We start from the raw sequence: 40,619 nt of genomic DNA on the forward strand, positions 1-40,619 counted from the left end.
CTGGCCCGAAACAAATGTAGGAGCGGCCTTGCGTCGCGATGCGCCGCGCGGGCGGCGCTCGATTTCCGCCCCCCTGAAGCAACCAAGCCAGGCACCTGATGCCCCTCCCTACAATCTCCAGCCCCCCCAAAAACGCGAGCAATACAACTGCCCCCCACAACGTAAACCTGCGCGCTACATCCATGCAGCCAGCACAACCGGCAACCAGGCAAACGACAGCACAGTCGAACACATCACCAGGTTCGCCACCTGCTCGGGCGAGCGATTGGCCCGCACCGCCATCAGGTAGTTGAACACTGCCACCGGCATCGCGGACTGCAGCATCAGCACCGCCCGCTCCAGCGGCTCCATGCCCAGCCCCGCGCCCACGGCCCAACCCACCGCCGCGCCCAGCACGATGCGCAGCCCACCCAACAGGATGCCGCTGCCGACATGCTGCAAGCGGATGCTGGCCAACGATACCCCCAGGGTCAGCAGCATCAGCGGTATGGTCATGCCGCCAAGCAGGTCTGCCGTGTTGGCCAACCAACGCGGCAATTCGAAATCGAGAAAGATGATCGGCATCGCCCCGGCCAGGCTGATCACGATGGGGTTGCGCAGCAACGCCTTGAGCGACGCCGCCGTGCCCGAGATGGCCATGCCGATGGTGAACTGCACGATCGACAGGGTCAGGAAAAACGCCACCGCCAGGGCCAGCCCATGCTCGCCGAAGGCGTACAGGCTGATCGGCAGGCCCATGTTGCCGGTATTGGGGAACATGAACGCTGGCAACAGCACACGCCAGTGTTGGCCCGAGACGCGGCACACCAGCAACCCTGCCAAGGCCATGCCCAACGTGCACAACAGGCAGGCCACTGCCATGCTGGTGAACGCCGTCGGGTCCAGTTCGGTGCGGCTCAAGGTCGACAGCACCAGCGAGGGGGTGCCGACCGTCATCACGATCCTGGCGATGAACTCGGTGGGGTAGTCCAAGCCTTTGCGAGCCCAGGCGAAACCAATGCCGGCAACGATGAACACGGGTGCCAGAACGGCGAACAACGATGCCAGCATGAGCCTTACCTTCCTGGGTTGGGGAAGGCGTCAGTATGCCGCAGTGTTACGCCGCATCAACCCGGAAACAGAAATGGGTTGATGCTGCTACGGGCAAAGCCTTGCCCTTCAAGCTCGGCATCCAGCCGCAGCGTGGCCAGGTCATCGGCGACAGGTTCCAGCGCCGGGTCGTGCTCGTAATAGAACGCCTTGAGGTAGCTTTCGCAGTCGCCGCAGCTTTCTGCCTTGACCGCACTGTCCTGACGTTCCAGCGACCAATAGTCCAGCTTGCCGGTGTGTTCGCAATTGCTGCACTTGACCCGCACCATGTGCCAGCGGCTCTCGCACAGCCCGCAATGCAAATAGCGCAGCCCGGCACGCTTGCCCGTGAGGATGACGCTGGCCACCGGCGCGCTGGCGCATACCGGGCAGAACTGGCGGTGCTCCCCCACTGCCGCGTGGGCATGGGCAGGCAGTGCCGCCGCCAGTTGCACGAAGTACAGCCCCAGGGCGGCCCACAGGAACAGCGCCTGGCCGCTGTCCACTTCGCCATAGCGGCCCTGCAGCAGGTGCTCGGCGCAGGCTTCGCGCTGTTCGTGGCTCAATGCTGCAAGCGCATCCAGCGCGGCGCGTACCGGGCCGCTGGCCTCAGCGCGCAGGTCCTCGATCAACGCTTCGAGCGCTTGCTGCCAGTAACGCGAACGCGGCAACTGCTGCACCGCTAACGGCGCAGCGTCGCCCACCCGCTGGGCAAGGGCCTCAAGCTCGGGCGCAGGCACCGGAAAACGCTCCAGCAGCCGCTGCTGGGCCTGTGCAACGGTGGCGGCGAAGCCCAGGTAATCAGCCTGCTCATGCCCCTCGGCCAGCTGGCGCAAACGCGCTGCGCGCTTGGCGAAGTGCTGACCCAGTTGCGGCAGCAACAAGGCGCTGATAGCGCCCACGCCACCGCTGGGCTGCTCGACCGCCGTCAGTTTGATGCTGCTGCTCATTTCTTCTCACTCTTGTTGCTGATCTGCTGGTACCAGCGATCATGGTGCGACTTGGCCCAGGTACGCGAGACGTAGCCTGTGATCATGCCGCGAATCGAGCCCTTGACCCAGAACGCCAGGTAAGCGTGGCCGATGATCAGCAAGATCAGCGAGATACCCGCCAGGGCGTGGGTAAACAGGGCAATGCGGATCAGCGGGATGCTGAAGTAGTCGGCAAACCATGGCCGCCAGATGATCACGCCACTGCCCATCAGCAAGGTGATCAGGCCCATGATCCCCCAGAACAGGATCTTCTGGCCGGCGTTGTACTTGCCAATGCGCAGCGGCTGGCTGTGATCGCCCGCCAGCACCTTGTTGACGTTGCGAAACCAGATGGCGTCTTCACGCTCGGGCAGGTTGTACCTGACGAAGCGCACGAACAGGAACATCAGCACCACAAACACCACCACCCCGAAAAACGGGTGAAGGATACGCGCCATCTGTGGCGTGCCGAACACCCCGTTGAGCCAGTTCAGCGACGGGAAGAACCACGACAGCCCCGACATCGCCACCAGGAAGAAACAGATGACCATGAACCAGTGGCTGGCCCGGTCGATGAAGCGCGTGCGCAGAATCAGTCGGTCCTTGTTCATACCTGGGTCTCCTTTTCGTCTTCCTCGACTTCGTTGGGGCCAACACCGATGTAGTGGAACACCGTGCCCGCCAGGGTGGCGAAGAACGCTGCGGCGGCCACCGGCTTCAACCAGCCTTTCCAGCCCTCGATGGCGCCGCTGATGCGCGGGTCCGGGTTGAGCTTGTGGTACAGCTGCGGCTTGTCGGCGTGTTGCAGCACGTAGAACACATGGGTGCCACCCACGGCCTGCGGGTCGTAGATGCCGGCACCGGCGAAGCCGCGGCCTTGCAGTTCGCTCACGCGCTCTTCGGCCTGCACCAGCATGTCGGCCTTGCTGCCGAAGTTGATCGCGCCGGTCGGGCAGGTTTTCACGCAGGCCGGTTCCTGGCCGACCGTGACCCGGTCGACGCACAGCGTGCACTTGTAGGCCTTGTTGTCCTTCTTGCTGATGCGCGGCACATCGAACGGGCAGCCGGCCACGCAGTAGCCGCAGCCGATGCAGTGCTCGGACTGGAAGTCGACGATACCGTTGGCGTACTGAATGATCGCACCCGGTTGCGGGCAAGCCTTCAGGCAGCCAGGGTCGGCGCAATGCATGCAGCCATCCTTGCGGATCAGCCACTCCAGCTTGCCGTTTTCGTCCTGGTGCTCGTCGAAACGCATCAGCGTCCAGGTGTCTGGCGTGAGATCGGCCGGGTTGTCGTACACGCCGACGTTGTGCCCGACCTCATCACGCAGGTCGTTCCACTCGTTGCACGCTACCTGGCAGGCCTTGCAGCCGATGCAGATGCTGACGTCGATCAGCTTGGCCACCTCTGCCTGGTGGTCGCGGGCACGGGGCGCGGGGGTGAAGGCGTTGGTCGCCGAACGGCGAATGATGTCTTGGGATTGCAGGGACATGTGCGTCGCTCCGTCAGGCCTTTTCCACGTTCACCAGGAACGCTTTGTATTCCGGGGTGTTGGTGTTGGAATCACCCACGCCTGGGGTCAGCGTATTGGCCAGGAAACCCTTGCGGGTAGCGCCTTCGAAGCCCCAGTGGCACGGGATGCCGATGGTGTCGACCATCTGTCCGGCAACCTCCAGGCGCTGGACCCGCTTGGTGACCACCGCCTTGGCCTTGATGTAGCCGCGCTTGGTGGTCACCCGCACCAGGTCGCCCTGGACGATGCCCTTCTCCTTGGCCAGCACTTCGCCAATCTCGATGAACTGCTCGGGCTGGATGATCGCGTTGAGCCGCGAGTGTTTGGTCCAGTGTCGGAACAGCTCGGTGATCGAATAGGTGGTGGCCACGTAAGGGAACTCCTCACGGCTACCCATGCGCGCCCGGTCGCTTTCGTACAGCCGTGCGGTCGGGCTCTTGCTGACATTGGGGTGCAGCGGGTTGGACACCAGCGGGCTTTCGATCGGTTCGTAATGCTCAGGGAACGGCCCATCGTTCATGGCGCCGACCGAGAACAGACGCCCTACCCCTTCGGGCAGCATGATGAACGGGTTGACGTCGCTGCCGGGCGCGGCGGTAACCGGATAGTCCGGCACATCGCTGCCAGCCCAGCGGCTGCCATCCCAGGCAATGATCTGGCGCTTCGGGTCCCAGGCCTTGCCCTGAGGGTCGGCCGAGGCACGGTTGTAGAGGATGCGGCGATTCTGCGGCCAGGCCCACGCCCAGCCCGGCGTGCAGCCCAGGCCGCTGTCGGCGTTGTCGCGGCGGGCCATCTGGTTGCCGGCTTCGGTCCAGGAACCGGCGAACACCCAGTTGAAGCAGGCGGTACTGCCGTCGTCACGCAATTGGGCGAAGTTGTCCAGCAACTGGCCCTTGCGCAGCACCAGGTTGCCCTTGTCGTCATGCAGGTCGGCCAGGGCGTAGCCGTTGGACTCCTTGGCGACTTCCTCGGGTTCTGGGTCGTAGGGGTTCTTGTAGTCCCAGGCCATATTCAACACGGGCTCCGGGCACACACCGCCCTCGCGGCGATACAGCTCGCGCAGCTTCATGAACAGGTGGCCGAGGATCTTGCCATCGTGCCAGGCTTCACCCGGCGGTGCCGCGCCGGCCCAGTGCCATTGCAGCCAACGGCTGGAGTTGACGATCGAGCCGTTCTCTTCGGCGAAGCAGCTGGAGGGCAGGCGGAAGACCTCGGTCTGGATGGCTGCCGGGTCGACGTCGTTGGACTCGCCATGGTTCTGCCAGAAGCTCGATGTCTCGGTCGCCAGCGGGTCGATGATCACCAGGAACTTGAGCTTGGCCAAGGCCTCGGCAGCCTTGTTCTTGTCCGGGAAGGCCGCGATCGGGTTGAAGCCCTGGGCAATGTAGCCGTTGACCTTGCCTTCGTACATGCGGTTGGAATAGTTGAGCACATCGTAGCTGTCGTCCCACTTGGGCAACCAGTCGAAGCCCCAGTTGTTCTCGTGGGTGGCCTGGTCGCCCCACAGGCTCTTCATCAGGCTGATGAAGAACTTGGGTGTGTGCTGGTAGTAGTTGACCTGCCCCGGCAGCTGGGCGCTGGGGGTGGTTTCCTTGAGGTAGGTTTCAACGCTGGTCTGGTTGTCGGACGGCAGGTTCATGTAACCCGGCAGGCGTTGCGACAACAGCCCCAGGTCGGTATAGCCCTGGATGTTGGAGTGCCCGCGCAGGGCGTTGACGCCGCCACCGGCCATGCCGATATTGCCCAGCAGCAGCTGGATCATGCCCGAGCCGCGGATCATCTGGGCGCCCGTGGTGTGGTGGGTCCAGCCCAGGGCATAGAGGAAGGTCGCAGTCTTGTCCGGTGCGCTGGTGCTGGCAAGAATCTCGCAAATCTGCAAGAAATCGTCCTTGGGCGTACCGCACAACTCGTTGACCCGCTCCGGCGTGTAGCGGCTGACATGCTGCTTGAGCAGGTTGTACACGCACCGCGGGTGGCTGAGCGTCATGTCGCGCTTGGCAAAGCCCTGCTCGTCGAGCTCGTAGGCCCAGGAGCTGCGATCGTAGCGCCGGGTGCCAGCGTCATAACCGCTGAACAGGCCGTCGTCGAAACTGTAGTCGCTGCGCACGATCAGGCTGGCATTGGTGTAGGCACGCACGTACTCATGCTGGATACGGTCGTGGCTGATCAGGTAATTCACCACCCCCATGAGGAAGGTGATGTCGGAGCCGGCGCGAATCGGCGAGTACAGGTCGGCCACCGAGGCGCTGCGGTTGAAGCGCGGGTCGACCACGATCACCTTGGCGCCGTTGCGGATCTTCGCCTCGATCACCCACTTGAAGCCCACCGGGTGCGCTTCGGCGGGGTTGCCGCCCATGATCAGCACCACGTTGGCGTTCTTGATGTCCACCCAGTTGTTGGTCATGGCCCCACGGCCAAAGGTCGGTGCCAGCGCCGATACGGTCGGGGCGTGACACACCCGGGCCTGGCTGTCGGTGCCGAGGATGCCCAGGGCCCGGGTAAAGCGCTGATCGAGCGAGCCGGTTTCGCTGCTGGCCGCCGAGGAACAGAGCATGCCGGTGGACAGCCAACGGTTGACGGTTACGCCCTTGGCGTTCTTTTCGATGAAGTTGGCATCGCGGTCGTCCTTCATCAACCGGGCGATGCGCTCGATGGCATGGTCCCAGCTGATGCGCTGCCACGTGTCCGAGCCTGGCGCGCGGTACTCCGGGTACAGCAGGCGCTGTTCGCTGTGTATATAGTCCACCAGCCCCGCCCCTTTCGGGCACAGCGAGCCCCGGCTGACCGGGTGGTCCGGGTCGCCTTCGATATGGAAGATGCGCGCCTTGGCGTTCTTCGCGCCGTCGCCCAGGCTGTACATGAGGATGCCGCAGCCTACCGAGCAGTAGGTGCAGTTGTTGCGTGTCTCTTTGGCGCGCAACAGCTTGTATTGGCGTGACTGGCTGGCATTGGCCACCGCCGGTGCAAAGCCCAGCGACACGCTGGTCGCTGCCGCCGCCCCGGCCGTGCAAAGTTTGAAAAATTGTCGTCTGCCAAGTGCCATGGGCATCTCCTCATCTAAGCCCGGCTCGGTACCGGGCGAACAGGCGTTACTTATCAACGGGTGTTATGGCAAGTAGTTCTAGTTGGGTGACGGGCACTAATCGGCGGCAATAGGTATTTGCAGTGCGTTGATATAAACGCAACTTGTTGGCAAACACTAAATGGGCCGTGGCATCACTCGTTTATCAAGGCGCCCCTTGCAGGCCGCGGCCGCCATTGTAGTGGCAGGATGCCGCAGGGACCAATTGACCGGCTTGATCGCTTGATAAGTTTTATCGATCAATACACTGCGATGGCAAATATCTGCATAACTGTATTGATCCAGATCAATAAACGGACTCGGCAACTCGACAACCCCATGAATCAATACGACTAAAGTTATTTTCCCTTACAAATTATTATTAGCAGGCCGTATTCTGGGTGCAGCTGCACTCCCCCTGCGGCGTCTCGTCGCAGGCCAATGCCCCTTGGGCAAATCGATGCAAGCACGTAGAATCGCGCTTCCTTTTCGCCCGTCGCCTTGAACGGTGGCAACCGGCAGCAACGACAGAGTCCGTGCCTGAACACATGAACGCACATGTGAAATAGGCTCAACCCACCCCGCCCGGCCCAGTTCTTCCAAGGCCCAGCGGTTGAGTCTTGCCCAGGTCGCATCCCTCCCAGGCACATCCGTGCAGCCTCTTGGCCCCTTGTCGGGCCATGTCGGCGTGCGCGTCCGAAGAGGCGCTCATTCCGCTCATCCACCTTGAGGTACATATGTCTCCGCGTTTGCTGGCCATGGCGCTGGCGCCCCTGCTCGGGCTGTTTATCATTGCCCTGGGCAACGGCTTCATGTCTTCCCTGACCACCCTGCGCCTGGGCGCTGCCGGTGAATCGGCAACCACCATCGGTATCGTGTCGTCGAGTTACTTCATTGGCCTGACCCTTGGCGCGATCTTCAATGACCGGCTGATCCTGCGCATCGGCCATATCCGCGCCTACACCAGCTTCGCCTCGCTGATCGCTGCAACCATCCTGCTGCAAGGGATGTTCTACGACACGACTTGGTGGTCGATCCTGCGTTTGATCAACGGCTGGGCCGCGGTGGGCGTATTCCTGGTGATCGAGAGCTGGCTGCTGCTGGCCGGCGACGCGAAGATCCGTGGTCGTCTGCTGGCGCTGTACATGATTGCCTTCTATGGCGCTGGCGTGATTGCCCAGGCAGGCCTTGGCGAGATCACTCGCCTGGGCGATACCGCACCGTTCATGCTCGCCGGCATGCTTGCGGCGCTGTCGGTGCTGCCGATCGTGATCCTGCCGCGGGTGTCGCCGCTGCTGGACCAGGTCGAACCACTGAAACCGCGGCAACTGCTGGGGGTCGCACCGTCGGGCCTGGTCGGCTGCTTCGGTTCGGGCGTGGCGATTGCCGGCATCTATGCCCTGCTGCCGCTGTACCTGCAGCGCATCGGCCTGGACGTGGGGGAAGTCGGCAACATGATGGCCTGGGTCATCCTCGGTGCCATGCTGCTGCAATACCCGGTTGGCCGCTGGTCTGACCGCAAAGACCGCCAGGACGTGCTGATTGCCCTGGCCGGGCTGTGCGTGGTGCTGTCGTTGATCACGGTGTTCCTGCCGTCTGAATCGTCATTGCTGCCGGCGATGCTGTTCCTGCTGGGTGGCGGCGTGTTCGCCCTGTACCCGGTGGCGGTAAGCCACGCGGCCGACCGTGCACCGTCCGACGCCCTGGTGCCGATGATCCAGGGCTTGCTGCTGATCAACTCGCTGGGCTCGGCGCTGGCGCCATTGGCGATTTCGCCGATGATGACGTCGTTCGGCGAAGCGGGGCTGTTCTGGGCCTTTGCGGTGGTCAACTTGGGGATGGTGAGCTTCTTCCTGTGGCGCCGTGGCAAGCGCCCGGCGGCGGAGCACCCGGCACCGTTCACCGCCTCGACTACCTTCTCGCCCACCGGCGCGGAGCTGCGGGTGACCGAAGACCTGATGCATGCGGCGCAGGAGCATCCGCCGCTGGAACCCGTGGAAAGCACCCGCCCCGACCCCATCCGCTAATCGCTTTTTGTAGGCGCGGCCTTGCGTCGCGAACGGGCTGCGCAGCAGCCCCGGCAATCTCTGCGGCCAAGCTGAAATCCCGGGGCTGCTGCGCAACCCGTTCGCGACGCATGGCCGCTCCTACACAAGGCGGGATCCGGGCTGTGCATGACCACCCGTCGCCCGAAGGGCACCGCGCCGGCGCTGCCCGGCCAAAGGAATGACAGATCATCCGCAAGGGAGATACACCATGATCCGCATTCGTCCCCTCTCGCTGTGCCTGGCCCTGGCCTTGGGCGTCATCAGCGGCACCAGCTTTGCCGCCACCGAGCCCACCAATACCGACAGCCACCCGCAGACCGATCAATCCGGCGGCAAGACCGCCGGTGATGACAGCAGCGTCAACAGCCCCGGCAGCGGCCAGGACAACGACAGCAGCAACACCGGCACCAGCACCGATGCCGCAGACGGCGCCAGTGGCGGTTCCAACAGCACGGGCGAGGCCACAGGCTCGGGGGCTGGCAGCAGCGGCGGCACCGCCGAGGACCAGGACAGCCGTTAAGGCCAGCCTGGACTACACTGCGCCCCATTGCCCTGCCAAGGAATTGCCATGAACATCAAACCGTGGCTGCTCGTAGCCCTGCTGCCGTGCAGCGCACTGGCCGCAGGGCCGGGTTCTGGTGCGCTGTCGATCAGCTCATCGTCGTTCACTGACGGCGGGGTGATCGCCTTGCAACAGGTCGGGCCAGACCCGGCCTGTGGTGCCGGTGAGGAACGCACGCCGCAGTTGAGCTGGGACAACCTGCCCGCAGGCACCCGCTCGCTGGCGTTGGTGATGTTCGACCCCGATGGCGGCAAGGGCCTCGGGGTGGTGCACTGGCTCGCCTACAACATCGACCCGGCCCTGGATGGTTTGAAAGAAGGTGTGGCCGGGCAAACCACCCATGCCGTGACGGTGGGGCGCAATTCCCGCGGCACCGCCAGCTACCGTGGCCCCTGCCCGCCCGCCGGGGACAACCCGCACCACTACGCTCTGACCTTGATCGCCACCGACCTGGCACCCGGCATCCTGCCAGCTGAACTGGACCGCAATGGGCTGCTTGAATTGCTGCAAGGCCATGCACTAGGTGCGCAAACCTTGGTAGGACGTTACGGCCACTGATATTGCAGTAAATGATCAGCGCCATAGCATTTACCCATTGAACGGCGCGCCCGATCTGCAGTAAGCTCGGGCTCATTCACTGGAGAGCAACATGCCGAAACACACCTGCAATCACGCCAACCACACCGGTCGCAACCTGCGCCCTGTGCTGGCCGTTGCCGGTAGCATGGCCCCTGCCAGCTTTTATTTTGGGTATTGGTTTAGCCACTAGGCGCCGCTGATACCTACACGGCGCCCACTTTCGAGGGGCCGCCGAACATGAGAATACTCAAACCCCCGGTCGGCTCCCCGACCGGGGGTTTTGCTTTTCAGGCCTTTGAACAACACCGATTCATATTGAGGACAGATCCATGAACTACGCCACTTATTACTCCGCAAGCACCTATGCCTGGCGATTTAGCCAATCCCGTTCGGGCCAGCCTGCCGCCTCCGTTCGGTCCCTCAAGGGTGGCAACGCTGCAGACAACACACACTCAACGATCTGTCGAACACCTCGATAGGGCCGATCGCGCGGGCCACAACCCGCCGTCCGCCCAGGGAAAAACGCCATGCAAGCCTCGAACCTCGCCCTGCCCCTGACCCAACCGCAAGCTGCCAACACCACCGTCAGCCAGCGCCTGCCCAGCCCGCACCTGCTCAAGCAGCAAATGCCGCTGACCGCTGATCTCACCCAACAAGTTCATGCCCATCGCCAGGCCATCCGCGCCATTCTCGAAGGCCGCGACGAGCGCCTGCTGGTGGTAGTCGGCCCGTGCTCGATCCATGACCCACGCTCGGCCCTGGAATACGCCGACCGCCTGGCCGCGCTGAGCCGCGAGGTGGATGACAAGCTGCTGCTGGTGATGCGCGCCTACGTCGAAAAACCCCGCACCACGGTGGGCTGGAAAGGCCTGGCTTACGACCCGCACCTTGATGGCAGCGATGACATGCATGCGGGTATCGCCCTGTCGCGCGGCCTGATGTTGAACATGATCGAGCGCGGCCTGCCGATTGCCACCGAACTGCTGCAACCGATGGCCGCGGGCTACTTCGACGACCTGCTGGGCTGGGCCGCCATCGGCGCGCGTACCACCGAGTCGCAGATCCACCGCGAAATGGTCAGCGGCCTGGATTTGCCCGTGGGTTTCAAGAACGGCACTGACGGTGGCATCGGCGTTGCCAGCGACGCCATGCGCAGCGCCGCCCACCCGCATCGCCACTTCGGCATGGATGCGCAGGGCTACCCGGCGATCATCGAGACCCTCGGCAACCCCGACACCCACCTGGTGCTGCGTGGCGGCCACAAGGGCCCGAACTACGATGCGGCAAGCATCGCCCAGGCCCGCCAGGGGTTGGCCAAGGTCGGTTTGCAGGCGCGGATCATGGTCGATTGCAGCCATGCCAACAGCGGCAAGGACCCGGCGCGTCAGCCAGCGGTGTTCGAGGACGTGCTGGCGCAGCGCCTGGCCGGTGACCGCTCGATTGTCGGTGTGATGATCGAAGGGCATCTGTTCGATGGCTGCCAAGCCTTGGGCAAAGGCGCTTTGAAGTACGGCGTGTCGATCACCGACGGTTGCCTGGGCTGGGCCGCCACCGAAACGCTGCTGCGCGAGGCTGCACAAAAACTGTAGGAAGCCACCAGCAAGCCTTGCGAGACATTTCCCGAACAAGTGCGCTAGGCTTGCATTTTTACCCTAAGGAGCAGTACCCATGGCCCGTGCCACCGCCCGCCACATCCTGGTCAGCAGCGAAGACAAGTGCAACGAACTCAAGGCCCAGATCGAAGCGGGTGCCGACTTCGCTGAAGTCGCCAAAACCAACTCCACCTGCCCTTCCAGCCGTCAGGGCGGCGACCTGGGCTCGTTCGGCCCAGGCCAGATGGTGAAGGAGTTCGACACCGTGGTCTTCAGCGCGCCGCTGAACGTTGTCCAGGGCCCGGTGAAGACCCAGTTCGGTTATCACCTGCTGGAAGTGACCAGCCGTCAGGACTGATACCACGTTGTTCCTCTGGAACGACGTATCACCTGTAGCAGCACCCACGTGCTGCTACCGGGGCTTGTATCGCCTGGGCTGGCTGGCATTGGCACTGTGCCTGGCCCAGCCCGCCCACGCCGGCCCCAGCCACGCCTTGACCGTCTATGGCGAAGCCCCCCGCTACAGCGACACCTTCCGCCATTTCGACTACACCAACCCCGACGCCCCCAAGGGCGGCATGCTACGCCGCTCGGCCCTCGAGATTGGCCAGTTCGACCACATTCTGCCCTACATCGACAAGGGCACCGGCGTCAGCGAAGTCGATGGCTGGCTGTACGCGCCGCTGGCCGTGCGCGCGTTCGATGAACCCTACACCGTTTATGGCCTGATCGCCCGGCGCATGGAACGCGGCCCCGAAGATGCCTGGCTGCGCTTCGAGATCGACCCGCGCGCCACCTTCGCCGACGGCAAGCCGGTGCGCGCCGAAGACGTGCGCTTTACCTTCGAGCTGCTGATGCGCAAGGGCAGCCTCAAGTACCGCACGCAGTTCGCCGATGTCGTCGGGGTGACGGTCGAAGGCCCCCATCGCGTGCGCTTCGACTTCAGGCAAGGCCACGGCCGCACCCTGCCGCTGGACTTGGCGAGCCTGCCGGTGCTGCCCGAGCATGACTGGCAGCAGCGCGACTTCGCCAATGGCGGCGGCTTCGAGCGGCCGGTGGGCAGCGGCCCGTACCGCATCGGGGCTATCGACAATGGCCGCAGCATCACGTTTGAACGGGACCCCAACTGGTGGGCCAAAGCCCTGCCTGTCAGCCGTGGCCGCTTCAACTTCGACAGGCTGCGCATCGAGTACTTCGGCGACACCGAAGTGGCGCGCCAGGTGCTCAAAGGCGGCGGCTACGACTACAACCGCGAATTCTCCGCCACCGGCTACACCCTAGGCTACAACGGCGCACAGCTGGACGACGGCCGCCTGCAGCGGGCTCACCTGGGGCCGGCCAAGCCACAAGTCGCCCAAGGTTACGTGTTCAACCTGGACAAGCCGCAGTTCCACGACCGCCGCGTGCGCCAGGCGCTGGGCATGCTCTGGGACTACGAGTGGAGCAACCGGCAGATGATGCGCAACCTCTACATCCGCCAGCAGAGCGTGTTTTCCAACACCCCGCTGGCAGCCCGCAAACTGCCGGACGCCAGCGAGCTGGAACTGCTGGAACCGCTGCGCGGCAAGGTACCTGATGAGGTCTTCACTCGCGTTTTCACGGCCCCGGTTACCGATGGCTCTGGCATTGTCCGCACTCAGCAGTTGCAAGCGCTGGCCTTGCTTGAGCAAGCCGGCTGGCGCCCCGAGGGCGATCGCCTGGTGAACGCCCACGGCGAGCCGCTGGAATTCACCTTCCTCAATGGCCAGGCTGGCCTGGAGCGCCTGCTGCTGCCCTGGAAACGTAACCTGGCGCAGATCGGTGTGACCCTCAACATCCGCAATGTCGACTCGGCCCAGTACGTCAACCGCCTGATGGCCCGTGACTACGACATGATCGTCACCGGCTACCCGGTGACGCTGTCGCCCGGCGCCGAGCTGTACAACTACTTTGGCTCGGCAGCGGCCCACGACCCCGGCTCGAACAACCTGATGGTGCTCCAGGACCCGGCCGTCGACAGCCTGGTCGATGGCCTGGTGCGCGCCAGTACGCAAGCCGACATGCTACGCCATGCCCATGCCTTGGACCGCGTGCTGCAGTGGAACTACTACTGGATCCCCAACTACTACCCACCCGGCAGTTCCACCCTCTGGTGGAACCGCTTCGGCCTGCCCAAGGTGCAGGCCACCTATGACGAAGGCCTGGACACTTGGTGGGAAGTCAGCCCTACCGCGCTGACCAACGCGCAGATGGCCGAACGCAGGCAGGCCACCCCATGACCGCCTATGTGCTGCGTCGCCTGTTGCTGATCATCCCGACCCTGCTGGCGATTCTGTTGGTCAACTTCGCCATTGTCCAGGCTGCGCCGGGCGGCCCGGTAGAGCAGGCGGTGGCGCGGCTGCAGGGCATCGGCGGCGGCGCGCCAGGCGCGCGCGCCGAAGGGGTGCACAGCGAATCGCGGGCCACCCGTGGCCTGGACCCGAAGCTGATCGAAGAGATCAAGCGCCAGTACGGCTTCGACAAGTCAGCCCCCGAGCGCCTGTGGCTGATGCTCGGCCAGTACGCCCGGCTCGACTTCGGCCAGAGCTTCTTTCGCGGGGCCAAGGTCACCGACCTGATCCTCGACAAGCTGCCGGTCACCTTGTCACTGGGCTTCTGGGCCACGCTCATCACCTACCTGGTGTCTATCCCGTTGGGCATCCGCAAGGCCGTGCGCCACGGCAGCCGGTTCGATGCCTGGAGCAGCGCGCTGATCGTGATCGGCTATGCCCTGCCCTCGTTTCTGTTCGCCTTGTTGCTGATCGTGCTGTTTGCCGGTGGCACGTCGCTGAACTGGTTCCCGGTGCGCGGCCTGGTATCGGAGAACTTCGACCAGTTGAGCCTGCTGGGCAAGGTCGCCGACTATTTCTGGCACCTGGTGCTGCCGGTCGGCGCACTGGTGATCGGCGGTTTCGCCACCCTGACGCTGCTGACCAAAAATGCCTTTCTCGACGAGATTTCCCGCCAGTACGTGGTCACCGCCCGGGCCAAGGGCCTGAGCGAACGCCGCGTGCTCTACGGCCATGTGTTGCGCAATGCCATGCTACTGGTGGTGGCTGGGCTGCCGCAGGCGTTGATCACGGTGTTTTTCGCAGGGTCGCTGTTGATCGAAGTGATCTTTTCCCTCGATGGGCTTGGGCGGATGAGCTATGAAGCGGCCGTGTCGCGCGACTACCCGGTGGTGTTCGGCACGCTGTTCATCTTTACCTTGGCAGGTTTGTTGATCCGCCTGATCGGCGACTTGTGCTACACCTTGCTCGACCCGCGCATCGACTTCGACACGAGGGCCAACTGATGCTCTCGCCCGTCTCGCGCCGCCGCCTGCAACGCTTTCGCCGCAACCGCCTTGGCTGGGTGTCGCTGTGGCTGTTCGCCGGCCTTTTGCTGCTGAGCCTGGGCGCGGAGCTGGTGGCCAATGACAAACCCTTGCTGCTTGGCTACAAAGGCGAGCTGTACACCCCGGCGCTCAAGCGTTACACCGAGCAGCAATTCGGCGGCCAGTTGCCGTTTCAGCCGGACTACCGCAGTGCCTACGTCCGCCAGCTGATCGACAGCCAGGGTGGCTGGATGCTGTTCGCACCGATCCCGTTCAGTGCCGACACGCCGAACTACGATTTGCAAGTGCCGACCCCCAGCCCGCCCAGCGCAGCCAACTGGCTGGGTACCGACGACCAGGGGCGTGACGTGCTGGCGCGGGTGCTGTACGGCACCCGGGTATCGCTGCTGTTCGCCTTTGCCTTGACCGTGGTCAGCGTGCTGATTGGTGTGACCGCAGGGGCCTTGCAGGGCTATCACGGTGGTTGGGTCGACCTGCTCGGGCAGCGCCTGCTGGAGGTCTGGTCGGGCTTGCCGGTGCTGTACCTGCTGATCATTCTCAGCGGCTTCGTCGAACCGGACTTCTGGTGGTTGCTGGGGATCATGGCGCTGTTCTCCTGGCTGGCCCTGGTCGACGTGGTGCGTGCCGAGTTTCTTCGGGGGCGCAACCTTGAGTACGTCAAAGCCGCGCGCGCGTTGGGGCTGCCCGACAGCCAGGTGATGCTGCGGCACATCCTGCCCAATGCCATGAATGCCACGCTGACGTATGTACCGTTCATGTTGACCGGGGCGATCACCACCTTGACCGCGCTGGACTTTCTGGGCTTCGGCATGCCGGCCGGGAGTGCTTCGCTGGGCGAGTTGGTGACCCAGGGCAAGCAGCACCTGGAGGCCCCTTGGCTTGGGTTTACCGCGTTTTTCGCGCTGGCACTGGTGCTGTCGTTGCTGGTATTCATCGGCGATGCACTGCGTGAGGCGTTCGACCCACGCGGGTAACAGCCGCCTCAGACAGTTTGATCACGTAGACAGGGAGCATCCGCATGACCCTCAAAGGCAAGACTGCACTCGTCACCGGCTCCACCAGCGGCATCGGCCTGGGTATCGCCCAGGTGCTGGCCCGCGCCGGGGCCGACATTCTGCTCAATGGTTTTGGCGACCCGGCGCCGGCACTGGCCGAAATTGCCCGCCACGGCGTGAAGGTCGCCCACCACCCCGCCGACCTGTCGGACGTGGCGCAGATCGAAGCCCTGTTCGCCCTCGCCGAACGGCAATTCGGTGGCGTGGACATCCTCGTCAACAACGCCGGTATCCAGCACGTGGCCCCGGTGGAGCAGTTTCCGGTCGAAAGCTGGGACAAGATCATCGCCCTGAACCTGTCGGCGGTATTTCACGGCACCCGCCTGGCCCTGCCCGGCATGCGCGCGCGCAACTGGGGGCGCATCGTCAATATCGCCTCGGTACATGGCCTGGTCGGCTCCACCGGCAAGGCCGCCTACGTGGCCGCCAAGCATGGCGTGGTCGGCCTGACCAAGGTCGTGGGGCTGGAAACCGCCACCAGCAATGTCACCTGCAATGCCATCTGCCCGGGCTGGGTGCTGACCCCGCTGGTGCAAAAGCAGATCGACGATCGCGCCGCCAACGGTGTCGACGCACTGCAGGCACAACAGGACCTGCTGGCCGAGAAGCAACCTTCATTGGCCTTCGTCACGCCCGAGCAGTTGGGCGAGCTGGTACTATTTCTGTGCAGCGAGGCCGCAAGCCAGGTCCGCGGAGCCGCCTGGAATGTCGATGGCGGCTGGTTGGCCCAGTGAGGGCTGGCCCTGATCTGGCAAGGGTCTCGCACCTTTCAACTGCAAGGAGGCCTTAATGCGCCCAATCACACTTTCCGCGATCTTGACCTTGACCCTGGCTGCTGCCGCTCCGGCGATGGCTGCCAGCTTGAAGGACGTCGCGCCCTATCCCGAGGCGGAAAAAGGCTACACCCGGCAGGTCATCCACCTGCCCGCCCAGGCTGATGAATCGGCCCACAAACTGGAGATCCTCGCGGGCAAGACGCTCAAGGTCGACTGCAACCGCCAGCACCTGGGTGGCAATCTCGAAGAACGTACCCTTGAAGGCTGGGGCTACAACTACTACCGTCTGGACAAGGTCAGCGGCCCAGCCAGTACGCTGATGGCCTGCCCGGATGGCAAGAAGACCGACGCGTTTGTGCCCGTGGTCGGTGAAGGCTTCATGCTGCGCTACAACAGCAAGTTGCCGGTAGTGGTGTATGTGCCCAAAGGGGTCGAGGTGCGCTACCGCGTATGGTCGGCTTCGCAAGACGTGCAAAAGGCAAAAGTGGAGTAAGCGCGCTGCACGATCAGGCATAATGGCGCCCTTTTTTTACCCCGAAGCACAGGTGCCCCATGAAAGCTCAAGCCCGCCACATCCTGGTCAAGACCGCTGACGAAGCCGAAAAGCTCAAGCAGCGCATCGCCAATGGCGAGGCTTTCGACGTGCTGGCGAAGAAGTTTTCCATTTGCCCGTCAGGCAAGCGCGGCGGTGACCTGGGTGAGGTGCGCCCCGGCCAGATGGTCGGGGCGATCGACCAGGTGATCTTCAAAAAGCCGCTGCGCGTGGTGCACGGGCCAATCAAGAGCAAGTTCGGCTACCACCTGGTGCAAACCTTCTATCGCGATTGACAACCACAGGGTGGCAACACGCCACCTAGTATTTTTGCCAGTTGTTCAACGCCGGGCATTTCCCTACAACTCAGGCAGGACCGAGGCGGCACGTTCATGTGCCGCTTCAGGTAGTGGTCCCTTTCCCAAGGGCCCGGAGACCTGCCTATGCGTTACTACCGCCTGCTCGCACCTGCTGCATTGCCTCTGCTGGTACTGCCCTCGCTTGGCCATCCAGCATCACTGACGGTCTCGCCCGGCGACACCCTCGGTGCCCTCGTGCAAACCCAGCAGATCGACACCTTCACCATGACCGGGGGCACAGTGCAGTCATTGAACCAGGGGCAAGGGTTCGATGACTTCACGATGTCTGGCGGGCGCATCGTCGGCGCCTTCGAGGATGGCGATCATGCCGTGTTCTCTGGCGGCCAAATAGGCCGGGTTGACTTGAAGCTGGCTGACAACTACTTCGAGATGTCCCAGGACACGCCCGTGGTGACGCAGATCGACGGCAACCTGGTGAGCGGTTTTGGCAACGACACCGTCCTGCTGCGCGGGGGCTCGATCGGCGGCAACATCAGCACCAGCGGCGGGCAGGACAACATCACCATCAGTGGCGGCGCGCTGAAGGGCAATGTGCTGGCCAGCGCGGGCGACGACAGCTTCACCTGGTCCGGCGGCAGCATCGGTGGCCGTGTCGACATGGGTATCGGCGATGACAGCGCACGCCTCGACAGCCTCAACGCCAACACCTTGAATATCAGCGTCGACGGTGGCGCCGGCAATGACACGCTTGTGTTCAACAGCAGCCAGATGACGCGCGGGGCGTTGTATGCCAACTGGGAGTCTGTCGCGCTGGCCAACGGTAGCCAGTTCACCCTGGACGACACCTTGACCCTGGGCGACCTGGGCACCGACACCCTGCCTGCAACGGGCACTGGCGCCTTGAAAATCGATGCAAGCAGCGCGCTGATCGCCCGCCAGGGCAGCATCACAAGCATCCAGAGCGCAAACAAGGTAGCCGTCACAAACGCTGGCCTGATCGACCTCACACGTGGCAACGACGCCCAAGGGCGACTGACCGTTCAGGGCGATTACGCAGGCAACAACGGCACCCTGCGCCTGAACAGCGTATTGGCGGCGGACGGGGCAGCCTCCGACCGCCTGGTGGTCAGCCAAGGCGAAATCACCGGCACGACCGGCTTGCAGATCAACAACCTGGGGGGCGCAGGCGCGTCCACCGCGCACAATGGTATTGAAGTGGTCGAAGCCCGCGACGGTGCCACCAGCAGCGCCAGCGCCTTCGTCCAGACCCAGACCCTTTCGGTGGGTGCCTACGACTATCGCCTGTTCAAGGGCGGCGTCACGGCGGGCAGCGAAAACAGCTGGTACCTGCGCTCGACCTTGGTCGCCCCACCCGCTCCAGCACCGGCGCCGCAACCCGGGGAGCCGCCCGTGATCGCACCTGCTGCTACCCCGCCCGTCGCCGCGGCGGCGCCCGGTCAAGCTGATTTGCCGCTGCCGGTGCAGGGTAAACCCTTGGCACTGTACCGGCCCGAAGTGCCTGTATACGCCGCCGCCCCCAGAGGCGCCGCGATCATTGCCCGGCAAGCCTTGGGCACCTTCCACCAGCGCCAGGGCGATCAACAGTTGCTGGCCGGCCAAGGGGGCCTCGCAGCCAGCTGGGGCCAAGCCTACGGCGGTACCCTGCGCCAGCAATGGAGCGGCACGGTCAGCCCTGGCCTGGACGGCGATCTGTATGGCTTCAAGGTAGGCCAGGACCTGTATGCCAAGGTCAGTGACAGCGGCTATCGCCAGCAGGTCGGCCTTTACGTCAGCCACAGTCGCCTTGACGCCGACGTCAAAGGTTTCGCCCTGGCGGTGCAAGACCGCAGCGTCGGTGACCTGAAGCTCGATGGCGATAGCGTTGGTGCTTACTGGACGCTGGTCGGGCCACAGCGCGGGTATCTGGATGCCGTGCTGCAATACACCGCCCTGGATGGCCGGGCGCGCTCGCACCGTGGCGACAAACTGGACCTCGACGGCCATGCCTGGGCCGCTTCGCTGGAGGCCGGCTACCCGATCGCCATGTCGCCACGCTGGTCCTTGGAGCCACAAGCCCAGCTGATCGCCCAGAAGGTCTCGCTCGACACCGCCAGCGACAGCGTCTCGCGCATCAGCCATGACGCGCAGGTAGAACTGACCGCGCGCCTGGGCGTGCGCCTTGAAGGCACCTTCACGGGTACCAGCGGGCGCTTGCTACAGCCCTATGCGCAGGTCAACCTGTGGCACGGCGACGGTGGCCGCGACACTTTGACCTTCGATGATGTCGATACGATCAAGACCGACTACCGCTATACCTCGGTGCAACTGGAAAGCGGTGTGGTGGCGCAGGTCAGCGAAGCCCTGAGCCTGCATGGCGGGGTGCACTACAGCGCCAACCTGGACAGCCGCCAGCAGGAAGCCAGCGGCGTCAACCTGGGGGTGCGCTGGCAGTTCTAGCGGCGCGCCGCCAGCAGACCAAGGCCAGCGCAGCCCAGCAAGGCGGCGCTGACCCGGTTGAACAGCCGGCGCGGCCCTGGCTGGCTGAACCAACGCTGCATATAGGTGCCAAGGCCTGCATAAATGGCGATGGCCGCCCACTCCAGCAGCAGGAACATCACACCGAGCCACAAGAATTGCTCACTGACCGGCGTGGCGCTGCCGACCGATACGAACTGGGGCAGGAAGGCCGTGAAGATCAGAATGGCCTTGGGGTTGCCCGCTGCCACCCAGAACTCCTGCCGCGCCAGGCGCCAGGTGCCGCGTGGATGGTCAGCCGCGACCACGGCCTCAGCCACCGGTGCCCGCCACAGCTGCCAGGCGATGTAGAACAGGTAGGCAGCGCCGATCACCTTGATGGCGAGAAACAGGTATTCGCTGGTATGCAGCACCACCGCCAAGCCCATGGCGGCCAGCGCGATCATGCCGCTGAAGGCGACAATGCGGCCACCGCCGGCCACGCAGGCCGTACGCAGGCCATAGCGGCTGGCATTGTGCAAAGACAGCAGGTTGTTGGGCCCGGGCGCCATGTTCAGGGCGAAGCAGGCAGGGATGAACAGCAGCAGGCTGGAAAGGTCCATTTTTGTTTTCCTATGACATCAAGCGCTTATTTCGACGGCTGACGCGCGCGGGGTCAAGCTACAGCCAGGCGAAAAAACTGTATGGGTCACCTGCAACTGTTAAGCTTTCGCCCTTGCCGAGGACCCCTTCATGCCCCGCTCACAAGCCTCTGTCTGGCGCGATGCTGCCCTGCCCTTCGTCGAAAGCCGCCGCGCCTGCCACAGCCGGGCCTGCTACAAGGCGCATAGCCATCCGACCTTCTCCATGGGCGCAGTGGATGCCGGCTTCAGCCTTTTCACCGGCGCGGGCCGTGCTACGCAGCGCCTGACACCCGGCACCTTGGTGATGGTGCCGGCAAGGCGTGTGCACGCCTGCAACCCTGAGCCGGGGCAGGCCTGGAGCTACCAGATGCTGCATGTGGATGCCGGCTGGTTGACGCACCTGCGCCAGGAGTCTGGACTGCGCGGTGCACAACCTGGCGAGCCGGCCCGCATCAGCCGCGCGCCCGCCCTGTACCGTCAATTCTGCGCACTGAATGCACTGCTGTTCTCCACGGCCAGCCATGGCGAGAAAGAGGCGGCGCTGATTGCCTTCATGGGCGATCAGGACTTCTGCGTACACCCCACACTGGAGGCGGAACCCGCGCTGGGGGCGTCCATGCTCAGTGGGCTGGTCGAGCGTATAGAGGCAGCCGACCCTGCACGCTTGAGCCTCGAGCTACTGGCCCGGGAGTCGGGGCTGGGGCGCTATCAGTTGATCCGTGTGTTCCGCGGCGCCACTGGGCTGACCCCGCATGCCTACCTGCTCAATGCCAGGGTCAACCGCGGGCGGCAGCTGCTGAACCAGGGCCAAGCGTTGGCGGAGGTCGCCTACCTGCTCGGGTTTGCCGACCAAAGCCATTTTCAGCGGGTGTTCAAGGCGCATGTGGGGGTGACGCCGGGGCAATACCGGGGCACGCAATAATCTTCAATACGCTCACCCGGCGCGACGCCAGACTGCGGCTTTCCCCAGCCGGAGTCGTACCGTCCATGGAGCAGTTGCTGATCATCGCCCTCGCCCACTTCCTTGCCCTGCTTTCACCCGGCCCGGACTTTTTCCTGGTCGCCCGCACTTCGATCAGCGGCGGTTGGCGAATCGCCAGCGGCGCCTGCCTGGGCATCGCACTGGCCAATGGCGCCTTCATCGCCATGGCGTTCACCGGCCTGTCGATACTGCGTGAAGGCAGCCCGCTGTTCATCGGCTTGCAGCTGGCCGGCGCGGCCTACCTGCTGTACATCGGCACCCAGTTCTTGCGCCATGCGGGACGCTCCAGCTTGGCCGCCGTAGCCGGCAATGGGGCGGTGCCAGGCTGGTGGCGCAGCGTGGTGCTGGGGTTTCTGTCGGGCATTCTCAACCCCAAGAATGCCCTGTTCTATGCCAGCCTCGCCAGCATGGTGGCCAGCAGCAGCGTCGGCTGGAAAGTGGTCTATGCGAGCTGGATGTTCAGCATGGTACTGCTCTGGGACCTGCTGGTAGCCGTGGCCATCGGCAATCAACGCGTGTTGCAGCGATTCGCGCGCACCTTGCCATGGCTGGAACGGGCCTCAGGGGTCATGCTGATCGTGTTGGCAGTGGGGCTGGCCCTGCACCTTGCCCGGGGCTGACCAGTTCAAGGGTTGCCAGGTCGATCAGGCTGAAATGGCCATTGGCCCAACCGCCGGTATCCAGGTGCCAGACATTGCCCAGCAGCTTGGCTTGCAGCACGGGCGTGTGCCCGACCAGCAAGGCGCGGACACCGTGCACGGGTTGGGTGTCGCCCTCCTTGAGCCGGCGCCGCGACCATTGGCAAACTTCACGCACTTCGGGGTCGTCATCCAGCTCCAGCCAGGTGCGCAGAACGGCCCAGTCGGCGAACGGGCTGTCGGCATGCAACAGGCCGATCAACCCCCGCTCGTTTTCGACCTCCATGGCGATCGGCAATTGCTCGAAGCGTTCGACGAAACGCACCTGCTCGCTTCTGGGCAGGTCGAGAAACCAGCCACCACCGGCGGCGCGATACATCTGCAGGTCGAGCCGGCCACCGCGCAGGTAGGTAATCGCCAGCGCCTCATGGTTACCTTGCACCGCGTGGAACCAAGGCCGGTCCAACCATTGCAGCGCTGCTTCACTGTGAGGGCCACGGTCGACCAGGTCGCCGACGCTGAACAAGCGGTCTACCGCTGGGTCGAACCCAGCCTGCTCCAGGCACATCACAAGGCGCCCGAAGTGCCCGTGGATGTCGCCTACCGCCAGGTCGCGCCCCTGGGTATTCGCGGCTAGCCGTAGAAACCGACTCATTACAATCTTCCTCTGCTGGCACTGCCCTGCCAGGCGTAGAATGGAGCTACACGCAAACCGTCCCGGAGGTGCATCATGCGTACCGCCCTTGTGTGTGCCGTGCTCATGGCGCTTTCACTGAACAGCATGGCACAAGGCGCCCCGGCCGCGCAGGTCGAGGTGCGTTTCGACCACCCCGAAAAATTTCGCGATGCCAGCCTCGACAGCCCCGGATACGAGCGCGGGGCCGATGCCTATGTCATGAAGTCCCTGACCGAGTACCTGCAGAAGCTTGGCCAGCGCTACTTGCAGGCGGACCAGCAACTGGTCATCGACATCCGTGACATCGACCTGGCTGGCCGCTACGAGCCTTGGCACAGCCGTGCCTACGATGTGCGCTTCATGCGCGAAATCACCTGGCCGACCATCGACCTCAGCTACACCCTCAGCCAGCCCGGCAAACCTGCCCAGCAAGCCCAGGAGCGGGTCAGCGACAAGATGTACCTCAGCCGCCCCGGGCGCGTAACCAGCAGCAGCGACCGCCTGTATGCCGAAAAGGCGATGCTGAACGACTGGTTCCGCCAGCGCTTCGCGCCGCATCCGGCTTCCTGAGAAACCCTTCACTGGTACAGGTGTTGCCACCGATAGTATGCTCGGCCTTTCTGTCTGTACCAGGGAAGGAGCTGTAGATGAAACTCTGCGCCGTGCAATTGGCATCGCTCAAGGGCGACCTACAGGGCAACCTCGAACGCCACCTTGTCTGCATCGAGCAGGCGGTGGCGCTGGGTGCCGAGCTGGTGGTGTTTCCTGAACTGTCGCTGACCGGCTACGAGCCGACCTTGGCCCGCCAGGTCGCCTTGCCGCTGTCTTCGTCGCGGCTCGACCCGCTGCAGGCGCTGTGCGATCGACATGGCATCACGGTCGCCGTAGGGCTGCCCTTGCCGACACCTGACGGCGTCCAGATCGGCATGCCGATCTTCAGCCCGGGTGCGCCTCGCCAGGCCTATGCCAAACAACGCCTGCACAGCGACGAGCTGCCCTACTTCACCACAGGTGATCAGCCCTTGCTCCTGGACGTGGCTGGGCATCGGGTGGCGCCCGCCATTTGTTACGAGTCGATGTTCATCGAACATGCGGCAGAGGCTCACGCACAGGGTGCGCAAGTGTACCTCGTGAGTGTGGCAAAAACGGCCAAGGGTATTCGCGAAGGTCATGAGCATTACCCCGAGGTCGCGCGCCAGCTGGGCCTTGGCGTATTGATGGCCAACTGCGTGGGGCCGGCCGATACCTTCATTGGCGCAGGCGGGTCGGCGGCCTGGGACAGCCAAGGCCGGCTGCTGGCCAGCCTGGATGACCGCTGCGAAGGGCTGATCGTGCTGGATACCGCCAACGCCAGCGCGACTGCCGTACCTTTGAGGGCACTCCCTGCGTGAAGTATCTGTTAGTGATGCTGGCGAGCTACGTGTCGACTCATTACCTGGTCGGGTTGTTGATCCAGGGCCAACTGGCCAATATCGCTGAAGGCCTGCGTCACCGGCCCGATGCCCCGACACCTGGCGAGTACCTGCGCGAGGTCAGGCCGCAGGCACGACGGGCCCACAGGCAGTACACCTTAATGGCGGGCTCAGCGCTTGCGCTGGTGGCTTGCCTGATCGCGAGTTGGTTTGGCTGATCGATACCTTGCGGTGGCCCGGCTCAAAGCGCCAAGGCCAGGCTCTGCCGCCCTTCCAGCGCCAGCAGGTATTGCTTTGCCGCAAGCCCGCCGGCAAAGCCGGTAAGGCTGCCCGAAGCGCCGATCACCCGATGGCATGGCGCAATGATCGAGATCGGGTTGCGCCCATTGGCTGCGCCCACCGCACGGACAGCGCTGGGGTTACCGATCTGTCGGGCAATGTCACCGTAGCTGCGGGTTTCGCCGAAGGGAATGGCCAGCAATGCAGCCCACACTTCACGCTGAAACGGCGTGCCAGCGAAGTCCAACGCCAGGTCGAAGCGCCGACGCTTGCCAGCGAAGTACTCGCCCAACTGGCGGGCGGTGTCCAGCAGAACCGGGCAGTGATCATCGCGATGAAGGGCGCCGAGCCGCACGCGGTTCTCCCGCTCCTCCTCCCACAGCACCGCTGCCAGCCGCTCGCCGCGGGCCACCAGCGTCAGCGTGCCGACGGGGGATTGCATCAAGGTGAAGGCGCTGGACATAGGGGGGCTCCTGCTGGCTGCGTTACGGTCAGCGCACTCTACCCATGCCCAAGGCCGCACGCACCCGCTTTCTTGCTCAACCAATCGCGCAACCAGCAATGCGCCTGGCTTCGGACAGGTTGACCTTGGGGATCAGCTCGGTCGGAATACGCGAAGCCGCCGACAGGTTGTAGACGTGAAAGTGCTCATTGACCACTTGCCGCGCCATCAGCGTCAGTGACGGCAGGATACGGCTGTCCCAGTGCTGGTCCAAGCCGCAGGGCGAGTGTTCGCCTTCTGCAGTTTCGTAGAAGCGCCCTACCGTCTGATCAAGATCTACGCCCACCAGCAACACCTCTTCAAAACCCAGGTGATACGCCAGTTGCAGGGCCACATAAGCGACCGTGCGGGCATCGAAAAAGCCCTGCGACAGGTCTTTGCTGAAGGCAATGGAGCGGGCTCGTTTGCTCCACAACGCTCGGTTGCAGACACAACTGTCACCGTGCCCGCGCATACCGTCGAGCAAGCCTGGCGTGTGCGCCTTGTGCAAGGCATAGCATTCGCTGGCGGCAGGAATATCGGCACCTTCGAACTGCTCTGGCCATAACGCCAGGCGCTGGCTGTCACGCAGGGCTGTGGCGAACAGCGCTGGTTGCTGTTGGCCAAAGCTCTTGTCGGTGCACACGTAAAAGAACGGCTTCACGCCATGCTCGGCAGTCATGGCAACTGAACCATTCATGGCGATGATCGGTAGATGGGCAAATTCGCCCAAGGGGAAATGCTTGGCTGAGGCGCCCGAAGCCAGAATTACCACGGGGCCTTGCTGGGTATTGCGACACGCCTCGAAACTGGAGAACGCCCCGCGTTCAGCGCTTGGCTGCGACGGAAGTGTGTTCATCATTTGCTACTTTGGACTGGACAGTACAAAACACGATACCGGTCCTTGTACGCGCAGCGGACGCTTTTACATAAACCTTACACAAAGCGACTGAAGGGTCTAAATCTGTCCAAAAACTAAGTACACACCGTTTTCCATACAGGTGCTGTGTCTTTCAGACCTGCGCATTTCGTACCCGTTCCCCGGCCTTCAGCCTGCCTCTGCATTTTTGCCACTTGAACTATTCGTCGTTTCTTCATGAGCCTCCTTGATGGTTACCCATTGCGAGACTAATACTTAAGTCTCTGCCTGGGGAGGCACGAAACATGCAACCAAGATTCGTTATCGTTCCGGCGGTACCCATCGAAAAGGAGTCCTTCCGCATCGCTAGCCGCTATTACGCGGCTACCGTAAGCGGCGGCTTCGACATCTATGACAACTTGGCGAAGGAGCGGCTGAAACCCAGTTACCCGAGCAGAACCGATGCGCAGATGCAATGTGAGCGGATGAACAACAAGCTCGAAATGAGATGATTGGCACACAGCACAAGGCTGCCCCAGTGCAGCCTTGTGCCGTCTAACAGTAGACAGAACCAGCTTCAAGACCTGCGCCAAGTGGCGCAATGCCCAGCACAAGGCCAGGCAGCCAGTGACCAACATGGGCGGCGCGGATTACTGACCTCAGTCCAGACACTCCCTGGCCGCCACGCGCAGCTTGTCGCCTGACAGGAAACTGCCCTTGTAGAACGTTGCCCGGCTGCCGTCACGTACGTCGACTACCTCCAGCACATCGTCAGAGGCCACCGCGCTGGGCGCCGTCAACCGATAGCCGTGGGCGATGGACTTCTGATTGGCAAGTGGCGCCAGTGCTCGCCACTTCGGCATCACGCACGCGGCAAACTGCGCGGGGGTTTTATGGGTCAGCTTGCTGGCTGTGGGTTTACCTGGCGTTGCGCAACCAGCAAGGCTGGCAGCCATGAAAACGCTGAAGAAGATACGAAATGTAGGCATTTGCAATTGGCCATTAGGGGTACGCGGCATTCTACCGAGGGTTACGCACGGGTACCAATCAACCAAGGTCGTGGACACTCAGCGTTTGTCCATGCCTGGGCATGTTGCTTAAGTACAAGCGCGCCGGCACCTGTCAATTCTGCCAGTAGCGAAAACCGTAAAGGGGGAAGATAGTTTGCCTTACGGATGTTCACCCACCTGGTACACAGCAAGGACCCTACCCTATGCCAACCGACCGCACGGTTTTCTTCTACCAGAACGGCAGCCTCCACACATTGAAGACGGGCGACGAAAGCCGCGTCATCTTTCGTAGCGCAGACATGCCACTTGCAGAGTTGCAGCCTGACACTGTGCAAGGCACTGGGTTGTTGGCTACGGATGATAAAGGCTCAGTGCTCCAGGTGCAGGGTGGCGACATCGAAACGTCAGACACGGACCCCGCTTAGCGTTGAACCAAACCGTGTAAAACGCGAGCTAGCTGGACTTGCCACACCCTCTTCAATGGTGTGTGATGATGCGTTTTACAGCTTGATCAGCGCAGGACGCCCATGCCTCAAATTGACTGGCTAGAAAACCATATGAACCATTGCGACACATTCGCTCAATGGATTCATCACCAATTCCAGTATGAGTTCGAGGACATTGACCTCGCCCAATGGCAGCTGGACTTCGCGCAAGGCCAGGGCAATGGCCAATGGCAATGCTTGGTCGCACTGGATCAAGACCACTTGCTGGGTGGCGCTGCCCTCGCCAAGGAAGACCTGCCGTCCCGCCCGGAGCTAGGCCCCTGGCTCGCCTGCGTGTTCGTGGACCCGGCAGCCAGAGGTGCCGGTATCGCCGAGCAGTTGATCGAGGGCATATGTACCCACGCACGTGACACCGGCCTAGAAACCTTATACCTGCACACCAGTGACAAACAGGCTTACTATGCCAAGCGAGGCTGGGCGGTGATCGAGCAGTTCGAGGCCTGGGGCAAGGCGCAGTGGCTGATGTCGCGATCGCTTCGCTGACCCTGCGCCCAAACGATGCCGCAGCGAGGCCCAACTGGGCCGTAGACGCACACTTCAAGGAACGCAGCCAAGATTATGGAACCGCTTCAAACCATCAAATCAGACCTCGTCAAAACGGCCGATCACCTCAATGAACTCAGCAAGGCCATGACCGGGCATGCCAAGTTCATGGAGGCCAGAGCGACTTCCGAAACCAAGATCGATGTACGCGCTCATATCAAGTCCATCGACGGCGTCGCCGATGAGTTGAGGTCAGTTGCCGCAAAAATCACAGACACCGCTCTGCCCGCTACTTCGAACAGGCAAATTGCTCGTTGACAGGCACCGCATCGCTCGCAATACGCCGCGCTCGGCCTACGCCCCAGGCCAAAGCGCGAGTCATCGACTCGCCTGGGCGCGAATCGAATGCCTCCTCATGAATCGCCATGCCGCTAGGGGCATAAACACCGATGAACATCTGCGTGCTGCCTGTTCGCGACAGTCGCACCTGGACATCGATGTAGGTTCCATCGTTTAACGTTTCGTCGTGTGACCGATGGTGAAGCGTTGGGTCCGCCCATCCCCAGAAAACGTCGCCGCGAATCCGCATGCCGCCCTCCTACGACTTTAGTTGTATGCGTAAATGCCACCATAGCCAAAGCCAAAGCCAAACGGCATGCAACTGCACTTAGTCGGAATGAGCGCTGTATCGGACAACTGGCTGTCAGGCGAAAGTGAAGTCATTTTCGCCTCTGCAATACCAACGCCTCAGGGTTTACCGTCCAGCTCTGGCGGCCATGCGCTCATGAAAATGATGACCCCAGGTATGGAGAGCGCGAGCAAGTACTGCCCAGGGTGCACCACCACACCCATGGCCCAGGCCGCCATCAGAGCCCCGCCGACAATACGCCGCTGTCGGGGCGTGAAGCGCTTTTGAAAGGTTTCCAGTTTTTTACGCCAAGCCATTACCCATTCCTTGTTGCACACTCAGGTCCATCGCCTCGGCGCGTGGCTCCGTTACAGATTCTTCAATCTTGCTCTGTCAGTTCACAGACACCATTAGCGCGACCCTTGCCGGTGTACGAAACGCCCGGCGATCCGTCAGGGTTAACCATGATCGATACCGTTACCCCTGCGCCCTTGGCTTCGAAGTACGTATCACTGAATTTCTTCAATTTCGCTTCCTTGCCATTGATGTACACAGGGCCACCCTCGTCGGCATGCACCTCGATATTCCCCGGGCATGTGGCATTGACCAGCGGGATCTGCGCATTGGCGATACCCGCAATGGAACACAACGCCGCACCTAGCAGTAACTGCTTCATTAAAACCTCCTGAGTTGTCAGGCTATGAAAATTCTAGAATTAGCCCAGTGCGAATGATCGTGCAACCCCTTCGTTCGGCCACTTCAGGTCGCCATCCGTCAGTCCCGTGGCACCCTGTCCCCAGCCCATGGCCCAAGAGATGTACTCATCTCTAACGGGAGATACATCATGAAACGGACACCTCCGCATACCCTGCTGCTCGCCCTTTGCTTGGGCGTCATTACCCCCATGGCCTTCGCGGCCAGCGATATGAACGACAACGGCGCAGGCTCGCCTGGTACGCCAGGCGCAAACAGCGGCCAAGGTAGCCCTAGCGGCGGCGGAGCAAGTGGCTCTGGTACGCCGGCAGATGCCATGGGCACCGGCGCAGGCACCGAAAGAAACGGAACCGATAAAACAGGCGGCGATGGGACTGATCACACGGGTTCGGGTAATAGCGGTACCGCCGGCCCGGGGAGTAGCACCGGCGGCAGTGGTACGGGTAGCAGCGGTGCCGGTGGGGGCGCAGGTGGCAGCGGTGGGGCAAACGGTGGCTCGGGTGGCGGCGGAAGCTAAGCTCGCGGCTGCAACTTACACCGCGTCCGGCTCTACCAGCCACTTCTTGAATTTCGCCGGAGAGCCGGCATAAAGCGCATTGGCGACGACATCCTCAGTCACCACGCTGTTGGCCGCAACCACACTGTTCTGGCCAATGTTGACGCCCGGCAAGATCACGGCGCCCGCGCCTATCCATGCATTGTCGCCCACGGTGATCGGTGCAATGTAGTCGTTGCTCTTGCGCCGATCCGGGTGGACATCGTGGCTGGTCGTGCACAATCGTACCTGTGGTCCCAGCATCGCCTTGCGCCCAATGCGGATAGTTGCCTCGTCGAGTAACACGCAACCGCTATTGATAAACGCGCCCTGGCCCAGCTCCAGGTTGCCGCGCTCGAAGTAGATCGGTGGGCGAATGACAACGCTGCCTTCAGTGCGAATACCCGCCTTGACCATAAGGCGATTAGTCTGCTTCTTGCCCAGATCATGGGTATCCAGCAATCGCATGAACTGGCGCGGGGTCAAGCTACGTTTGAGTTTTGCGATGAATAAAAACAAGCGGTAAACCCAATGAGGTGATGGTTGCTTAAGGTCGGATTGTCGACCCATGCGGCAAGCATGGCCGAGCTGAAGCGCTAACGGGCCCGTGCCAAAGGTACACTTATATAGCGTCGTTTTATCGGCGACCTTGCACACTTCTTTAGCCTATCGTGTCGGGCTCATGGTCGCCCATGCAGCCCCTGGCCACCCATCCACCCTGGACGCAAACCCAGTAACCCACCTGCCCTGCTCCGTAGTAGCGTCTCGGCCTCAACGAACTTCCAGGTCCGTCACTTTGCAGCCCACGGACCTGGGCGATTCAGACCAGGAGGTCAAATGCAGCGTGTTCAGGTGGTTGATCAAGCAGCTTTGGATTCGGCACTGATAGCGTTTGCCCGCTACAAAACCGGAGAAACAAAACTCTTCGATCTAGAGCGTGCAATGAGCTTTGAAGTAGGTGAAGCCCTGTCGAGGAGCGAGCTGGTGCGATTCACGATTACCAAAATGGTGTCGGGTCGGTATCGCATCCGTGATGAAGGAGAGAACGCCATCACCGATGCCGGGCGGGCTCGCCTCGAGGTGATTCGAGGCTAGCGCCGCCCTCAATAGCGCGTTCAGCCAGCTTCACCTCAAGCGCTCGGCAGGTATGCACCTCCCGCTTAGCATCGAGGTGAAGCCCCACGCCCAGTTCACAACGAATAGACAGGTCCTGCTTCAGGTGGCCAGAAGATACGCGGCGACACCCTTGATCAAGCGCCAGGGCTTCCAGAGTGAAAGGTGCTCGAACAACCTGCTGGAGTTGCCCGCCAAGCCTGCAATCCAGAGATAGACGAACCACTTTCGTAGCAACCTGAGGGTTTTCTTTGTTCTCACTCGCAACAGTCAACACACCTTGATCAATGCCCCTGCCGGCAAAAATGAGAAGCACGTGAACACGCACACACTCTGGCAGACAAATCGGTTCCAAAAAAAGCGGGATTAGACCGCCTGTGACCGGCATTCTACAAGGGTCGCCGTTTAAGTTTTAAACGCATTTCAGCGAAAACCATCAGGGTCAGCTAGAGTTTTTATGAGTTCAAGCACCGTGAGATGACGATCATGCTAAAACACGAAGCGGATGACGTGATTGAGCGTATCAGGGACGATTTAAAACGGCACGGAGTACTGATCGGCTACGATCCCGAGTTCACCACGCCTGAATTCGGCTGCGACCTGGATCACCACGTTGCTCAGATCAGAGAAGATCCGGAAAGCCATGTCGTGCGCATCGTGATCCATGACGAAGGCTTGTGGGCGCAGCTCAGACAGGGGTCCGTGTATCGCTGCGTCGTCAGTGAATGTAAAGGGAAGCTATTCGGCATGCCAATTACCATCGAACCTCGAACCGATGCGTCCTACACCATCCAGTACAAGCTCTGAAGCTTCTGCAGGGTTGTCTGGCGGCAGGACTGCCCTGCAGATCGAAAGCCGAACAATTCAGTGAAGCCCACTCGGCCTCCCAAGCCGTTAAGTGCTGGTTTCCGCTCATGCCCGTGTGCATCTTTCTCTCTTTGTCCATCGCGCGCGCCTGCGAGAGAGGGGTTGATTCGTGCGGTTCGAAATCTGCACCCTCAATGGCGCCCGCCCCCTAAGACGCTGGGGATCAGATACCGCCCCCCGTATAACTGCCGCCATACCTATGCGACAATAGGCTCAATGTCTGGTCTCAACCCCGCATTTATCGCCCAACAGCTCGGGCATGGCGTGCAGATGCTCTTATCGACTCATGCGCGCTGGATTGACACGTCCAACGACTGGCAGGAGCTGGAACCGCTCCAGATTGGTCCGAAATGGGCTCGCAGCTGCGACGAAGCCACGTAAGTTATTGATAGGTAAGCTCCTTTGATCTCCACCGCTAACATCACCATGCAGTTCGGCTCCAAGCCGCTGTTTGAAAACGTTTCCGTCAAATTCAACAACGGCAACCGCTACGGCCTGATCGGCGCCAACGGTTGCGGCAAGTCGACCTTCATGAAAATCCTCGGCGGCGACCTCGAGCCGTCCGGTGGCCAGGTCATGCTCGAGCCGAACACCCGCCTGGGCAAGCTGCGCCAGGACCAGTTCGCCTACGAGCAATTCACCGTGATCGACACCGTGATCATGGGCCACGGCCAGCTGTGGAAGGTCAAGGCCGAGCGCGATCGCATCTACTCGCTGCCGGAAATGACCGAGGAAGACGGCATGGCCGTCGCCGAGCTGGAAACCGAATTCGCCGAGATGGACGGCTACACCGCCGAATCCCGCGCCGGTGAACTGCTGCTGGGCCTGGGTATTCCACTGGAACAGCACTTCGGCCCGATGAGCGAAGTGGCTCCGGGCTGGAAGCTGCGTGTGCTGCTGGCCCAGGCGCTGTTCTCGGACCCGGACGTGCTGCTGCTCGACGAACCGACCAACCACTTGGACATCAACACCATCCGCTGGCTGGAAACGATCCTCACGGCGCGTAACAGCACCATGATCATCATTTCCCACGACCGGCACTTCCTGAACAGCGTCTGCACCCACATGGCCGACCTGGACTACGGTGAACTGCGCCTGTTCCCAGGCAACTACGACGAGTACATGACCGCAGCGACCCAGTCGCGCGAGCAGCTGCTGTCGGACAACGCCAAGAAGAAAGCCCAGATCGCCGAGCTGCAGACCTTCGTCAGCCGCTTCTCGGCCAACGCCTCCAAGGCCAAGCAGGCCACCTCGCGGGCCAAGCAGATCGACAAGATCCAGCTGGCCGAGGTCAAGCCGTCGAGCCGGGTCAGCCCGTTCATTCGCTTCGAGCAGACCAAGAAGCTGCACCGCCAGGCCGTCGTGGTCGAGAAAATGGCCAAGGCCTTCGACGACAAGGTACTGTTCAAGAACTTCGACATTACCGTCGAAGCCGGCGAACGCGTTGCGATCATCGGCCCTAACGGTATCGGCAAAACCACCCTGCTGCGCACCCTGGTAGGCGAGATGACGCCGGACGCAGGCTCGGTGAAGTGGACCGACAGCGCCGAAGTGGGCTACTACGCCCAGGACCACGCCCACGACTTCGAAGACGACCTGAGCCTGTTCGACTGGATGGGCCAGTGGACCTCCGGTGAGCAGGTGATCCGCGGTACCCTCGGGCGCATGCTGTTCTCCAACGACGAGATCCTCAAGTCGGTGAAGGTGATTTCCGGTGGTGAGCAAGGCCGCATGCTGTTCGGCAAGCTGATCCTGCAAAAGCCCAACGTACTGGTGATGGACGAACCGACCAACCACCTGGACATGGAGTCGATTGAGGCGCTGAACCTGGCGCTGGAAAACTACCCAGGCACGCTGCTGTTCGTCAGCCACGACCGTGAGTTCGTGTCGTCGCTGGCCACCCGCATCATCGAGCTGTCGCCGGACGGTGTCGTCGACTTCAGCGGCACCTATGACGACTACCTGCGTAGCCAAGGCGTCGTGGTCTGAGGTAGCTGAGATGGCCTGGCCCTTTTGAGCTGGCCAGGCCGGTCTCTTCGCGGGTGAACCCGCTCCCACGATGTGGAAGCGGTTTCCCAGCGCTCGATACACTCAACGAATAATTCGTTAGCCTGCTTTCATTTCCTTCGCGCAGCGGCCATGATGAAACAACGCCCCACCGCCTGCCCGCGAACGAGCCCATGACCGCGCAACAACCCGCCCCCGCCAGCAACACCTTCAACATCACCCTGCAGATCCTGTCGATCGTCTTCTATACGTTCATTGCCTTCCTCTGCATCGGCCTGCCGATCGCGGTGCTGCCCAGCTATGTGCATGACCAGCTCGGCTTTGGCGCGGTGATCGCGGGGGTGACGATTGGCCTGCAATACCTGGCCACCCTGCTCAGCCGCCCGTTCGCCGGGCGGGTGGCGGATACCCTTGGCGGCAAGCAGGCGATCCGCTTCGGCTTGCTGGGGATTGCCAGTTGCGGGGTGCTGACCCTGCTCTCAGCCTGGACGCTGACGATGCCGCTACTGAGCCTGGCGCTGTTGCTGGGCGGCCGCTTGCTGTTGGGCATCGCCCAAGGGCTGATTGGTGTGGCCACCTTGAGCTGGGGCATCAGCCAGGTCGGCCCGGAACACACGGCCCGAGTGATCTCGTGGAACGGTATCGCGTCATATGGCGCCATTGCCATTGGCGCGCCGGTGGGTGTGCTGGCCGTGGATGGCCTGGACTTCAGCGTGCTGGGGCCGACCTTGCTGGTGCTGGCGCTATTTGCCCTGCTGGTGCTGCGCAAACGGCCGGACGTGGTGGTGGTGCGTGGCGAGCGACTGGCGTTCTGGTCGGCATTCAGCCGGGTTGCGCCCTGTGGCCTGGGCCTGACCCTGGCGTCGATCGGCTACGGCACCCTGACCACGTTCGTCACCCTTTATTACCTGGAGCGCGGTTGGGCCGGTGCGGCCTGGTGCCTGAGTGCCTTTGGGGTGTGCTTCATCATTTCGCGGCTGATGTTCGTCAACGCAGTTAACCGGTTTGGCGGCTACAACGTGGCGGTGGTGTGCATGGCCACCGAGGTGGTCGGTTTGGGCCTGCTGTGGTTGGCGCCCTCGCCGCCTTGGGCACTGGCAGGCGCCGGGCTCACGGGCTTCGGCCTGTCGCTGGTGTACCCGGCGCTGGGCGTCGAGGCCATCAAGCAGGTGCCCAGCAGCAGCCGCGGCGCAGGGCTGGGTGCCTATGCGGTGTTTTTCGACATGGCCTTGGCCATCGCTGGCCCGGTGATGGGCGCGGTGGCCGTGCACCTGGGCTATGCCTCGATCTTCTGCGTCGCAGCCCTGCTTGCCCTGGTAGGCGTCGGCTTAACGCTGCTGTTGGCGCGGCGCAGCCGACGCGGCTGAGCGCTGGTCCAGCGCTGGCGCGCCCAAGGTCTGGCTGAAGAAGGCTGCGGTGTCGCGTTGCAGCGAGTGGTGAATATGCCGGCGGTCGACGCCGTCCGCGTCCTTGCACAGTGCCGGCATGCGCGCGCGCTGTTCATCGTCACAGCGCGCCATGAACACAAAATGCCCAGCGCCGGCCAGCAGGCGGTAATCCGGTGTGATGGGCAGCTTGCGGGCCAAGGCTTCGGCGTTGCGGTCCACAGCCACCAACTGGTCACTGTCACCGCTGTAGATCAATGCCGGGATATGCACCCCGGCCAGCGCATGACGGCCGAACAGCAGGCTCAGGGGTGCCATCAGCATCACCGCCCCCACCCGTGAGTCGGCCTCGGGCGCCAGCTCGCTGCGGTCGGCAATCAGCACGCCATGGGTCTTGCAGGCGTCGGCATCGCCGGGGCGCTCCAGGCAGTACTGGCGCAAGCGGTCCAGGTCGGGTTGCGCCCCCGACACGATCAGCGCCGTTTCGCCCCCCGCCGAATAGCCGATCACACCGACCTTGCCATCGTTCAGGTAGGGCCCCAGCAGCGTATCGTCACGGGCCGCCGTGATCGCGGCGCTGACCTGCAGCGGCCGGCCATACAGGTTGCTGAGGGTACCCAGCCGGCTGTGATCGCGCGCGTTGTCACCCGGGTGCACGACCGCCACCACCACGAACCCCTGGCGCGCCAGGGCGGTGGCCAGGTAATGCAAGGCCAGCGGGCTGCCGGTATTGCCGTGGGAGAGCACCAGCAAAGGGAATTGCCCCAGCGCTACCGGGGCTTCTTCGGCGACATCGACCGGGTAGCCGTCGATACGGCTGCTGCGGGTGGCGCCAATGGCAGGGTAAAACGCCAGCGCCTGCATGGGCCGGTCATCGACGGGGTCGGTCAGGGTCATGTGGTGCAGGCCGGCGACCCACGGCGCGGCTTCGGCCTGGGCCAACAGGCCGCCGAGCAGGACCAGCGCCAGCAAGCAGCGAGGGATGTTCATCGGCCGGCTGTTCCGTGCAGGGCGAAGGGATAGCGCCAGCATAAGGCTGCTGCCGGCAATGACAGATGAAAACTGGATGAAAAACGCGCCATGCAGCCAGCGCCAGCGCCTATGCAATTGCGCTTTTCCACGAACCCGTGGCATAGATGCAGGTCAACGTCTTTAGCTGACCCTTTCGCGGCATTCAAGGAGCACCCCATGAGCAAGCCCCCTTACGCCCCACCCAAGGTCTGGCGCAATGACGCGGCCTCCGGTGGCCAATTCGCCAGCATCAACCGCCCGGTTGCAGGGCCAACCCACGACAAGGCGCTGCCAGTGGGCAAGCACCCTCTGCAGCTGTACTCCCTGGCCACGCCCAATGGCGTGAAGGTCAACATAGCCCTTGAAGAGCTGCTCGCCCTGGGCCACAGCGGCGCCGAATATGACGCTTGGCTGATCCGCATCGGCGAGGGCGACCAGTTCTCCAGCGGCTTCGTCGATGTAAACCCCAACTCGAAGATCCCCGCCCTGCTCGACCGCAGCGTCGAGCCACCGGTGCGGGTGTTCGAGTCGGGGGCGATCCTGCTGTACCTCGCAGAAAAGTTCGGCGAACTGTTGCCCAAGACCGCAGCTGCACGTACCGAAAGCCTGAACTGGCTGTTCTGGCAGATGGGCGCTGCGCCGTACCTGGGCGGCGGCTTTGGCCACTTCTATGTCTACGCACCGGAAAAGTTCGAGTACGCCATCAACCGCTTCACCATGGAAGCGAAGCGCCAACTGGACGTACTCGACCGCCGCCTGGCCGAAAGCCGCTACCTGGGCGGTGATGAGTACAGCATCGCCGATATCGCCGTGTGGCCGTGGTACGGCGAACTGGTGCGCGGCAATCTTTACGGCGCGGCGGAGTTTCTGGCGGTGCACGAGTACACCCATGTGCAACGCTGGGCCGAAGCGATCGCCCAACGCCCCGCAGTACAACGCGGGACACGGGTCAATCGCACCTGGGGCGACGAGGCCAGCCAGGTGCCGGAGCGGCACTCGGCGGCAGACCTGGATTGACTGCCCGGGGCCGCCGTGCGGCCCCGACAATGCCCGCCTGCACAAAACCATTTGCCCCTGCGCAAACCTGCGTACACCAAAGCCTTCTTGTACACTCCTCGCACTAGCCCCCACCTGCAAAAATTTTTGGTGAAAGCATGATCGAGGTAACCGAGGTTTCCATTGCCGAGCTGCGCGACGCGCTCGAGTCGGGCCGCACCACAGCGGTCGAGCTGGTCAAGGCCTACCAGGCGCGTATCGACGCCTACGATGGCGCCAATACGCCGACCGCGCTCAACGCCGTGGTGGTACGCAACCCAGACGCACTCAAGGAGGCCGAAGCCTCCGATGCCCGACGTGCCAAAGGCCAGCCGCTGAGCCCGCTGGACGGCATCCCCTACACCGCCAAGGACAGCTACCTGGTCAAAGGCCTCACCGCCGCCTCCGGCAGCCCCGCCTTCAAGGACCTGGTAGCCCAACGCGACGCCTTCACCATCGAGCGCCTGCGGGCCGCCGGTGCCGTGTGCCTGGGCAAGACCAACATGCCGCCCATGGCCAACGGGGGCATGCAGCGGGGGGTGTATGGTCGAGCCGAGAGCCCGTACAACGCCAACTACCTGACCGCCCCCTTCGCCTCGGGCTCGTCCAACGGTGCCGGTACTGCCACCGCCGCCAGCTTCAGCGCCTTCGGCCTGGCCGAAGAAACCTGGTCGAGCGGCCGCGGCCCTGCGTCCAACAACGGACTGTGCGCCTATACCCCTTCGCGCGGGGTGATTTCGGTACGTGGCAACTGGCCGCTGACGCCGACCATGGACGTGGTGGTGCCGTATGCCCGCACCATGGCCGACCTGCTGGAAATCCTCGAGGTCGTGGTGGCCGATGACGCCGACAAGCGCGGCGACCTGTGGCGCCTGCAGCCGTGGGTTGCGATCCCGGCCGCCTCTTCCGTGCGCCCGGCCTCGTACCTGGACCTGGCAGTGGATGCCAGCGCACTCAAGGGCAAGCGCTTCGGCGTGCCGCGCATGTACATCAATGCCGACCCCGAGGCCGGCACCTCCGAGAAGCCAGGTATCGGCGGCCCGACCGGCCAGCGCATCAACACCCGCGACAGCGTCATCGAGCTGTGGCAGCAGGCCCGCCAGGCCCTGGAAGCAGCAGGCGCCGAAGTGCTCGAAGTGGACTTCCCGCTGGTCTCCAACTGCGAAGGCGATCGCCCTGGCGCCCCAACCGTGTACAACCGCGGCATCGTCAGCAAAGCGTTCCTGCATGACGAATTATGGGAACTGTCGGGCTGGGCCTTCGATGACTTCCTGCGCGCCAACGACGACCCCAAGCTCAACCGCCTGGCCAATGTCGAAGGGCTGAAGATCTTCCCGCATGACCCGGGCACCTTGCCCAACCGTGAGGACGACCTGGCCGCCGGCATGGACGAATACGTCAACATGGCCAAGCGCGGCCTGAAGACCTGGGACCAAATCGAGACCTTGCCCGATGGCCTGCGCGGGCTGGAAAAAACCCGCAAGCTGGACCTGGAAGACTGGATGGACAAGCTGGGCCTGGACGCGGTGCTGTTCCCGACCGTGGCCGACGTGGGGCCGGCAGATGCCGACGTCAACCCGGCTTCGGCGGACATTGCCTGGAGCAACGGCATCTGGGTGGCCAACGGCAACCTTGCTATCCGCCACTTGGGTGTACCGACCGTGACCGTGCCGATGGGCGTGATGGCCGATATCGGCATGCCGGTGGGGCTGACCTTCGCTGGCCGTGCCTATAGCGACAACGACCTGCTGAGCTTTGGTGCGGCGTTCGAGGCTACCGGCTCGCGCCGCATGATCCCGCCGCGTACGCCAGCACTGGGCGCGTAAATTCGCGCCCGCATCGCCAATTTCAACTTTGTGTGTAAAAATGCACAAACCGTTGAAATTGGTGATGCTTTCATGCCGCTTTCCCCGCCCGAAGAACGCCAGCTAACCCTCACCATCCTCAAGGCCGCCATCCAGGCTCTGGGCAGTGTTGCCGCCCGCAACATGGAAATCCTCCTGCACGACCTCGACCACCCGGAGCACTCCGTCGTGGCGATCGTCAACGGCCACCTTTCCGGCCGCGTCGTCGGCAGTCCGATTCTCGCCGCACCCGAACAGGATCAAGGCTTCAAGGCACTGATGCAAGCCAGCGCCGAACGGCACGGCTGCGACCCTGTGGTGCTGCCCGACTACCCCACCACGCTCAAGGGCCGCACCCTGCGCAGCGCCACGGCCATCTTCCGCGACAGCAGCGGCCACCCCTTTGCCAGCCTGTGCATCAACACCGACATCACCGGCCTCGACACCGCCCTGAGCTTCTTGCAGCAGCTGCAGCCAGTGGGCGCTTCGCCTGCATCGACCACCCCCCAGGAACCTGCAGACATGGAACTGTTGATGAGCGAGATCATCCAGAACTCGCTGTTGCGCAGTGGCCAGGGCCGGATGAACAAGCAAGCCAAGGTCGAGGCCGTGCGGGTGATGCAGGAGCGCGGCCTGTTCATCGTCAAGGGCGGCGTGGAAAAGGCCGCCAACGCCCTCGGCGTGACCCGTTACACCGTTTACAACTACCTGGAGCAACTGCGCGGCGAGAGCCCTTCGGTTGCCCGTGAAGACTGACCTGTGGAGCACGCCATGACCTTGCATATCCAGACACCCCTGATCGAATCCCGCCCCCTGTCGCTGGCCGCTGGCCGTACGGTCTGGCTCAAGCTGGACGCCCTGCAGCCTTGCGGCTCGTTCAAGCTGCGCGGCGTGGGCCATGCCTGCGAAGTTCACCATGCCCGGGGCGCACGCCATTTCGTCTCGTCATCCGGCGGTAACGCCGGGCTGGCGGTGGCCTATGCCGGCCGCAAACTGGGGGTGCCGGTGACGGTGGTGGTGCCCGAGACCACCACCGAGCGCGCCAAGGAACTGCTGCGCCTGGAAGACGCCAATGTGGTGGTGCACGGCAGCTCCTGGCAGGAGGCCAACGAGCTGGCGCAGACCTTGCTCGGCAGCGGCGATGCTTTCATCCACCCCTTCGACGACCCCCTGCTGTGGGCCGGGCATGCCAGCCTGATCGACGAAGTGGCCGCCAGCAGGGTCAAGCCCGATGCGGTGGTGTTATCGGTCGGCGGCGGCGGTTTGCTCAGTGGCGTGGTCGAGGGCCTCAAGCGCAATGGCTGGGATGACGTGCCGGTCCTGGCAGTGGAAACCACCGGTGCTGCCTCGCTGCATGCAGCCGTGCAGGCAGGCCACCCGGTTGAACTCGAGCGCCTAGCATCGGTGGCGACGTCCCTGGGCGCCAAGCGCGTAGCCGACCAAGCGTTGGAGTGCGTGCGTAGCCACCCGGTGCACAGCCACCTGGTCAGCGACCGTGCGGCACTTGAAGCCTGTGAACGCTTCTTGCGCGACCACCGGGTACTGGTAGAGCCTGCTTGTGGCGCTGCGCTGGCACTGGCCTATCAGGCCGACACCCTGGCCCGCTACAGCAACGTGCTGGTGG

At 63.1% G+C, this 40,619-nt stretch carries 44 protein-coding genes and 1 pseudogene; 30 read left to right on the plus strand and 15 right to left on the minus strand.

Going from position 1 to position 40,619, the window contains the following annotated elements; translation table 11 throughout:
* Positions 1–174 precede the first annotated feature (174 nt).
* From NP534_RS08365 to fdnG, 5 genes are read right to left on the minus strand one after another with little or no spacing between them, the layout of a single operon-like run.
* Positions 175–1,050, minus strand: coding sequence for an AEC family transporter (locus NP534_RS08365; RefSeq protein WP_274098429.1), 876 nt, complete (start codon positions 1,048–1,050; stop codon positions 175–177).
* A gap of 56 nt (positions 1,051–1,106) precedes the next feature.
* Positions 1,107–2,018, minus strand: coding sequence for a formate dehydrogenase accessory protein FdhE (gene fdhE / locus NP534_RS08370; protein ID WP_274098430.1), 912 nt, complete (start codon positions 2,016–2,018; stop codon positions 1,107–1,109).
* Positions 2,015–2,650: a formate dehydrogenase subunit gamma gene (locus NP534_RS08375; RefSeq protein WP_274098431.1), complete on the minus strand. Its 636-nt coding sequence runs from the start codon at positions 2,648–2,650 to the stop codon at positions 2,015–2,017. Before NP534_RS08375 ends, fdhE begins: the two co-directional genes overlap by 4 nt.
* Complete coding sequence (fdxH, locus tag NP534_RS08380) at positions 2,647–3,531, minus strand: formate dehydrogenase subunit beta (protein WP_274098432.1); 885 nt, start codon at positions 3,529–3,531, stop codon at positions 2,647–2,649. Before fdxH ends, NP534_RS08375 begins: the two co-directional genes overlap by 4 nt.
* A 13-nt stretch (positions 3,532–3,544) precedes the next feature.
* The gene (gene fdnG / locus NP534_RS08385) at positions 3,545–6,595 is read right to left on the minus strand and encodes a formate dehydrogenase-N subunit alpha (protein WP_274098433.1); all 3,051 of its coding nucleotides are present in this window, start codon (positions 6,593–6,595) and stop codon (positions 3,545–3,547) included.
* Positions 6,596–7,350: 755 nt separating this feature from the next.
* Between fdnG and NP534_RS08390 the strand changes: the two genes are divergently transcribed.
* The 12 genes from NP534_RS08390 to NP534_RS08445 all read left to right on the plus strand — a co-directional run bounded on the left by NP534_RS08390 (position 7,351) and on the right by NP534_RS08445 (position 19,889).
* Complete coding sequence (locus NP534_RS08390) at positions 7,351–8,640, plus strand: MFS transporter (protein WP_033698075.1); 1,290 nt, start codon at positions 7,351–7,353, stop codon at positions 8,638–8,640.
* A gap of 229 nt (positions 8,641–8,869) precedes the next feature.
* A complete protein-coding gene (locus tag NP534_RS08395; protein WP_033698082.1) occupies positions 8,870–9,181 on the plus strand; it encodes a hypothetical protein in 312 nt (103 codons plus the stop codon).
* A 48-nt stretch (positions 9,182–9,229) separates the two neighbouring features.
* Positions 9,230–9,781 carry a YbhB/YbcL family Raf kinase inhibitor-like protein gene (locus tag NP534_RS08400; protein ID WP_274098434.1) on the plus strand — a complete coding sequence of 184 codons (552 nt, stop codon included), beginning with the start codon at positions 9,230–9,232 and terminating at the stop codon, positions 9,779–9,781.
* A gap of 548 nt (positions 9,782–10,329) precedes the next feature.
* On the plus strand, positions 10,330–11,391 hold the full coding sequence (locus NP534_RS08405) for a 3-deoxy-7-phosphoheptulonate synthase (RefSeq protein WP_274098435.1): 1,062 nt from the start codon (positions 10,330–10,332) through the stop codon (positions 11,389–11,391).
* Between the two features lie 79 nt (positions 11,392–11,470).
* A complete protein-coding gene (locus NP534_RS08410; RefSeq protein WP_186661390.1) occupies positions 11,471–11,752 on the plus strand; it encodes a peptidylprolyl isomerase in 282 nt (93 codons plus the stop codon).
* Positions 11,753–11,816: 64 nt separating this feature from the next.
* Positions 11,817–13,652: an extracellular solute-binding protein gene (locus NP534_RS08415; RefSeq protein WP_337994314.1), complete on the plus strand. Its 1,836-nt coding sequence runs from the start codon at positions 11,817–11,819 to the stop codon at positions 13,650–13,652.
* Positions 13,649–14,707: a microcin C ABC transporter permease YejB gene (locus NP534_RS08420; RefSeq protein ID WP_274098436.1), complete on the plus strand. Its 1,059-nt coding sequence runs from the start codon at positions 13,649–13,651 to the stop codon at positions 14,705–14,707. The genes NP534_RS08415 and NP534_RS08420 overlap by 4 nt, the downstream gene beginning before the upstream one ends.
* Positions 14,707–15,723, plus strand: a complete 1,017-nt coding sequence (locus NP534_RS08425) for an ABC transporter permease (RefSeq protein ID WP_186661385.1) — start codon at positions 14,707–14,709, stop codon at positions 15,721–15,723. Before NP534_RS08420 ends, NP534_RS08425 begins: the two co-directional genes overlap by 1 nt.
* A 44-nt stretch (positions 15,724–15,767) precedes the next feature.
* A complete protein-coding gene (hbdH, locus tag NP534_RS08430; RefSeq protein WP_274098437.1) occupies positions 15,768–16,538 on the plus strand; it encodes a 3-hydroxybutyrate dehydrogenase in 771 nt (256 codons plus the stop codon).
* 55 nt (positions 16,539–16,593) lie between these two features.
* Positions 16,594–17,073, plus strand: coding sequence for a serine protease inhibitor ecotin (gene eco / locus NP534_RS08435; protein WP_274098438.1), 480 nt, complete (start codon positions 16,594–16,596; stop codon positions 17,071–17,073).
* Between the two features lie 59 nt (positions 17,074–17,132).
* The gene (locus NP534_RS08440; RefSeq protein ID WP_016499499.1) at positions 17,133–17,408 is read left to right on the plus strand and encodes a peptidylprolyl isomerase; all 276 of its coding nucleotides are present in this window, start codon (positions 17,133–17,135) and stop codon (positions 17,406–17,408) included.
* Between the two features lie 147 nt (positions 17,409–17,555).
* Positions 17,556–19,889 carry an autotransporter family protein gene (locus NP534_RS08445; RefSeq protein WP_274098439.1) on the plus strand — a complete coding sequence of 778 codons (2,334 nt, stop codon included), beginning with the start codon at positions 17,556–17,558 and terminating at the stop codon, positions 19,887–19,889.
* On the opposite strand, the gene NP534_RS08450 is transcribed toward NP534_RS08445, so the two are convergent.
* A complete protein-coding gene (locus NP534_RS08450) occupies positions 19,886–20,509 on the minus strand; it encodes a LysE family translocator (protein WP_274098440.1) in 624 nt (207 codons plus the stop codon). The two genes, NP534_RS08445 and NP534_RS08450, sit on opposite strands and share 4 nt — an antisense overlap.
* 130 nt (positions 20,510–20,639) lie before the next feature.
* Between NP534_RS08450 and NP534_RS08455 the strand changes: the two genes are divergently transcribed.
* Together NP534_RS08455 and NP534_RS08460 are read left to right on the plus strand one after the other, a co-directional pair.
* Entirely contained in the window at positions 20,640–21,452 is an 813-nt protein-coding gene (locus tag NP534_RS08455) for a helix-turn-helix transcriptional regulator (RefSeq protein ID WP_274098441.1), read from the plus strand.
* 65 nt (positions 21,453–21,517) lie between these two features.
* Complete coding sequence (locus NP534_RS08460) at positions 21,518–22,132, plus strand: LysE family translocator (protein WP_274098442.1); 615 nt, start codon at positions 21,518–21,520, stop codon at positions 22,130–22,132.
* Here NP534_RS08460 and NP534_RS08465 read toward each other — a convergent pair.
* Positions 22,080–22,805: a metallophosphoesterase gene (locus tag NP534_RS08465; protein WP_274098443.1), complete on the minus strand. Its 726-nt coding sequence runs from the start codon at positions 22,803–22,805 to the stop codon at positions 22,080–22,082. The two genes, NP534_RS08460 and NP534_RS08465, sit on opposite strands and share 53 nt — an antisense overlap.
* 75 nt (positions 22,806–22,880) lie before the next feature.
* Between NP534_RS08465 and NP534_RS08470 the strand changes: the two genes are divergently transcribed.
* The 3 genes from NP534_RS08470 to NP534_RS08480 all read left to right on the plus strand — a co-directional run bounded on the left by NP534_RS08470 (position 22,881) and on the right by NP534_RS08480 (position 24,456).
* Positions 22,881–23,396 (plus strand): DUF3016 domain-containing protein, encoded by a 516-nt coding sequence (locus NP534_RS08470; protein ID WP_274098444.1) that lies wholly within the window; start codon positions 22,881–22,883, stop codon positions 23,394–23,396.
* Positions 23,397–23,473: 77 nt separating this feature from the next.
* The gene (locus tag NP534_RS08475; protein ID WP_274098445.1) at positions 23,474–24,217 is read left to right on the plus strand and encodes a carbon-nitrogen hydrolase family protein; all 744 of its coding nucleotides are present in this window, start codon (positions 23,474–23,476) and stop codon (positions 24,215–24,217) included.
* A gap of 14 nt (positions 24,218–24,231) precedes the next feature.
* On the plus strand, positions 24,232–24,456 hold the full coding sequence (locus tag NP534_RS08480) for a hypothetical protein (protein ID WP_274098461.1): 225 nt from the start codon (positions 24,232–24,234) through the stop codon (positions 24,454–24,456).
* A gap of 23 nt (positions 24,457–24,479) precedes the next feature.
* Here the strand turns inward: NP534_RS08480 and NP534_RS08485 are convergent, their stop codons facing one another.
* Both NP534_RS08485 and NP534_RS08490 read right to left on the minus strand, forming a co-directional pair.
* Positions 24,480–24,980 carry a methylated-DNA--[protein]-cysteine S-methyltransferase gene (locus tag NP534_RS08485; RefSeq protein WP_274098446.1) on the minus strand — a complete coding sequence of 167 codons (501 nt, stop codon included), beginning with the start codon at positions 24,978–24,980 and terminating at the stop codon, positions 24,480–24,482.
* 76 nt (positions 24,981–25,056) lie between these two features.
* Positions 25,057–25,857, minus strand: a complete 801-nt coding sequence (locus tag NP534_RS08490; RefSeq protein ID WP_033698114.1) for an LPS biosynthesis protein — start codon at positions 25,855–25,857, stop codon at positions 25,057–25,059.
* A gap of 305 nt (positions 25,858–26,162) precedes the next feature.
* On the opposite strand from NP534_RS08490, the gene NP534_RS08495 reads away from it, so the two are divergent.
* Positions 26,163–26,369 (plus strand): hypothetical protein, encoded by a 207-nt coding sequence (locus tag NP534_RS08495; protein WP_033698116.1) that lies wholly within the window; start codon positions 26,163–26,165, stop codon positions 26,367–26,369.
* A gap of 147 nt (positions 26,370–26,516) precedes the next feature.
* On the opposite strand, the gene NP534_RS08500 is transcribed toward NP534_RS08495, so the two are convergent.
* Positions 26,517–26,876, minus strand: coding sequence for a hypothetical protein (locus tag NP534_RS08500; protein WP_274098447.1), 360 nt, complete (start codon positions 26,874–26,876; stop codon positions 26,517–26,519).
* 194 nt (positions 26,877–27,070) lie between these two features.
* Between NP534_RS08500 and NP534_RS08505 the strand changes: the two genes are divergently transcribed.
* The 3 genes from NP534_RS08505 (at position 27,071) to NP534_RS08515 (ending at position 28,174) form a co-directional block, all read left to right on the plus strand.
* A complete protein-coding gene (locus NP534_RS08505) occupies positions 27,071–27,292 on the plus strand; it encodes a hypothetical protein (protein ID WP_274098448.1) in 222 nt (73 codons plus the stop codon).
* Between the two features lie 102 nt (positions 27,293–27,394).
* The gene (locus tag NP534_RS08510) at positions 27,395–27,856 is read left to right on the plus strand and encodes a GNAT family N-acetyltransferase (protein ID WP_274098449.1); all 462 of its coding nucleotides are present in this window, start codon (positions 27,395–27,397) and stop codon (positions 27,854–27,856) included.
* Between the two features lie 75 nt (positions 27,857–27,931).
* The gene (locus NP534_RS08515; protein ID WP_274098450.1) at positions 27,932–28,174 is read left to right on the plus strand and encodes a hypothetical protein; all 243 of its coding nucleotides are present in this window, start codon (positions 27,932–27,934) and stop codon (positions 28,172–28,174) included.
* Here NP534_RS08515 and NP534_RS08520 read toward each other — a convergent pair.
* The 4 genes from NP534_RS08520 to NP534_RS08535 form a co-directional block, all read right to left on the minus strand.
* Positions 28,146–28,445, minus strand: coding sequence for a hypothetical protein (locus NP534_RS08520; RefSeq protein ID WP_238338687.1), 300 nt, complete (start codon positions 28,443–28,445; stop codon positions 28,146–28,148). The two genes, NP534_RS08515 and NP534_RS08520, sit on opposite strands and share 29 nt — an antisense overlap.
* Before the next feature lie 158 nt (positions 28,446–28,603).
* Positions 28,604–28,801 carry a hypothetical protein gene (locus NP534_RS08525; RefSeq protein ID WP_274098451.1) on the minus strand — a complete coding sequence of 66 codons (198 nt, stop codon included), beginning with the start codon at positions 28,799–28,801 and terminating at the stop codon, positions 28,604–28,606.
* A gap of 62 nt (positions 28,802–28,863) precedes the next feature.
* Entirely contained in the window at positions 28,864–29,160 is a 297-nt protein-coding gene (locus NP534_RS08530; RefSeq protein ID WP_274098452.1) for a hypothetical protein, read from the minus strand.
* A 570-nt stretch (positions 29,161–29,730) separates the two neighbouring features.
* Positions 29,731–30,303, minus strand: coding sequence for a DapH/DapD/GlmU-related protein (locus NP534_RS08535; RefSeq protein ID WP_274098453.1), 573 nt, complete (start codon positions 30,301–30,303; stop codon positions 29,731–29,733).
* A 267-nt stretch (positions 30,304–30,570) separates the two neighbouring features.
* Between NP534_RS08535 and NP534_RS08540 the strand changes: the two genes are divergently transcribed.
* The 5 genes and pseudogenes from NP534_RS08540 to NP534_RS08560 all read left to right on the plus strand — a co-directional run bounded on the left by NP534_RS08540 (position 30,571) and on the right by NP534_RS08560 (position 35,087).
* Complete coding sequence (locus NP534_RS08540) at positions 30,571–30,828, plus strand: hypothetical protein (RefSeq protein WP_186655665.1); 258 nt, start codon at positions 30,571–30,573, stop codon at positions 30,826–30,828.
* 495 nt (positions 30,829–31,323) lie between these two features.
* Positions 31,324–31,653 (plus strand): hypothetical protein, encoded by a 330-nt coding sequence (locus tag NP534_RS08545; protein WP_274098454.1) that lies wholly within the window; start codon positions 31,324–31,326, stop codon positions 31,651–31,653.
* Positions 31,654–31,836: 183 nt separating this feature from the next.
* Positions 31,837–32,094, plus strand: a pseudogene (locus tag NP534_RS08550) (site-specific integrase); the annotation flags it as partial.
* Between the two features lie 21 nt (positions 32,095–32,115).
* Positions 32,116–33,702, plus strand: a complete 1,587-nt coding sequence (locus tag NP534_RS08555) for an ABC-F family ATPase (protein WP_047583047.1) — start codon at positions 32,116–32,118, stop codon at positions 33,700–33,702.
* Between the two features lie 191 nt (positions 33,703–33,893).
* The gene (locus tag NP534_RS08560) at positions 33,894–35,087 is read left to right on the plus strand and encodes an MFS transporter (protein ID WP_186655668.1); all 1,194 of its coding nucleotides are present in this window, start codon (positions 33,894–33,896) and stop codon (positions 35,085–35,087) included.
* Here NP534_RS08560 and NP534_RS08565 read toward each other — a convergent pair.
* Positions 35,049–36,095, minus strand: coding sequence for an alpha/beta hydrolase family protein (locus NP534_RS08565; RefSeq protein ID WP_274098455.1), 1,047 nt, complete (start codon positions 36,093–36,095; stop codon positions 35,049–35,051). The genes NP534_RS08560 and NP534_RS08565 overlap by 39 nt on opposite strands.
* Positions 36,096–36,293: 198 nt before the next feature.
* Here NP534_RS08565 and yghU point away from each other — a divergent pair, with 198 nt between their 5' ends.
* From yghU to NP534_RS08585, 4 genes are all read left to right on the plus strand, one after another.
* A complete protein-coding gene (yghU, locus tag NP534_RS08570) occupies positions 36,294–37,133 on the plus strand; it encodes a glutathione-dependent disulfide-bond oxidoreductase (protein ID WP_274098456.1) in 840 nt (279 codons plus the stop codon).
* A 137-nt stretch (positions 37,134–37,270) separates the two neighbouring features.
* The gene (locus tag NP534_RS08575) at positions 37,271–38,977 is read left to right on the plus strand and encodes an amidase (RefSeq protein WP_274098457.1); all 1,707 of its coding nucleotides are present in this window, start codon (positions 37,271–37,273) and stop codon (positions 38,975–38,977) included.
* 72 nt (positions 38,978–39,049) lie between these two features.
* Positions 39,050–39,751: a helix-turn-helix transcriptional regulator gene (locus NP534_RS08580; protein WP_274098458.1), complete on the plus strand. Its 702-nt coding sequence runs from the start codon at positions 39,050–39,052 to the stop codon at positions 39,749–39,751.
* A 15-nt stretch (positions 39,752–39,766) separates the two neighbouring features.
* On the plus strand, positions 39,767–40,619 hold an 853-nt coding region (locus NP534_RS08585; RefSeq protein WP_274098459.1), incomplete at its 3' end, for a pyridoxal-phosphate dependent enzyme.

Source organism: Pseudomonas sp. 39004 (assembly GCF_028682155.1).
Classification (GTDB): domain Bacteria; phylum Pseudomonadota; class Gammaproteobacteria; order Pseudomonadales; family Pseudomonadaceae; genus Aquipseudomonas; species Aquipseudomonas capeferrum.

Excerpts from the sequence above, each read along its gene's own strand:
- NP534_RS08365 (WP_274098429.1), bottom strand. The coding sequence starts at position 1,050 with ATGCTGGCATCGTTGTTCGCCGTTCTGGCACCCGTGTTCATCGTTGCC.
- fdhE (WP_274098430.1), bottom strand. The coding sequence starts at position 2,018 with ATGAGCAGCAGCATCAAACTGACGGCGGTCGAGCAGCCCAGCGGTGGC.
- NP534_RS08375 (WP_274098431.1), bottom strand. The coding sequence starts at position 2,650 with ATGAACAAGGACCGACTGATTCTGCGCACGCGCTTCATCGACCGGGCC.
- fdxH (WP_274098432.1), bottom strand. The coding sequence starts at position 3,531 with ATGTCCCTGCAATCCCAAGACATCATTCGCCGTTCGGCGACCAACGCC.
- fdnG (WP_274098433.1), bottom strand. The coding sequence starts at position 6,595 with ATGGCACTTGGCAGACGACAATTTTTCAAACTTTGCACGGCCGGGGCG.
- NP534_RS08390 (WP_033698075.1), top strand. The coding sequence starts at position 7,351 with ATGTCTCCGCGTTTGCTGGCCATGGCGCTGGCGCCCCTGCTCGGGCTG.
- NP534_RS08395 (WP_033698082.1), top strand. The coding sequence starts at position 8,870 with ATGATCCGCATTCGTCCCCTCTCGCTGTGCCTGGCCCTGGCCTTGGGC.
- NP534_RS08400 (WP_274098434.1), top strand. The coding sequence starts at position 9,230 with ATGAACATCAAACCGTGGCTGCTCGTAGCCCTGCTGCCGTGCAGCGCA.
- NP534_RS08405 (WP_274098435.1), top strand. The coding sequence starts at position 10,330 with ATGCAAGCCTCGAACCTCGCCCTGCCCCTGACCCAACCGCAAGCTGCC.
- NP534_RS08410 (WP_186661390.1), top strand. The coding sequence starts at position 11,471 with ATGGCCCGTGCCACCGCCCGCCACATCCTGGTCAGCAGCGAAGACAAG.
- NP534_RS08420 (WP_274098436.1), top strand. The coding sequence starts at position 13,649 with ATGACCGCCTATGTGCTGCGTCGCCTGTTGCTGATCATCCCGACCCTG.
- NP534_RS08425 (WP_186661385.1), top strand. The coding sequence starts at position 14,707 with ATGCTCTCGCCCGTCTCGCGCCGCCGCCTGCAACGCTTTCGCCGCAAC.
- hbdH (WP_274098437.1), top strand. The coding sequence starts at position 15,768 with ATGACCCTCAAAGGCAAGACTGCACTCGTCACCGGCTCCACCAGCGGC.
- eco (WP_274098438.1), top strand. The coding sequence starts at position 16,594 with ATGCGCCCAATCACACTTTCCGCGATCTTGACCTTGACCCTGGCTGCT.
- NP534_RS08440 (WP_016499499.1), top strand. The coding sequence starts at position 17,133 with ATGAAAGCTCAAGCCCGCCACATCCTGGTCAAGACCGCTGACGAAGCC.
- NP534_RS08445 (WP_274098439.1), top strand. The coding sequence starts at position 17,556 with ATGCGTTACTACCGCCTGCTCGCACCTGCTGCATTGCCTCTGCTGGTA.
- NP534_RS08450 (WP_274098440.1), bottom strand. The coding sequence starts at position 20,509 with ATGGACCTTTCCAGCCTGCTGCTGTTCATCCCTGCCTGCTTCGCCCTG.
- NP534_RS08455 (WP_274098441.1), top strand. The coding sequence starts at position 20,640 with ATGCCCCGCTCACAAGCCTCTGTCTGGCGCGATGCTGCCCTGCCCTTC.
- NP534_RS08460 (WP_274098442.1), top strand. The coding sequence starts at position 21,518 with ATGGAGCAGTTGCTGATCATCGCCCTCGCCCACTTCCTTGCCCTGCTT.
- NP534_RS08465 (WP_274098443.1), bottom strand. The coding sequence starts at position 22,805 with ATGAGTCGGTTTCTACGGCTAGCCGCGAATACCCAGGGGCGCGACCTG.
- NP534_RS08470 (WP_274098444.1), top strand. The coding sequence starts at position 22,881 with ATGCGTACCGCCCTTGTGTGTGCCGTGCTCATGGCGCTTTCACTGAAC.
- NP534_RS08475 (WP_274098445.1), top strand. The coding sequence starts at position 23,474 with ATGAAACTCTGCGCCGTGCAATTGGCATCGCTCAAGGGCGACCTACAG.
- NP534_RS08480 (WP_274098461.1), top strand. The coding sequence starts at position 24,232 with ATGCTGGCGAGCTACGTGTCGACTCATTACCTGGTCGGGTTGTTGATC.
- NP534_RS08485 (WP_274098446.1), bottom strand. The coding sequence starts at position 24,980 with ATGTCCAGCGCCTTCACCTTGATGCAATCCCCCGTCGGCACGCTGACG.
- NP534_RS08490 (WP_033698114.1), bottom strand. The coding sequence starts at position 25,857 with ATGAACACACTTCCGTCGCAGCCAAGCGCTGAACGCGGGGCGTTCTCC.
- NP534_RS08495 (WP_033698116.1), top strand. The coding sequence starts at position 26,163 with ATGCAACCAAGATTCGTTATCGTTCCGGCGGTACCCATCGAAAAGGAG.
- NP534_RS08500 (WP_274098447.1), bottom strand. The coding sequence starts at position 26,876 with ATGCCGCGTACCCCTAATGGCCAATTGCAAATGCCTACATTTCGTATC.
- NP534_RS08505 (WP_274098448.1), top strand. The coding sequence starts at position 27,071 with ATGCCAACCGACCGCACGGTTTTCTTCTACCAGAACGGCAGCCTCCAC.
- NP534_RS08510 (WP_274098449.1), top strand. The coding sequence starts at position 27,395 with ATGCCTCAAATTGACTGGCTAGAAAACCATATGAACCATTGCGACACA.
- NP534_RS08515 (WP_274098450.1), top strand. The coding sequence starts at position 27,932 with ATGGAACCGCTTCAAACCATCAAATCAGACCTCGTCAAAACGGCCGAT.
- NP534_RS08520 (WP_238338687.1), bottom strand. The coding sequence starts at position 28,445 with ATGCGGATTCGCGGCGACGTTTTCTGGGGATGGGCGGACCCAACGCTT.
- NP534_RS08525 (WP_274098451.1), bottom strand. The coding sequence starts at position 28,801 with ATGGCTTGGCGTAAAAAACTGGAAACCTTTCAAAAGCGCTTCACGCCC.
- NP534_RS08530 (WP_274098452.1), bottom strand. The coding sequence starts at position 29,160 with ATGAAGCAGTTACTGCTAGGTGCGGCGTTGTGTTCCATTGCGGGTATC.
- NP534_RS08535 (WP_274098453.1), bottom strand. The coding sequence starts at position 30,303 with ATGGGTCGACAATCCGACCTTAAGCAACCATCACCTCATTGGGTTTAC.
- NP534_RS08540 (WP_186655665.1), top strand. The coding sequence starts at position 30,571 with ATGCAGCGTGTTCAGGTGGTTGATCAAGCAGCTTTGGATTCGGCACTG.
- NP534_RS08545 (WP_274098454.1), top strand. The coding sequence starts at position 31,324 with ATGACGATCATGCTAAAACACGAAGCGGATGACGTGATTGAGCGTATC.
- NP534_RS08560 (WP_186655668.1), top strand. The coding sequence starts at position 33,894 with ATGACCGCGCAACAACCCGCCCCCGCCAGCAACACCTTCAACATCACC.
- NP534_RS08565 (WP_274098455.1), bottom strand. The coding sequence starts at position 36,095 with ATGAACATCCCTCGCTGCTTGCTGGCGCTGGTCCTGCTCGGCGGCCTG.
- yghU (WP_274098456.1), top strand. The coding sequence starts at position 36,294 with ATGAGCAAGCCCCCTTACGCCCCACCCAAGGTCTGGCGCAATGACGCG.
- NP534_RS08575 (WP_274098457.1), top strand. The coding sequence starts at position 37,271 with ATGATCGAGGTAACCGAGGTTTCCATTGCCGAGCTGCGCGACGCGCTC.
- NP534_RS08580 (WP_274098458.1), top strand. The coding sequence starts at position 39,050 with ATGCCGCTTTCCCCGCCCGAAGAACGCCAGCTAACCCTCACCATCCTC.